The sequence below is a fragment of the Sulfitobacter sp. 1A12779 genome, assembly GCF_043557315.1.
Classification (GTDB): Bacteria; Pseudomonadota; Alphaproteobacteria; order Rhodobacterales; family Rhodobacteraceae; genus Sulfitobacter; species Sulfitobacter faviae.
Genome location: NZ_JBIFFU010000003.1, coordinates 166,982 through 222,882, shown reverse-complemented (window position 1 = coordinate 222,882; position 55,901 = coordinate 166,982). Strand labels below are relative to the sequence as shown.

General features: G+C 62.0%; 51 protein-coding genes and 2 tRNA genes (1 of these 53 cut by a window edge). 21 read left to right on the top strand and 32 right to left on the bottom strand.

The genetic code is table 11. The features are described 5' to 3' along the window. Positions 1 to 984, bottom strand: partial view of a urate hydroxylase PuuD gene (locus ACGYLQ_RS06230; RefSeq protein ID WP_394441195.1) — the 5' portion only. Its footprint begins 276 nt before the window's first position; the window shows 984 of its 1,260 coding nt (coding positions 1-984); the start codon lies at positions 982 to 984; the stop codon falls past the left edge of the window. A gap of 96 nt (positions 985 to 1,080) precedes the next feature. On the opposite strand from ACGYLQ_RS06230, the gene ACGYLQ_RS06225 reads away from it, so the two are divergent. Continuing rightward, positions 1,081 to 1,986 carry a LysR family transcriptional regulator gene (locus ACGYLQ_RS06225; protein WP_394441194.1) on the top strand — a complete coding sequence of 302 codons (906 nt, stop codon included), beginning with the start codon at positions 1,081 to 1,083 and terminating at the stop codon, positions 1,984 to 1,986. Here ACGYLQ_RS06225 and uraH read toward each other — a convergent pair. Further along, complete coding sequence (gene uraH / locus ACGYLQ_RS06220) at positions 1,983 to 2,336, bottom strand: hydroxyisourate hydrolase (RefSeq protein WP_394441192.1); 354 nt, start codon at positions 2,334 to 2,336, stop codon at positions 1,983 to 1,985. The two genes, ACGYLQ_RS06225 and uraH, sit on opposite strands and share 4 nt — an antisense overlap. Positions 2,337 to 2,475: 139 nt before the next feature. Between uraH and puuE the strand changes: the two genes are divergently transcribed. From puuE to ACGYLQ_RS06205, 3 genes are read left to right on the top strand one after another with little or no spacing between them, the layout of a single operon-like run. Next, positions 2,476 to 3,885 carry an allantoinase PuuE gene (gene puuE, locus ACGYLQ_RS06215; RefSeq protein WP_394441191.1) on the top strand — a complete coding sequence of 470 codons (1,410 nt, stop codon included), beginning with the start codon at positions 2,476 to 2,478 and terminating at the stop codon, positions 3,883 to 3,885. Next, entirely contained in the window at positions 3,882 to 4,376 is a 495-nt protein-coding gene (locus ACGYLQ_RS06210) for an ureidoglycolate lyase (RefSeq protein ID WP_394441189.1), read from the top strand. The genes puuE and ACGYLQ_RS06210 overlap by 4 nt, the downstream gene beginning before the upstream one ends. 54 nt (positions 4,377 to 4,430) lie before the next feature. Beyond that, positions 4,431 to 5,867 (top strand): nucleobase:cation symporter-2 family protein, encoded by a 1,437-nt coding sequence (locus ACGYLQ_RS06205; protein WP_394441187.1) that lies wholly within the window; start codon positions 4,431 to 4,433, stop codon positions 5,865 to 5,867. A 226-nt stretch (positions 5,868 to 6,093) separates the two neighbouring features. Here ACGYLQ_RS06205 and ACGYLQ_RS06200 read toward each other — a convergent pair whose 3' ends face one another. The 4 genes from ACGYLQ_RS06200 to ACGYLQ_RS06185 form a co-directional block, all read right to left on the bottom strand. Next, entirely contained in the window at positions 6,094 to 6,915 is an 822-nt protein-coding gene (locus ACGYLQ_RS06200) for a bifunctional allantoicase/(S)-ureidoglycine aminohydrolase (protein WP_394441185.1), read from the bottom strand. Positions 6,916 to 7,082: 167 nt separating this feature from the next. After that, positions 7,083 to 7,640: a hypothetical protein gene (locus ACGYLQ_RS06195; protein WP_394441182.1), complete on the bottom strand. Its 558-nt coding sequence runs from the start codon at positions 7,638 to 7,640 to the stop codon at positions 7,083 to 7,085. Positions 7,641 to 7,734: 94 nt separating this feature from the next. Continuing rightward, entirely contained in the window at positions 7,735 to 8,460 is a 726-nt protein-coding gene (locus ACGYLQ_RS06190) for an RlmE family RNA methyltransferase (RefSeq protein WP_394417483.1), read from the bottom strand. Next, complete coding sequence (locus tag ACGYLQ_RS06185) at positions 8,460 to 9,578, bottom strand: Ppx/GppA phosphatase family protein (protein ID WP_067266266.1); 1,119 nt, start codon at positions 9,576 to 9,578, stop codon at positions 8,460 to 8,462. Before ACGYLQ_RS06185 ends, ACGYLQ_RS06190 begins: the two co-directional genes overlap by 1 nt. Before the next feature lie 292 nt (positions 9,579 to 9,870). On the opposite strand from ACGYLQ_RS06185, the gene ACGYLQ_RS06180 reads away from it, so the two are divergent. The 3 genes from ACGYLQ_RS06180 to ACGYLQ_RS06170 are packed head-to-tail and all read left to right on the top strand — an operon-like array spanning position 9,871 to position 12,217. Beyond that, complete coding sequence (locus tag ACGYLQ_RS06180; protein WP_394441178.1) at positions 9,871 to 10,167, top strand: virulence factor; 297 nt, start codon at positions 9,871 to 9,873, stop codon at positions 10,165 to 10,167. Positions 10,168 to 10,197: 30 nt separating this feature from the next. Further along, complete coding sequence (locus ACGYLQ_RS06175) at positions 10,198 to 11,127, top strand: methylenetetrahydrofolate reductase (protein ID WP_394441176.1); 930 nt, start codon at positions 10,198 to 10,200, stop codon at positions 11,125 to 11,127. A gap of 10 nt (positions 11,128 to 11,137) precedes the next feature. Next, on the top strand, positions 11,138 to 12,217 hold the full coding sequence (locus ACGYLQ_RS06170) for a methyltetrahydrofolate cobalamin methyltransferase (RefSeq protein ID WP_067266272.1): 1,080 nt from the start codon (positions 11,138 to 11,140) through the stop codon (positions 12,215 to 12,217). Between the two features lie 99 nt (positions 12,218 to 12,316). Here ACGYLQ_RS06170 and ACGYLQ_RS06165 read toward each other — a convergent pair whose 3' ends face one another. From ACGYLQ_RS06165 to ACGYLQ_RS06110, 12 genes are all read right to left on the bottom strand, one after another. Continuing rightward, positions 12,317 to 13,111: an SDR family NAD(P)-dependent oxidoreductase gene (locus ACGYLQ_RS06165; protein ID WP_394441173.1), complete on the bottom strand. Its 795-nt coding sequence runs from the start codon at positions 13,109 to 13,111 to the stop codon at positions 12,317 to 12,319. A gap of 51 nt (positions 13,112 to 13,162) precedes the next feature. After that, positions 13,163 to 14,158 carry a zinc-binding alcohol dehydrogenase family protein gene (locus tag ACGYLQ_RS06160; protein ID WP_394441170.1) on the bottom strand — a complete coding sequence of 332 codons (996 nt, stop codon included), beginning with the start codon at positions 14,156 to 14,158 and terminating at the stop codon, positions 13,163 to 13,165. 194 nt (positions 14,159 to 14,352) lie between these two features. Then, positions 14,353 to 14,429: transfer RNA gene (locus tag ACGYLQ_RS06155), tRNA-Arg, on the bottom strand. A gap of 74 nt (positions 14,430 to 14,503) precedes the next feature. Next, entirely contained in the window at positions 14,504 to 15,724 is a 1,221-nt protein-coding gene (locus ACGYLQ_RS06150; protein ID WP_394441168.1) for a cysteine desulfurase, read from the bottom strand. A 3-nt stretch (positions 15,725 to 15,727) separates the two neighbouring features. Then, complete coding sequence (locus ACGYLQ_RS06145; protein ID WP_394441165.1) at positions 15,728 to 16,303, bottom strand: YIP1 family protein; 576 nt, start codon at positions 16,301 to 16,303, stop codon at positions 15,728 to 15,730. A 1-nt stretch (position 16,304) separates the two neighbouring features. After that, complete coding sequence (locus ACGYLQ_RS06140; RefSeq protein WP_271693728.1) at positions 16,305 to 16,787, bottom strand: YIP1 family protein; 483 nt, start codon at positions 16,785 to 16,787, stop codon at positions 16,305 to 16,307. After that, the gene (gene sufD / locus ACGYLQ_RS06135; protein WP_394441164.1) at positions 16,787 to 18,067 is read right to left on the bottom strand and encodes a Fe-S cluster assembly protein SufD; all 1,281 of its coding nucleotides are present in this window, start codon (positions 18,065 to 18,067) and stop codon (positions 16,787 to 16,789) included. The genes ACGYLQ_RS06140 and sufD overlap by 1 nt, the downstream gene beginning before the upstream one ends. Further along, a complete protein-coding gene (sufC, locus tag ACGYLQ_RS06130; protein ID WP_394441162.1) occupies positions 18,067 to 18,822 on the bottom strand; it encodes a Fe-S cluster assembly ATPase SufC in 756 nt (251 codons plus the stop codon). The genes sufD and sufC overlap by 1 nt, the downstream gene beginning before the upstream one ends. 83 nt (positions 18,823 to 18,905) lie before the next feature. After that, positions 18,906 to 19,712 carry a polysaccharide pyruvyl transferase family protein gene (locus ACGYLQ_RS06125; protein ID WP_394441160.1) on the bottom strand — a complete coding sequence of 269 codons (807 nt, stop codon included), beginning with the start codon at positions 19,710 to 19,712 and terminating at the stop codon, positions 18,906 to 18,908. Beyond that, positions 19,712 to 21,235, bottom strand: a complete 1,524-nt coding sequence (gene sufB, locus ACGYLQ_RS06120) for a Fe-S cluster assembly protein SufB (RefSeq protein ID WP_394441258.1) — start codon at positions 21,233 to 21,235, stop codon at positions 19,712 to 19,714. The genes ACGYLQ_RS06125 and sufB overlap by 1 nt, the downstream gene beginning before the upstream one ends. Positions 21,236 to 21,270: 35 nt before the next feature. Further along, positions 21,271 to 22,371 (bottom strand): cysteine desulfurase family protein, encoded by a 1,101-nt coding sequence (locus ACGYLQ_RS06115; RefSeq protein ID WP_394441157.1) that lies wholly within the window; start codon positions 22,369 to 22,371, stop codon positions 21,271 to 21,273. A gap of 113 nt (positions 22,372 to 22,484) precedes the next feature. Next, positions 22,485 to 22,946 (bottom strand): Rrf2 family transcriptional regulator, encoded by a 462-nt coding sequence (locus ACGYLQ_RS06110; RefSeq protein ID WP_067262959.1) that lies wholly within the window; start codon positions 22,944 to 22,946, stop codon positions 22,485 to 22,487. Positions 22,947 to 23,118: 172 nt separating this feature from the next. Here ACGYLQ_RS06110 and ACGYLQ_RS06105 point away from each other — a divergent pair, with 172 nt between their 5' ends. The 4 genes from ACGYLQ_RS06105 (at position 23,119) to ACGYLQ_RS06090 (ending at position 25,900) form a co-directional block, all read left to right on the top strand. Beyond that, entirely contained in the window at positions 23,119 to 23,772 is a 654-nt protein-coding gene (locus ACGYLQ_RS06105; protein WP_067262961.1) for an alpha/beta hydrolase, read from the top strand. Beyond that, the gene (locus tag ACGYLQ_RS06100; RefSeq protein ID WP_209218794.1) at positions 23,772 to 24,008 is read left to right on the top strand and encodes a hypothetical protein; all 237 of its coding nucleotides are present in this window, start codon (positions 23,772 to 23,774) and stop codon (positions 24,006 to 24,008) included. The genes ACGYLQ_RS06105 and ACGYLQ_RS06100 overlap by 1 nt, the downstream gene beginning before the upstream one ends. After that, positions 24,005 to 24,589 (top strand): HD family hydrolase, encoded by a 585-nt coding sequence (locus ACGYLQ_RS06095; protein WP_394441154.1) that lies wholly within the window; start codon positions 24,005 to 24,007, stop codon positions 24,587 to 24,589. The genes ACGYLQ_RS06100 and ACGYLQ_RS06095 overlap by 4 nt, the downstream gene beginning before the upstream one ends. 96 nt (positions 24,590 to 24,685) lie before the next feature. Continuing rightward, a complete protein-coding gene (locus tag ACGYLQ_RS06090; RefSeq protein WP_271693722.1) occupies positions 24,686 to 25,900 on the top strand; it encodes an NADP-dependent isocitrate dehydrogenase in 1,215 nt (404 codons plus the stop codon). Between the two features lie 134 nt (positions 25,901 to 26,034). On the opposite strand, the gene ACGYLQ_RS06085 is transcribed toward ACGYLQ_RS06090, so the two are convergent. Next, complete coding sequence (locus tag ACGYLQ_RS06085) at positions 26,035 to 26,241, bottom strand: DUF6356 family protein (protein ID WP_394409188.1); 207 nt, start codon at positions 26,239 to 26,241, stop codon at positions 26,035 to 26,037. Between the two features lie 115 nt (positions 26,242 to 26,356). On the opposite strand from ACGYLQ_RS06085, the gene ACGYLQ_RS06080 reads away from it, so the two are divergent. The 3 genes from ACGYLQ_RS06080 to typA all read left to right on the top strand — a co-directional run bounded on the left by ACGYLQ_RS06080 (position 26,357) and on the right by typA (position 29,120). Then, positions 26,357 to 26,815 (top strand): Lrp/AsnC family transcriptional regulator, encoded by a 459-nt coding sequence (locus ACGYLQ_RS06080; protein WP_394441151.1) that lies wholly within the window; start codon positions 26,357 to 26,359, stop codon positions 26,813 to 26,815. An 11-nt stretch (positions 26,816 to 26,826) separates the two neighbouring features. Next, on the top strand, positions 26,827 to 27,156 hold the full coding sequence (locus tag ACGYLQ_RS06075) for a multidrug efflux SMR transporter (protein ID WP_067262978.1): 330 nt from the start codon (positions 26,827 to 26,829) through the stop codon (positions 27,154 to 27,156). Positions 27,157 to 27,302: 146 nt separating this feature from the next. Next, positions 27,303 to 29,120: a translational GTPase TypA gene (typA, locus tag ACGYLQ_RS06070; protein WP_394441149.1), complete on the top strand. Its 1,818-nt coding sequence runs from the start codon at positions 27,303 to 27,305 to the stop codon at positions 29,118 to 29,120. 84 nt (positions 29,121 to 29,204) lie between these two features. Here the strand turns inward: typA and ACGYLQ_RS06065 are convergent, their stop codons facing one another. From ACGYLQ_RS06065 to recA, 4 genes are all read right to left on the bottom strand, one after another. After that, positions 29,205 to 29,930, bottom strand: coding sequence for a phosphatase PAP2 family protein (locus ACGYLQ_RS06065; RefSeq protein WP_067261800.1), 726 nt, complete (start codon positions 29,928 to 29,930; stop codon positions 29,205 to 29,207). Positions 29,931 to 30,015: 85 nt separating this feature from the next. Next, positions 30,016 to 30,303 (bottom strand): DUF1330 domain-containing protein, encoded by a 288-nt coding sequence (locus tag ACGYLQ_RS06060; protein ID WP_394441147.1) that lies wholly within the window; start codon positions 30,301 to 30,303, stop codon positions 30,016 to 30,018. Between the two features lie 5 nt (positions 30,304 to 30,308). Then, on the bottom strand, positions 30,309 to 32,966 hold the full coding sequence (alaS, locus tag ACGYLQ_RS06055; RefSeq protein WP_394441144.1) for an alanine--tRNA ligase: 2,658 nt from the start codon (positions 32,964 to 32,966) through the stop codon (positions 30,309 to 30,311). Positions 32,967 to 33,101: 135 nt separating this feature from the next. Further along, positions 33,102 to 34,172: a recombinase RecA gene (recA, locus tag ACGYLQ_RS06050; RefSeq protein WP_209218802.1), complete on the bottom strand. Its 1,071-nt coding sequence runs from the start codon at positions 34,170 to 34,172 to the stop codon at positions 33,102 to 33,104. A 203-nt stretch (positions 34,173 to 34,375) separates the two neighbouring features. On the opposite strand from recA, the gene ACGYLQ_RS06045 reads away from it, so the two are divergent. After that, positions 34,376 to 34,969, top strand: coding sequence for a gamma-glutamyl kinase (locus ACGYLQ_RS06045; RefSeq protein WP_271693818.1), 594 nt, complete (start codon positions 34,376 to 34,378; stop codon positions 34,967 to 34,969). 18 nt (positions 34,970 to 34,987) lie between these two features. Here ACGYLQ_RS06045 and ACGYLQ_RS06040 read toward each other — a convergent pair whose 3' ends face one another. The 3 genes from ACGYLQ_RS06040 to guaB all read right to left on the bottom strand — a co-directional run bounded on the left by ACGYLQ_RS06040 (position 34,988) and on the right by guaB (position 40,055). Further along, positions 34,988 to 37,222: an ATP-binding protein gene (locus ACGYLQ_RS06040; RefSeq protein WP_394441255.1), complete on the bottom strand. Its 2,235-nt coding sequence runs from the start codon at positions 37,220 to 37,222 to the stop codon at positions 34,988 to 34,990. A gap of 175 nt (positions 37,223 to 37,397) precedes the next feature. Further along, positions 37,398 to 38,558 carry an RsmB/NOP family class I SAM-dependent RNA methyltransferase gene (locus ACGYLQ_RS06035; RefSeq protein WP_394441142.1) on the bottom strand — a complete coding sequence of 387 codons (1,161 nt, stop codon included), beginning with the start codon at positions 38,556 to 38,558 and terminating at the stop codon, positions 37,398 to 37,400. A gap of 48 nt (positions 38,559 to 38,606) precedes the next feature. Further along, on the bottom strand, positions 38,607 to 40,055 hold the full coding sequence (gene guaB / locus ACGYLQ_RS06030; protein ID WP_394441141.1) for an IMP dehydrogenase: 1,449 nt from the start codon (positions 40,053 to 40,055) through the stop codon (positions 38,607 to 38,609). 191 nt (positions 40,056 to 40,246) lie between these two features. Here guaB and ACGYLQ_RS06025 point away from each other — a divergent pair, with 191 nt between their 5' ends. From ACGYLQ_RS06025 to ACGYLQ_RS06010, 4 genes are all read left to right on the top strand, one after another. Continuing rightward, entirely contained in the window at positions 40,247 to 42,292 is a 2,046-nt protein-coding gene (locus ACGYLQ_RS06025; RefSeq protein WP_394441138.1) for an ASKHA domain-containing protein, read from the top strand. Beyond that, the gene (locus tag ACGYLQ_RS06020) at positions 42,292 to 43,137 is read left to right on the top strand and encodes a class I SAM-dependent methyltransferase (protein WP_394441136.1); all 846 of its coding nucleotides are present in this window, start codon (positions 42,292 to 42,294) and stop codon (positions 43,135 to 43,137) included. Before ACGYLQ_RS06025 ends, ACGYLQ_RS06020 begins: the two co-directional genes overlap by 1 nt. Before the next feature lie 41 nt (positions 43,138 to 43,178). Continuing rightward, positions 43,179 to 43,252, top strand: a tRNA-Gly gene (locus ACGYLQ_RS06015). 200 nt (positions 43,253 to 43,452) lie between these two features. Next, the gene (locus ACGYLQ_RS06010; protein ID WP_394441133.1) at positions 43,453 to 45,504 is read left to right on the top strand and encodes an ATP-binding protein; all 2,052 of its coding nucleotides are present in this window, start codon (positions 43,453 to 43,455) and stop codon (positions 45,502 to 45,504) included. 42 nt (positions 45,505 to 45,546) lie between these two features. On the opposite strand, the gene ACGYLQ_RS06005 is transcribed toward ACGYLQ_RS06010, so the two are convergent. The 4 genes from ACGYLQ_RS06005 to zwf form a co-directional block, all read right to left on the bottom strand. Next, positions 45,547 to 47,175: a long-chain fatty acid--CoA ligase gene (locus tag ACGYLQ_RS06005; protein WP_394441130.1), complete on the bottom strand. Its 1,629-nt coding sequence runs from the start codon at positions 47,173 to 47,175 to the stop codon at positions 45,547 to 45,549. 157 nt (positions 47,176 to 47,332) lie between these two features. Further along, positions 47,333 to 48,925 (bottom strand): glucose-6-phosphate isomerase, encoded by a 1,593-nt coding sequence (gene pgi / locus ACGYLQ_RS06000; protein ID WP_394441127.1) that lies wholly within the window; start codon positions 48,923 to 48,925, stop codon positions 47,333 to 47,335. Then, positions 48,922 to 49,593: a 6-phosphogluconolactonase gene (gene pgl / locus ACGYLQ_RS05995; RefSeq protein ID WP_394441124.1), complete on the bottom strand. Its 672-nt coding sequence runs from the start codon at positions 49,591 to 49,593 to the stop codon at positions 48,922 to 48,924. Before pgl ends, pgi begins: the two co-directional genes overlap by 4 nt. Beyond that, a complete protein-coding gene (gene zwf / locus ACGYLQ_RS05990) occupies positions 49,590 to 51,053 on the bottom strand; it encodes a glucose-6-phosphate dehydrogenase (RefSeq protein WP_067262033.1) in 1,464 nt (487 codons plus the stop codon). Before zwf ends, pgl begins: the two co-directional genes overlap by 4 nt. A gap of 155 nt (positions 51,054 to 51,208) precedes the next feature. Here zwf and ACGYLQ_RS05985 point away from each other — a divergent pair, with 155 nt between their 5' ends. Next, complete coding sequence (locus ACGYLQ_RS05985) at positions 51,209 to 52,156, top strand: radical SAM protein (RefSeq protein WP_394441122.1); 948 nt, start codon at positions 51,209 to 51,211, stop codon at positions 52,154 to 52,156. Between the two features lie 25 nt (positions 52,157 to 52,181). Here ACGYLQ_RS05985 and ACGYLQ_RS05980 read toward each other — a convergent pair whose 3' ends face one another. Further along, positions 52,182 to 52,451, bottom strand: coding sequence for an usg protein (locus tag ACGYLQ_RS05980; RefSeq protein ID WP_394441119.1), 270 nt, complete (start codon positions 52,449 to 52,451; stop codon positions 52,182 to 52,184). 190 nt (positions 52,452 to 52,641) lie between these two features. On the opposite strand from ACGYLQ_RS05980, the gene gyrA reads away from it, so the two are divergent. Beyond that, positions 52,642 to 55,389: a DNA gyrase subunit A gene (gyrA, locus tag ACGYLQ_RS05975; RefSeq protein WP_394441117.1), complete on the top strand. Its 2,748-nt coding sequence runs from the start codon at positions 52,642 to 52,644 to the stop codon at positions 55,387 to 55,389. 130 nt (positions 55,390 to 55,519) lie between these two features. On the opposite strand, the gene ACGYLQ_RS05970 is transcribed toward gyrA, so the two are convergent. Next, positions 55,520 to 55,849 (bottom strand): hypothetical protein, encoded by a 330-nt coding sequence (locus tag ACGYLQ_RS05970; RefSeq protein ID WP_394441115.1) that lies wholly within the window; start codon positions 55,847 to 55,849, stop codon positions 55,520 to 55,522. Positions 55,850 to 55,901: the final 52 nt, after the last annotated feature.

Here is a 55,901-nt window from a genome sequence, read left to right as displayed (position 1 = left end):
CCCCTCGGCGCTCGCGAAAAGCTGTTCTGTCTCAGTCAGCGCGCGGGCCTCTGCCGCTTCGATATCGTCTTGCATCAAGGGCGCGGTTGAAAGCCACATGATCGCCACGAACAAAAGCGCGGTCACGCCCCATGTCCAATGCGGGCCCTTGCCGGTCGCGTGCATCGTGTTGAAGTAGTGCCGGATCGTCACCCCCATCAGGAAGACCAGCGCGGCGATCAGCCAATTGTACTCGGTCGCGAAAGCCAGCGGGTAGTGGTTGCTAAGCATCAGGAAGATGACCGGCAGCGTCAGGTAGTTGTTGTGGGTCGAGCGCAGTTTGGCGATCTTACCATACTTAGCGTCCGGCGTGCGGCCCTCTTGGAGGTCCTTCACCACGATACGCTGGTTCGGCATGATGATGAAAAACACGTTCGCCGTCATGATCGTCGCTGTAAATGCCCCGAGATGCAGCAGCGCCGCGCGGCCCGTAAAGACTTGGTTGTAGCCCCAGGCCATGGCCACCAGCAGCACGAACAAGAGCAGCATCAGCACCGTGGGCCGGTTGCCGAGCTGCGATTTGCACAGGAAGTCGTAGATCAGCCAGCCCAGCGTCAGCGAACCCGCTGAGATCAGGATACCTTGGAAGACCGAGAGGTCCGCCTTGGAGGGATCGATCAGATAAAGCTCCGCCCCCGCCCAATAGACGACCATCAAAAGCGCCGCGCCCGAGAGCCACGTCGAATAGCTCTGCCATTTGTGCCAGATCAGGTGCTCGGGCATGTTTTCCGGCGCCACGAGGTACTTCTGAATGTGATAGAAACCGCCGCCATGGACCTGCCATTCCTCGCCAAATGCGCCCGCGGGCAGATGCGGCACCTTGCGCAGGCCGAGGTCGAGCGCGATGAAGTAGAAGGACGCGCCGATCCATGCCATGGCGGTGATGACATGCACCCAGCGGATGGCAAAGCCGATCCAATCCCAGATGATGGCTAAGTCGTGCATGAGGTCTCTCCGGATGATTCACCGGGCAGACTATTCAATCGCGGATTTTACCGCTAGATTTGGCATTCCCTAAACTCTATCAAAAGTTCCCGATAAATGTCCTATTTCGACAACATCCGCACCTTCGTGCGCGTCTACGAGCTTGGCAGCATGTCGGCGGCGGCGCGCGACCAGCGGGTATCGCCTGCAGTGGCCTCGGCGCGGATTACGCAGCTTGAGGGGCATCTGGGCGTGCGATTGTTCCAGCGCACCACGCGCAGCCTGTCGGCCACCGAACAGGGGCGGATTTTCTACGATGGCGCCTGCAAGATCCTCGCCTCCGTGGCCGAGGCCGAAGCGGGCATCGAAGACGTCACTGACAATCCGCGCGGCACGCTGCATGTGGCGGCCCCCTTGGGCATCGGGCGGCGGCTGATCGCACCGCATGTGCCTGCCTTTGCCGAAGCCTATCCGCTCGTCGATCTGCGGCTGCGCCTCAGCGACCGTAAGCTCGATCTCACCGCCGAAGGGTTGGACGTGGCCTTTTTTCTGGGTCGCCCGCAGGATTCTACACTACGGATCCGCAAGGTGGCCGATTGCGAGCGCGTGCTCTGCGCCAGCCCGGCCTATGTCGCGGCGCATGGGCATCCCCGCTCGGGGGCCGAGATCGACCGCGGCCAGCACAACTGCCTCAACCTGCGCTTTCCCGGCGCGACCGAGTTTCAATGGCAGCTACAAGGCCCTGAAGGCGCGGTGAAATACGACGTGCGCGGGCGGTTTGAGAGTGACGATGGCGATGTGCTGACCGATTGGGCGCTGGCGGGGGCGGGCATCGCTATGAAGCCGATCTTTGAGATCGCCGAACATTTGCAAAGCGGCGCTTTGGTGCGGGTCGTGGAAGACACGCCGCCCCTGCCCGTTCAGATGGCCTGCCTTTACACCCATCGCCGCCATCAAGACCCCAAGACCCGGCTTTTCATGGATTTCATGATCGCGCGGATGGAAGACGCGCTAAAGGTCTAGCTGCCGCGGTAGGTGGAATAGCCGAAGGGCGAGAGCAGCAGCGGCACGTGGTAATGCGCGGCCTCAGACATGCCGAAACGCAGCGGGACGACATCCAGAAAGCGCGGTTCCTCTGCCGGGACGCCCTGCGCGTCGAGGTAATCGCCGCAGTGGAACAGCAGCTCATAGGTGCCGGTTTCGAACTCCGCCGCGGGCAGGATCTGCTCATCGGTGCGGCCATCGGCATTGGTGGTGAGGCTGCGCAGATGGGTGCGCGTCTCGCCCTCCAGACGGTAGAGGTCGATCTTCAGCCCCGCCGCCGGGCAGCCGCGCGCGGTGTCCAATACATGTGTTGTCAGATAGCCTGTCATCATACCCTCCGTGCCTAACCCTTGATCGCCCGCGCCGCGCCCGAGCGAAAGTGCCCTTTTCACGATAGTCTTTCAGGAATTAATTGAAAGCAATCCAAGACCTTCCGGTCTAGACAGAGAACGATAGAAGGAGAACGACATGACTCGCTACCCCCGCGACATGCAGGGTTACGGCCCCACCCCCCCAGATGCACAATGGCCCGGTGGCGCGAAGATCGCCGTGCAGCTGGTGCTGAACTATGAAGAAGGCGGTGAAAACAACATCCTGCATGGGGATGCGGCATCAGAAGCGTTCCTGTCCGAGATCGTCGGCGCCGCGCAATGGCCGGGTCAGCGTCATGCCAATATGGAATCGATCTATGAATACGGCGCCCGCGCCGGGTTCTGGCGGCTGCACCGTTTGATGAAAGACCTGCCCGTCACGGTCTATGGCGTCGCCACGGCGCTTGCGCGCTCGCCCGTGCAGGTCGCCGCGATGATCGACGCAGGCTGGGAGATGGCGACCCACGGTCTTAAATGGATCGAACACAAGGACATGGCCGAAGACGCAGAGCGCGCAGCCATCGCCGAGGCGATCCGCCTGCATACCGAAGTGACCGGCCAAGCGCCGCGCGGCTTTTACTGTGGGCGCTCGTCCGAGAACACGCTGCGCCTAGCGGCAGAGACCGGGCAGTTCGCCTATGTGGCCGACGCCTATGCCGATGATCTGCCCTATTGGATGGAGGTCGGTGACCACGACCAGTTGATCGTGCCCTATACGCTCGACGCAAACGACATGCGTTTCGCCACGCCGCAGGGGTTCAATGCGGGCGCGCAGTTCTTTGACTACCTCAAAGCCAGTTTCGACGCGCTTTACCGCGAAGGGGTCGAGGGCGCGCCGAAGATGCTCTCGGTCGGGTTGCACTGCCGCCTGATTGGCCGCCCCGGTCGGGTCGAGGCGCTGCGCCAGTTCATCGAATACGCCCAAAGCCATGAGGGCGTTTGGTTCGCCACCCGTGAGCAAATCGCCGATCACTGGGCCGCCACCCATCCGCACCAGCGCCGCGCGCGTCCCAGCCAGATGGACCGCGAGACCTTCGTCGCCAAATACGGCAGCATTTTCGAACATTCGGCTTGGATCGCCGAGGGCGCCCATGCGCTGGAGCTTGGCGCGGGTCATGACACCGCCGTCGGCCTGCACAACGCTCTGGCACGGGTCTTCCGCTCCGCCTCAGATGCGCAGCGCCTCGGCGTGCTGCAAGCCCACCCCGATCTGGCGGGCAAACTGGCGCAGGCCAAGCGGCTGACGGCTGAGAGCACCTCGGAACAGGCCGCCGCGGGGCTGGATGCGCTGACGGATGAGGAGCGGGAAACCTTTACCCAATTGAACGACCGCTATGTCGAAAAACACGGTTTCCCCTTCATCATCGCCGTGCGCGACCACGACAAGGCGGGCATCCTCGCCGCTTTCAAACGCCGCATCGACAATGACCGCGACACCGAGTTTGCCGAGGCCTGCCGCCAAGTCGAACGGATTGCGCAGCTGCGTCTGAAAGACCTGCTGCCATGAGCAGGCAGATCCTGCTTCAGCCCCTCACCGCCGAGGGTTTCGCCCCCTTCGGCGAGGTGCTGGAAGTGCGCGGGGCGCCTGACAAAATCATCAACCAAGGGCTTTGCGGGCGGCATCACGATCTGGCCGATCTCGACTTTTGCGGGGGCCGCGCGGGCATCAGCGTCTTTAACGCAGAGCCGCGCGCCCTGCCCTTCACCCTTGAAATGGTCGAGCGGCATCCGCTTGGCGCGCAGGCCTTTCTGCCGATGCACCAAAACCCCTATCTCGTGGTCGTCGCCCCCGATGACGCAGGCCGCCCCGGCCCCTTGCAGGCCTTTCTCGCAGGCGCCGGTCAGGGCGTGAACTACCGCCGCAATACATGGCACGCGGTTTGCTGCCCGCTGAGCGCCCCCGGTCTTTTCGCCGTGGTCGACCGGATCGGCGCAGGCGACAATTTGGAAGAACATTGGTTTGATCAGCCGTGGGAGGTGGTCGCAGCCAAGGAATAACCGTCATGCCCTCATCAGAAGCGGCAGACGGGATCGGTCAATAGGGAGAATGACATGACTGACGCTTCACTGGGCACGCCGGCGCAACTGCGCGACCCGAATTATACCCCCGCACTGTCCAAGGCCGTGCCCTTGGGCATTCAGCATGTCTTGGCGATGTTCGTCTCCAACGTGACCCCCGCGATCATCGTGGCAGGGGCTGCGGGCTTTGGCTTTGGCTCCGACGCCGGGGCGCAGGGGTTTCCCGACATGACCTATCTGATCCAGATGTCGATGCTCTTCGCGGGCATCGCCACGCTGTTTCAGACCATCGGCATGGGTCCGGTGGGCGCGCGGCTGCCGATTGTGCAGGGTACGAGTTTCGCATTCCTGCCGATCATGATCCCGCTTGTCGCGGGCAAAGGGGTCGAGGCGCTGCCCGCGCTCTTTGGCGGCGTTCTGGTCGGCGGGCTGTTTCATGTGCTGCTGGGCACTTTCATCGGACGCATCCGCTTTGCCCTGCCGCCACTGGTGACCGGGCTGGTGGTGACGATGATCGGCCTCGCGCTGGTCAAGGTGGGCATCCAATATGCCGCCGGGGGCGTGCCCGCGATCAACAGCCCCGAATACGGCAGCCTGTTGAACTGGTCGGCGGCGCTGGTGGTGATCGTCGCGACGCTGGGGCTGAAGTTCTTCGCCCGGGGCATGCTATCGGTCTCTGCCGTGGTGATCGGCATTGGCCTGGGCTATCTCTATGCGCTGGCGATGGGGATGGTCACCTTCGAGGGCATCGCCACCAGTTGGAACCGCGCCGCCGCCGTGGCGCTGCCCGTGCCCTTTGCCTATGGGTTCGAGTTCAGCTTCGCCGCCATCGTCGGTTTCTGCCTGATGGCCTTCGTCTCGGCGGTTGAGACCGTTGGCGATGTCTCGGGCATCACCAAGGGCGGCGCGGGGCGTGAGGCGACGGATGCCGAAATCACGGGTGCCACCTATGCCGACGGTTTGGGCAGCGCGGTGGCCGGGGTCTTTGGTGGGTTTCCCAATACCTCTTTCAGCCAGAACGTCGGCCTCATCGCCATGACCGGCGTGATGAGCCGCCATGTGGTGACCGTGGGCGCGCTGTTCCTGATCCTTTGCGGACTGGTGCCCAAGGTCGGCGCGGTGATCCGCACAATTCCCATCGAAGTGCTGGGCGGCGGGGTGATCGTGATGTTCGGCATGGTGGTCGCGGCGGGCATCTCGATGCTGTCGGACGTGAACTGGAACCGCCGCAACATGGTGATTTTTGCGATCTCGCTTTCGATCGGGCTGGGGCTGCAACTGGACCCCAAGGCGGTGCAATACCTGCCCGACACGCTGCGCGTGCTGATGACCAGCGGGCTGCTGCCAGCGGCGCTGATCGCGATTGTGCTGAACTTGGCGTTGCCCGAGCAATTGTCGGATGAGGCGACCGAGGAGGTCTCCGGCGGGCTTTCGGGGCATGGTTCGGGGTCGTTGGAGAAGCGGGTTTGATGATGAAGGGGCGCCCGATTCGGCGCCCTCTTCTTTGGGGGCTGAGATTACCACCTTGGCCGGGAATCAAGCCGCAGGCGCCGGGCCATCGCCTGCCCGCCCGGACGGGTAGGCGATTTGGCGAGGCTGGGCGCGACCTGGCGAGCACACATCATGACTGAACCATAAAGTGGCACGAACCAAGGTATGTTCGCCCACCCGCGGGCAGGCGCTGGCCCTCACCGCCTCACCGGAGCTTCATATGCCGGTTCACGTCCTTATAAAGCAGATACCGGAACGGCCCCGGTCCGCCCGCGTAGCAAGCCTGCGGGCAAAAGGCGCGGAGCCACATGAAATCACCCGCTTCGACCTCGACCCAATCCTGATTGAGCCGGTAGACCGCCTTGCCTTCCAGGACATAGAGCCCGTGTTCCATCACATGGGTCTCGCAAAAGGGGATCACCCCACCGGGCTGTAGCGTGACGATGGTCACATGCATGTCGTGGCGCAGATCCTGCGGATCCACGAACCGTGTCGTCGCCCAGACCCCATCAGTATCGGGCATCACATTCGGCTCGATGTCCTGCTCGTTCAGCACGAGCGGGTCGGGGCGGTCCAACCCCTCCACCGCCTCATAGGCTTTGCGGATCCAGTGAAAGCGCGTCACCGCGCCGCTGTCGTTTTTCAGCGTCCAATCGGCCCCCGCGGGGATATAGGCATAGCTGCCTTCGCGCATCGCGTGCTGTTGGCCCTCAACGGTCAGGGTAAAGCCACCCTCGACCACGAAAAGCACCCCCTGCGCCTGCGCATCAAGCTCAGGCCGGTCCGAGCCGCCACCGGGCTGCACTTCCATGATATATTGCGAGAATGTCTCGGCGAAGCCGGTCATCGGGCGGGCGATGACCCAAAGCCGCGTGCCCTCCCAGAACGGCAGGAAAGAAGTCACGATATCGCGCATCGTGCCGCGCGGGAGGACGGCATAGGCCTCTGTAAAGACGGCGCGATCTGACAAAAGCGTTTTTTGATCCGGGTGGCCGCCGGTGGGTGCGAAATAGCTTGGGGGGGTCATCAACTCTCTCCGTCGGGATGGGCTGCAGAATTGCCGCTTCCCAGGCCGAGGCCAAGGGTTTTATCGCTGAAGGATTGTTCGGGGATATTTGATAGTCCCGACCCCGCTTAGGAGGAGAGCAACAGACCGGCCCCGCCTGCCGGGACCGGTCTGCGCAGAGAGCAGCCTCAGAAGAAAGCCGCCGCTTCCAACTCAACTGTAATCACCCCGATAATTGCGCCGTTCGACGGCTCCGTGATCGGCATCGAGACGCGGCTTTGATGGGCCTTCGACCTTTCGTCAACGGCCACCTGATCAATCACGAAAATCCCCGACGGCGGCGAAAAACGAATGCTGTTCTTGGGCTTGCCGCCCTTGAAATAGACCGAGGCGCTGCCGCTGGAGACCACGGTCAGCCCATAGGCATCCAGCAAAGTCACCCCGGCGATCTGCCCCTCGGCGCGGGCGATCTGCGTTTGGAGAAAGGCGGCGGCAATCGGGGCTTTCGGCTGAGCCACCTCGGCGACCGGCCCGGTGACTGCCGCCGGCGTGACCGCCAGCGCATTCATTTCGCGGTGCCGCGCGTTCTGCTGTGCGATCGCATCGACTATGCGGGCATCATTGACCCAAGCCAGCAATTCGCGGTCGATGTAATCGGTCACCGCCCAAGGCACTTCGGAGGCGGAAACCTTGAGCCCGGAACAGAGGATGAAGATGAGCGATACAAGTGGCAGGTGTCGTAGCATCGGGGAGCCCTCATGAGGTAGGCGGCACAAATACCGCGGGAGAGCTACACCCTAACGTTTGACTGGTTTACGCCCCATGAACGGCAATGGCGGCTTAACCCTCTTCGCCCTTAAACCCTGTCGCCACCACGAATTTCTCCGATGAATCGGGGCGGCTGGCAGGTGGTTTGATATTGGCGACCTTGGTGAAACGGCGCTTGAGCAGCTTTTGCAACTCACCTTCCGCGCCGCCTGCCAGCACCTTGGCTACGAATGTGCCGCCCTCTTCCAACACATCGAAAGCGAAATAGGCCGCCGCCTCGCAAAGCGCGATGATGCGCAAATGGTCGGTCTGTTTATGCCCGGATGAGGCCGCTGCCATGTCCGACATCACCACATCTGCCTTGCCGCCGAGCCATTCCTTGACCTTGAGGTCGGCGTCATCCTCCATGAAGTCGAGCTGGTGCAACTCGCAGCCCGCAATCGGCTCCATCTCTTGCAGGTCGACCCCCAGAATGGTGCCCTGCGCCTTGCCCTTCTTTTCGCCCAATACGTTGCAGCGCTTGACGGCGACCTGACACCAACCGCCCGGCGCGGCACCAAGGTCCACCACCCGCGCGCCGGGGACGAGGAACCGATATTTATCGTCCAATTCCATGATCTTATAAGCCGCGCGCCCGCGATAGCCTTCGGCCTGCGCGCGTTTGACATATGGATCGTTCAACTGCCGCTGCAACCAACGGGTCGAACTGAGCTTGCGCCCGCGTGCGGATTTCACCTTGACCTTGAGGTCACGCTGACCGCGCCCCGAGGTGTTCTTTCCGTCCGGTGTCTTGGCCATTAAAAGACCCCTTCTTCTAATACGCCATCGGCGCTCATCTGTGCATATAGCAGGCCTTCGCGCAGACCGCGATCCGCAACTGACAGCCTGTCGGTCGGCCAGCAGCGCATCAAGGCTTGCAGGATCGCGGCCCCCGACATGATCAGCGCCGCCCGGTCTTGCCCGATGCGCGGATCGGCGCGCCGCCCGCCCGGCCCCATGGCGATATAGGAATGGATCACCTTGTCGATCTGGGCGCTGGTCATGCTGAGGCCGTCAACCTTTGTCCGGTCATAGCGCTTCAGGTTCAGGTGGCTTGCCGCCACGGTGGTCACGGTGCCCGAGGTGCCGACGATCTGGAACCGCTTTTGCGACTGGATCGTCTGATAGGGTGTAAAATCGGTGAGGTTCTCTTCGAAAAACCAGCTCATCAGCGCAAAGCGCGCGGCATCGTCTTCGACGTCAGAGAATTGATCCCGCAGGGTCGCCACTCCCAATGGCACGCTGATCCAATCCACCACCCGTGCGGCGGGGACATCGGATTTCGCCTGATAAAACCCGCCCTGAAGCCGCATGATCGAGCGTGCGCGGTCGGCCCGCGGCACCTTGGAAATATCGATCCAGACCAACTCCGTCGAGCCGCCGCCGATGTCCACCACCAGCAGGTTTTCTGTCTTGCGGCTGACCAGCGGCGCGCAGGAGATCACGGCAAGCTGGGCTTCTTCCTCAGGGCGGATAATGTCGAGCTTGAGACCGGTCTCGCGCTGGATACGGCGCATGAACTCCGCCCCGTTCTGCGCACGGCGGCAGGCTTCGGTCGCGACAAGACGCATGTTCTGCACCTTGTTGCGCCGTAATTTTTGCTGACAGATGCGCAATGCCTGAATGGTGCGCGCCATTGATCCGCGCGAGAGCCGCCCGGTCTTTTCCAAACCGGCACCCAATTGTACCGATTTCGAAAAACTGTCCACCACATGGAAACCGCTGCCCCGAGGCTGGGCGATCAACATACGGCAGCTATTTGTACCCAGATCTAGGGCCGCATATAGCTCATTAGATCTGGGCGGAACTGGCGCGGGGCTCAGAGCCGGAATGTCTTTGTCGAGCGCACCCGCACCTTTGGGACGCTGTGGCGCCATGGTTACGCGCCTTTCATATCGAGTTGCCCCCAAGGTATTCCCTGCGCCCAGCCGGTGCAAGTGGTCGCGGTGGCTTGGGCCAATTTCCGCGGCGTCCGCGGGGCGCCCTCGCCCCGCCATCCGGGCCGCCTCACAATCATCTTGAGAATAATGGGGGCGCCGCCCCCTCGTGATGGCAGGGCCAATGCGCTATCACCTCTGCCAAGTCGCGGATGGGTCGTGTTTCGTCGAAAAACGGCCCTGTCCTGACCGCGACGCTCGTTAGACAGGTTTAAACCGGAGGAATCGTCCCATGCCCGCAGTCACCATCGTTTACTGGCGCGATATCCCCGCTCAGGTAATCGTCGGCAAGGGCCGTCGCGGGTCAAAACGCCCCCTGCCCGAACGCTTTGAACAGGCGATCGACCGCGCGGCGATGAAGGTGGGGGCCGCCGACACCGACGCCTATCTCGCGGAATGGCGCAAGGCCGAGCCTTTTGAGGTCGAAGGTGATCCCGACAGCATCGCCGATGCCGAAGCCGGCCGCATCGACGCGGAATACGACCGCGACCGGATTAAGCAACTGATTGACAACGACGGCTGGGCATAGCCTGCCAGCCCTATGATCAAGGACACGCTCATGGCACTTTTGAACTTCCGCAAAAAGGAAACACCGGCCCCACAGGCGCCGGTGGCCGAAGTCGAGGCGCTGTTGAAAGATTACTCGATCGAGGTGATGCCCCGAACCGCCGAAAAGGTCGAGGATTTCCGCGCCCTGCTGCCAGAGGGCACCCGTGTCTATATCGCCCATATCGACGGCACCCCGATCGAAGACATGGTCGCCACCGCCGCGCGGTTGAACGCGGATGGGTTCAAGGTCATGCCACATTTCCCGGCCCGCATCATCAAAGACCGCGCCACGCTGGCCGATTGGATCGCCCGCTATCAGGGCGAGGCCGATGTGCGCCAAGCGCTGCTGCTGGCGGGCGGTGTCACCACCCCGGCGGGGGATTTCAGCGACTCGATGCAGTTGATGGAAACGGGGCTGTTCGACAAGGCAGGCTTTACCCGCCTGCATGTCGCCGGCCACCCCGAGGGCAACCGCGATATCGACGCTGACGGGGGCCGTCTCAACGTCGATGCGGCGCTGAAATGGAAGAATGATTTCCAGACCCGCACCGATGCCGAAATGGCCATTGCCACGCAATTCGCCTTTGACGCGCAGCCGATCATCGAATGGGCCGACAGTCTAAAGGCCGCTGGTATCACCCTGCCGATCCACATCGGCATCGCGGGCCCCGCCAAACTGCAAACGCTGATCAAATTCGCCATCGCCTGCGGTGTTGGCCCCTCGCTCAAGGTGCTGCAAAAGCGGGCGATGGATGTCACCAAGCTGCTGTTGCCCTATGAGCCGACAGATGTGATCAGCGAACTAGCCGCCCACAAAGCGGCCCACCCGGATTTCAACATCACCCATGTGCATCTTTTCCCGCTGGGCGGGATCAGAACCAGCGCCACATGGGTCCAAGAGAATGGCGGCGCCTCTGGGGTGCCTGCCGACGCAGCCTAAAGGAAGTTACATGACCAGAACCGTCATCGAATCCAAGACCAAGACCGCCGTCATCGGCTTTGACGAGCCGTTTTGCGTGATCGGAGAGCGGATCAACCCCACGGGCCGCAAGATCCTCAGCCAAGAGCTGGAGCAAGGCGATTTTTCGCGGGTCGAGGCGGATGCCATCGCGCAGGTCGCCGCCGGTGCCACGGTGCTCGACGTGAACTCGGGCGCGGTCTTCTCCAACAAAATGGCCGAAGACCCGCGCTATGCCGACAACAACTTTGTCGAGCCGATGCTGATGCCGGAGCTGATCAAGGTCGTGCAAAATGCCGTCGACGTGCCGATCTGCATCGACAGTTCGGTCCCCGGCGCGCTTGAGGCGGGGCTTGAGGCCTGCGAAGGTCGCCCGCTGCTGAACTCCGTCACCGGAGAGGAAGAGCGGCTGGAGGTCGTGCTGCCACTGGTCAAGAAATACAACGTGCCTGTCGTGGCAATCTCCAATGACGACACAGGGATATCCGAGGACCCGGATGTGCGCTTTGCCGTGGCGAAAAAGATCGTCGAACGCGCCGCCGATTTCGGCATTCCCGCCCATGACATCGTCGTCGACCCGCTGGTCATGCCGATTGGCGCCATGGCGACGGCGGGCCATCAGGTCTTTACCCTTGTCCGCCGTTTGCGCGAGGAATTGGGCGTGAACACCACCTGCGGCGCCTCCAACATCTCCTTCGGGCTGCCCAACCGCCACGGCATCAACAACGCCTTCCTCCCCATGGCGATGGGAGCGGGCATGACGAGTGCGATCATGAACCCGGTGGCCGTGCCGCTGAGCGCCACCAAAATCGCCGAAAAGCGGGCCGAGATTGCCGCCGCGGGGATCATCCTGCCCGAAGATATGGATGATGAGACTTTTGCGACGCTCTTCAACCTAGGCTCGACCAAGCCCCGCCCGGGCAAAGAGATGGAGGCCATCCGCGCCGCCAACTTCCTCTTCGACCGTGACCCTCACGGCAGCGCTTGGATCGAGTTCAACAAAAGCGCGCCCAAAGCGGGGCAAGAAGGCCGCGGTCGCGCGGGCCGTTCAGGTGGACGCCGCCGCCGCTAAGGTCGCCTGACAAGATCGAAGAGCCCCGCAAGCATCGCTCGGCGGGGCTTTTTCTTTTCTATACGGGCAGGCGGAAGTCCGGAACGACGCTTTCCGGCGCTACTCCGCCCGGTTCCCGCTCACCAATTCTTGGATCGCGGCCATGACGGCGGCCACATGATCGGGGTCTTTTGCCGCGCTATGCGGCTCATTGAACCCGCCCATGTCATTGTCGAAATAGGCGCCGGAGGCCCCTGCAAACTCATCCGAAAGGGCTGCTCGGGCAAGAATGTCGGCCCCGATGCTCAGGTCGTTCCCGGCGACGCCAAAGCCTTCCTTTACCATTTTCGACGCCAAGAGAGAGCCGGGGTTCACCGCAATAAAGAGCGGCCCGTCCTGATGCGCGCGGGCCATCTCCTGAGTCCAGATCGTGATCGCCAATTTGCTCTGCGCATAGGCCGCCATATCGTCAAGCGCCACTTCGCCCCTAAGCGCGGCCACCTCCACTGGCGCCTGCGCGGCGGACGAAAGGTTCACCACCCTGCCCGCTTTGGGAAGCACCGGCAGCAACAGTTGAACCAGCAGATAGGGCGCCAGCGTGTTGACCACGAAACGCGCGTCCAAGCCCGCCTCGGTGCGCGGCTCAGGCAGTTTCAAGGCACCGGCATTGTTGATCACCATCTCGATCTGGCTGTGATCAATGCGCAGCGCCTCTGCCAGCGTCACGACCTCTTCCAGCCGCGACAGGTCCGCGCGGTAAGTCTGAGGATTGCCCCCCACCTCCGCCGCGGCGGCGCTGAGTTTCTCGGCACTGCGCCCGTGCAGCAAAACGCTATGCCCCTGCGCGCTGAGCTTTTTGGCGGTCAACAGACCGATACCGTCGGTCGCGCCGGTGATGAGGATCGTCTTGGTCATCTGTCTCTCCTTACTGGGTCTCTGCGCGGGGATGGGAGTGGCTCTGCGCGATCACCACCCGCCCAGAACCTGCTTGCCGATCACCCGCCCGCTTTCCTGACGCTCATGGGCCACGCGAAGGTTTTCCACATTTATCACGCCCGCATGTTCCGTCACGGTGGAGCGCAAAATGCCTGCGTCGATCATCTGCGACACCCGGTTCAACAGGTCGCGCTGCGCAGTCATGTCCTCGGTCTGGAACATCGAGCGTGTGAACATGAACTCCCAATGCACGCTTAGGGCTTTCGGTTTCGCCGCTTTCATATCCAGCGTCTCAGGGTCGTCGATCAGCGCGATCTGCCCGCGCGGCGCGATGGCTTCGATGATGGCGGGCCAATGCGTATCGGTGGCCGTCAGCGCGGCGACATAGCTTGGCGTGAGATCGAGCGCGGCAAGCTGCGCCACCAGATCGCCCCGGTGATCCACCACATGATCCGCCCCCATCTTGCGCACCCAATCTTGGGTCTCTGGCCGCGAGGTGGTCGCGATCACGGTCAGCCCGGTCAGGGCCTTCGCCAGTTGAATAAGGATCGACCCTACGCCCCCAGCCCCGCCGATGACCAAAATCGCCTCCCCTTCGCCAGCGCTCTCGGCCAGCCGGAAGGAGTCGAACAGCATCTCCCAAGCCGTGATCGCCGTCAGCGGCAGCCCGGCGGCCTCAACGAAATCAAGGGTTTCCGGCTTTCGCCCGACGATCCGGGAATCGACCGTGTGGAAGGCGGCATTGGTCCCCGCGCGGGTCACGTCCCCGGCATAGAACACCTCATCCCCCACAGCAAAATCGCTAACCTCTGCGCCCAGTTCCACGACCACGCCTGCGGCGTCAAAGCCCAAGACCTTCGGGCCATCCTCAGGCCCCGAAAGCGCGCGCAGCTTCACATCCACCGGATTGACCGAGATGCCCTTCACCTCCACCAAAAGGTCACGTGGACCGGGGGCGGGACGCTCAATTTCGAGCATCGCCAAAACCTCAGCCGCGCCGGTGGTGTTAAAGCCGATGGCTTTCATTTTGTCTGTCCTTCTGCAGGGATATTGCTGTTGGGCAGAAGGTATCAGCTTGCCGGGCTATATAAACCGAGACAGATGCGGATAGAGTTTATAGATACAGAGTATAATCCGAACGCTTGGCAAGGCCACGGCAAAGCCCCCCGCAGGCGAAGGCACAGCCCCCAACGCGACAAACGACATTCATATGGGAAAAATGGCGGACCCTAGAGGATTCGAACCTCTGGCCTCTGCCTTCGGAGGGCAGCGCTCTATCCAGCTGAGCTAAGGGTCCACTGAGGGGCGGTATAGCCAGAGCGCGCCGCCCCTGCAATGGGAAATCCGGGGGCAAGGGCGGCGAAATTCACCTTAGGCGAAAAGATCATGCGCCAATTCGAGGGCGTCGACCAATGTGTCGACCTCGGCCCGGGTGTTATACATGCCAAAAGACGCGCGGCAGGTGGCCGAAACGCCGAGATGCGTCATCAAAGGCGCGGCGCAATGATGCCCCGCCCGCACGGCCACGCCTTTCTTGTCGAGCACGGTCGAGATGTCATGCGCATGGGCGGCGCCGTCCAGCGTGAAGCTGAAGATCGCCGCTTTGTCCGGCGTCGTGCCTTGCAGGTTGAGCCAATTCAAACCGCCGAGCCGCGAGACCGCATAGTCGCGCAGATCGTCCTCATGGGCGGCGATATTCTCCATCCCCAGATCCATCATGAACTCGAGCGCCACGCCCAAGCCGATGGTGCCGACGATCCCGGGGGTCCCGGCTTCGAACATCATTGGCGGATCATTGTAGCTCACCGCGTCCTTGCTGACTTCGCGGATCATGTCACCGCCGCCGATGAAGGGGCGCATTTCGGCCATGCGCTCGGACTTGATATAGATCGCGCCCGAGCCGGAGGGGCCATAGAGTTTATGCCCCGTGACGGCATAGAAATCACAGCCGAGGTCCTGCACGTCGACCGGCATATGCACCGCCGCTTGCGAGCCATCGACTAAGACCGGAACGCCCTTCTCATGGGCGGCTTCAGTGATGGTTTTCACATCAACTTTCGTGCCCAAGACATTGGAAAGGTGCGATATTGCAACCAGCTTAGTCTTCGGTCCGATGGCATCAATCACCGCCTGCGGGTCAAGCGCGCCGGTGGCGTCCACATCGACCCATTTCAGCACCACGCCCTGCCGTTCGCGCAGGAAATGCCAGGGCACGATATTGGCATGATGCTCCATCACCGACAGGACGATCTCATCGCCCGCCTGCATGCGGGGCATGGCCCAACCGTAGGCCACGGTGTTGATCCCCATCGTCGCCCCGGTGTTGAGCACGATCTCATTTTCCGACCCGGCGTTGAGGAAGCGGGCCACGGTGCCGCGCACGCTTTCGTATTTGTCGGTCGCAAGATTAGAAAGGTAGTGCAAGCCCCTGTGAACGTTGGAATATTCATTCGCATAGGCTTGGGTGATCGCGTCGATCACCACCTGCGGCTTCTGGGCCGAAGCGCCATTGTCGAGGTAGACCAGCGGCTTGCCGTTCACCTCGCGGCCAAGGATCGGAAACTGCGCCCGGACGGCTTCAACGTCGAACATGACTTAAACTCCCTGGGCGGTCAGCCCGATCAAAGACAGCAGAAGGCCCAACCCCAGCAAGACCCCAAGCGCGGCGCCCGCGAGCACCGCGGCGGCGTGGAGCAGCCCCGGCAGATGCAAGAGTTCGGCCACGAAATTCAGCAGGATCCAAAGACCCCAGAAGGTAACGACGAACGAGGCCAGCAGCGCCACCGGCGGCAGGGCCAAGGTCAGCAGCAGGATGCCAAGCTGCGCGCAGAGGCGAAGCGCCTGAAGCCATACGACGGCAGCCAGAAGCGGCGTCACCGCGCCCTGCCCGCCCAGTGCCCGGCCAACCCACGTCAGCGCATGCACATAGAGCACCATCAACCCGGCCAGCAGCGCGAAGAGCACCAGCGGCGATTGGAAATAGCTCGGCAGCGCCATGGCGGGCGGCGCGATCACGAAGGTGGCCGAGATGACCAGCGCGTTCAGTGCGGCCACCAAGGCAAGGGACGTCCATACAACATCATTGCCCAAGGGCAGCTCCGCAATCTGGCGCGCTGCCGCGCGGGGGCGGCGCAGGGTGGTCTGCGCAAGCTGGATCAAGGCGCCGCTCATCTCAGCCCCGCTGCGCGGCGACAAGGCCCGCGATCCAGAACCAAAAGAACACGGCCAACCAGATCACCCCGACAATCTGCGCCTGTAGGCCCGGCCCGATGAACCCAAGCGCGAGGCCCAGCAACAAAAGGATCGGTGCAGAGGCAAGGAGCGACCAAACCAAGGTCAGCCGCACCGCATAACCGCTGAGCCGTTGCCCCGCGATCCGGCTAATCCCCCAGACCATCGCGGCCAAGCCATAGAGCAGCAAGGGCATCACGAAGATCCAGAAAAAGGCACTCCAATACTGGCGCACCGCGAGCGGCCCGTCCGGATCGAGATGCGCCGCGCGGGCTTGATACGGCGACAGGGCCACGAAGATCAGCAGCCCCGCCATCAGCGCGAACATCAGCACGCGCACCTCATTGCGGCCCTGTGCAAGCAGCCCCGACATCACTTTGCCGGGGCCGCGGTAGGTCGCAACGATATCGCTGGTAACAGCCATCAGGCGCTACGACGCTCCAACCACGAGCTGAGACGCCCGGTGATTTCTTCCCGCAGTTCCTCGGCCTCGATCTCCTCCACCGCTTCGGCGAGGAAGGCGAGCGTCAGCAGGTCGGTCGCCTCGGCATGGGACACGCCGCGGGCGCGCAGGTAAAACAGCGCCTCCTCGTCGATCGCGCCGGAGGTGGAGCCATGCGAACAGGCGACGTCGTCGGCGTAGATCTCAAGCTCAGGCTTGGCGAGGAACTGGCTGTCGCCGTCCAGCAGCAGCGACTGGCTGATCTGGTAGCCATCGGTCTTCTGCGCGCCTTCCTTGACGAGGATCTTGCCTTGGAACACGCCTGTGGCACCGTTGCGCAGCACCTTCTTGAAGACCTGACGGCTTTCGCAGTTCTCGGCATCATGGGTGATGAAGACCGTGTCGTCATGGTGGAAATCACCATCGCCGACGCAGGCGCCCGCGACATGAGCCGAGGCATCGTCGCCAGTGAGCTCGATCACGCATTCGTTGCGCGTTAGCGCTCCGTTCACGGTGACGGTGAAGCTCTTGAACAGCGACTCGGTGCCCAAACGGGTAAAGACATGGGTCGCGGCACGGCGCTCGTGGTCACGGCCCTGTGCGCGCACATGGTGGAAGCGCGCGGCGTCGGCCACCTCGACCTCCATCACGGTGTTGAAGCGCGCGGCGGCGGGGCCGTTCTCCAAAAGCGTGACTTCCGCACCTTTCTCGAGCTTCACCACATGGTGCAGCATCGCATCAGAAGTCTCTGATTTGTGTTGATAAACCAGATTGATCGGCTTGCTCGGCTTGCCGGTGACATGGATCAAGACGCCATCCGTCGCAAAGGCGGTGTTCAGCGCCGCGAGCGGGCGTTGCACCGGGGTCTGGCCGTTCTTCTCCAGCGTGCCGTAAAGGTCGCGCGCCCAATGCAGATCGCTGTCCGCCGCGGCCAGCCGTTCGATGCTGACGCCTTCGAGCGTGAGGTCATCCGAGGCTTCGGCATCGAACACGCCATCGACGAAAACGATGCGCAGACGTTCGGTGCCGTCGAAGAGCGGCGCGTCACCGTGATCAAAGATCGCAGCGGGCTGCGCCTCGGCTTGGGTCAGCGTGTCGGGGCGGGTGAACTTCCAATATTCATCCCGGCGCTGCGGCAGGCCCATGGCGCGAACCCGCGCCAGCGCATCTTCGCGCGCCGCATGGCTCCAGCCACCCTGCGGCAGGCTGTGCCGTGCGATCATCGCCTCGGTCGGGGTTTCTTTCAGTTGTGCTTCGGCCATTATGCCACCTCGGCAAGGATGTCTGCGTAACCGTTGTTCTCAACTTCGAGCGCGAGCTCAGGCCCACCGGTCTTGATGATGCGGCCATCATGCATGATGTGCACGACGTCGGGTTTGATGTGGTCCAGAAGACGCTGGTAGTGCGTGATGACGAGGAAACCGCGGCCCTCGGTACGCAGGGCGTTCACGCCTTCGGCCACCAGTTTCATCGCGTCAACGTCGAGGCCCGAGTCGGTCTCGTCGAGGATGCACATCTTGGGCTCGAGCATCGCCATCTGCAGAATTTCGTTGCGCTTCTTCTCACCGCCGGAGAAGCCCATGTTCACGGGACGCTTCAGCATCTCGGCGTCGATCTTCAGGTCCTTCGCCTTGGCGCGGATTTCCTTGAGGAAGTCGGCTGCCGAGATTTCGTCTTCGCCGCGCGCCTTGCGCTGTGCGTTCACGGCGGTGCGCAGGAAGGTCATGTTGCCGACGCCCGGGATTTCCACCGGGTACTGGAAGGCAAGGAAGAGGCCCGCCGCGGCGCGCTCTTCGGGTTCCAACTCGAGGATATCTTCGCCTTCGAGCGTGGCGGAGCCTTCGGTAACCTCGTAGCCGTCCTTGCCCGAGAGCACGTAGCTCAGCGTGGACTTGCCCGAGCCGTTCGGCCCCATGATGGCGTGGACCTTGCCGGCCTCGACTTCCAGATCGACGCCCTTGAGGATCTGCTTGTCCTCTTCTTCCAGTTTCACCTGCAGGTTCTTGATGCTCAGCATTTCGGTCTCCTTCTGGCGCGCCTTGCGCCGCAATTCATGCTATTTCAGTGTAGTTTCAGGGGCTTGCCCCTGCGTGTTAAAGTTCATGCCGCCCCCTGACGGGCGCAGAGCGCGGCGGGAAAGCTGTCTTTCAGCGCGGCGCGGCAGGCCGTGATGCCGTCTTGGTAGGTCAGCGGCGCGTCGGGTTTGGGCGCCTTGGACACATCGGCCAAGGCAATCGGCGCGCGCATGTCGCGCCCCACGGAGGCGGCGTAGTCGTGAAACTTCAGCCGCCCCTGCCCCTCGGGCGTCACCCAAGTATTGGCCACGCCGTAAGCGTCCGCCGTGATCAGCCCGTGCAGCGACGAGGCAAAGACATGGGCACAGGCCGCGATGGCGCCACAAACCTGCTCCACCGGATCGCGCGGGTCGATCAGCACATAGGCGCTGTCCGAGGCCACAAGCTGCAGCAGTTCCGGGTCATCCGCCAGCGTGTGATGCGGCACGATGCCGATCTTGTCGCTGCGCGGTCCCTCGCCGGGCAGAACCTCGTTCACCAAAAGCCCCGGATCGCCGAAGGCATCGGTCTCGATCCCGAGAAGCGCCGCCGTCACCGGCCCCCGCAGCAGCGCGATCTCGATGTTCTTCAGGAACGCACGGCCACCGGCGGGGCGCAGCAGACCGCTGCCCCAGATCACCGGCTTGGCCCCCGCACGCGGCGTGTCATAGTTCCGCCGCACGATCTGCAAAAGCGAGCCGAGACCAAAGACATCCGCCTCATCCACCGACGCATGCTCCACCCGCCGCCCCGAGACATGGCTCAGGACCAGCGGGCTCAGCGCATCGCCGAAGTTCGGCTGCGCCTTCCACCAATGCAGGCGGAGGGGCGTATGCGCCGCATCAAGGCTCATTAGCCGACGGAGCCTTCCAACGAGATCGCCACGAGCGCTTGGGCTTCCATGGCAAACTCCATCGGCAGCGCCTGCAGCACGTCCTTGCAGAAACCGTTCACCACCAGCGCCACGGCCTCTTCCTCGTCCATGCCGCGCGAGCGGCAATAGAACATCTGGTCGTCGTCCACCTTGGAGGTGGTCGCCTCGTGCTCCACGCGGCTCGAGTTGTTCTTCACCTCGATATAGGGCACCGTATGCGCCCCGCATTCCGAGCCGATCAACAGGCTGTCGCACTGGGTATAGTTGCGCGATTCCTTGGCCTTCGGGTGCATCGAGACGAGGCCCCGGTAGGTGTTCTGCGCCTTGCCCGCCGAGATGCCCTTGGACACGATGCGCGACTTGGTGCGCTTGCCGAGGTGCACCATCTTGGTGCCGGTGTCGGCCTGCTGCATGTTGTTGGCGATGGCGATGGAGTAGAATTCGCCTTGGCTGTCATCCCCGCGCAGAATGCAGGACGGGTATTTCCAAGTCACGGCGGAGCCGGTCTCGACCTGCGTCCACATCACCTTCGCGCGGTCGCCCCGGCAATCGGCGCGCTTGGTCACGAAGTTGTAGATACCGCCCTTGCCGTCCTCGTCGCCGGGGTACCAGTTCTGGACGGTGGAGTATTTCACTTCCGCGTCTTCCTCGACGATGATCTCGACCACGGCGGCGTGCAACTGGCTCTCGTCGCGCTGCGGCGCGGTACAGCCTTCGAGGTAGCTCACGTAAGAGCCCTTGTCGGCGATGATCAGCGTGCGCTCGAACTGGCCGGTATTCTCGGCATTGATGCGGAAATAGGTCGACAGTTCCATCGGGCAGCGCACACCCGGCGGGACATAGACGAAGGAGCCGTCGGAGAAGACCGCGGAGTTCAACGTGGCATAGAAATTGTCCGAGACCGGCACGACCGAGCCGAGGTACTTCTTCACCAGATCAGGGTATTCGCGGATCGCCTCGGAGATCGAGCAGAAGATGACACCGGCCTTCTTCAACTCTTCCTGGAAGGTCGTGCCGACGGAGACGGAATCGAACACCGCATCCACCGCCACTTTGCGGCCCTCGGCAGGCGCATCCTCGGCGCCTTCGACACCGGCAAGGATCATCTGCTCCTTCAGCGGGATGCCGAGCTTCTCATAGGTCGCCAGCAGCTTCGGATCGACCTCGTCGAGCGATTTGGGTTTCTCGGCCATGCTTTTGGGGCGAGCGTAATAATACTGCTCCTGAAAGTCGATTTCAGGATAATCCACCATGGCCCAATCCGGCTCTTCCTTGCTGAGCCAACGGTTGTAAGCCTCAAGCCGCCATTCGGTCATCCACTCGGGCTCGTCGTTCTTCTCCGAGATCAGCTTCACGATCTCCGGCGTCAGCCCTTTGGGGGCATATTCCATCTCAATGTCGGTGGACCAGCCGTACTTATACTTGCCGCCGACTTCGCGCACGGCATCCACGGTTTCCTGGTCAACGCCTTCCTTGACGCCATCATTCTCTTTCAGGGTCATATTTTCCAAGGTCTCGTTCCTTTCCGTGGCGGCGCTCAGGCGGCCCGCGTTTCGTGCTTTTTCAATTTGGCGGTCCAGCTCGTGGCGAACCGCAGGATATCTTCCCGGGTGGTGTCGAGGCCCAGCGACACCCGGATCGCGCTGGCGGCCTGTGTTTCATCAAAGCCCATGGCGCGCAATACGGCACTGGCACGCACCTTGCCGCTGGAACAGGCCGACCCCGCCGAAATGGCAAAACCGGCAAGGTCCATCTGCATCACTTGGGTCTCGCCCTTCCAGCCGGGCGTGATGATACAAGAAGTGTTAGGCAGGCGCTGAGCGCCTTTCCCTACAAAAATAGTCAGACTTGTGGCATCCGCAAGGGTCGCTTCCAGCAAATCGCGCTGTTCTGCCACCTCTTCCCAACGCCCCGCAGCCAGATCGGCCGCCGCGGCCTCAGCCGCTGCGCCAAACCCTGCGATGGCGGGGATATTCTCGGTCCCCGAACGGCGACCCATCTCCTGTCCGCCGCCGCGCAGCAGCGCATGTTCGGCCAGATCAATGCCGCGTTTGACGATCAAGGCGCCGATCCCCTTGGGCCCGCCCAGCTTATGCGCCGAGACGAGGATGAAATCCGCGCCCGAGGTCGCCATCTTGAACCGGGTCTTGCCGAGCGCCTGCACCGCATCGACCAGCACATAGGGCGTGTTTTCCATCGCCCAACATTGCTGGGCCAAAGGCATGGTTTGCTGCAACACACCCGTCTCGCTGTTCGCGGCCTGTAGGGCCACCACATCAGCCCCCGCCGCGGCGATCAGGTCACCGTCCCAAACACCCTGTGCGTCGACACCCAAACGCGCCGCCTGCCCCCAAGACAGAACTGCGTCATGTTCCACCGCTGAGGTCACCACACGCGCCCCCATCGCAGCCGCAAGCGCCGCCGCCTCTGTCGCACCGGAGGTAAAGATCACATCGACCGGATCACAGCCCACAAGCCCCGCCACCTGCACCCGCGCGCGCTCGACCACGGCCTTGGCCGCACGCCCCTCAGCATGGACCGAAGACGGGTTGCCGGGCAGGTCCATCGCCGCGATCATCGCCGCGCGCGCCTCCGCCCGCAGCGGCGTGGTCGCGTTATGGTCAAGGTAGACCCGCATCCTTCATCCTTTTCCAAATACCGCGGGGGTCCGGGGGCAGCGCCCCCGAAATCCCACATCACCACCCGCGCAGACCACAGCCGCCAAAGCGCGCCCGCTGCCCAAAACCACCCTCACGACTCATCCACCACGGCAAAGAGGGTGGGTACCGCCGGACAGGGGGCCAGCTCATTCTCAACTACATCCGAGAGGCGCGTCTGGTGCAGGAAAACATAAACATGCGCGCTCAGCCCCTGCCAGAGCCGGTTGGTCAGCGATTGCGCCCGGCTGCCCGACAGCCCGCCCGAGGCGCCCGCGCCCTTGTGCATCGCATCCACAGTCTCATCCACCGCCGCCAGCACATCGACGACGCGAATATCCGCCGCCGGACGCGCCAAACGATACCCGCCGCCCGGCCCCCGGACAGAGGTCACCAATTCGGCCCGGCGCAGCTTGACGAACAACTGCTCCAAATAGGGCAAAGAGACCGACTGCCGCTCGGCAATGTCGCCCAGAGACACCAAGGTGCCCTCGGGTTGCAGGGCAATATCGGCCAAAGCGACCATTGCGTAGCGCCCTTTGGTAGATAGCTTCATCGTCTCACCCTCACCCGCCGCGCCATTTGATTGACGTGGGCGGCTTAAATGCCTAAGTCCAAAGACTGATCCACGCGACACTGCGCGGAACCAGATTAGAACCGTTCTAAGGTGGCCTAGCGAATTCGTCAACTATTCGCGGCGATCTTTGAACCCCTAGACAGGGATACCCATGCCCGAGGTTATTTTTCCCGGACCCGAAGGCCGCCTTGAAGGCCGCTACCACCCCCAAAAAGAACGTGACGCCCCGATTGCCATCGTGCTGCATCCGCATCCGCAGTTCGGCGGCACGATGAATCACAAGGTCGTCTATAACCTGCACTATGCGTTCTACAACATGGGTTTCACCGTGTTGCGCTTCAACTTCCGTGGCGTGGGCCGCAGTCAGGGTGAATACGACCAGGGCATCGGCGAATTGTCCGATGCGGCCTCGGCGCTCGATTACCTGCAATCGATGAACAACAACTCCAAGCATTGCTGGGTTGCGGGTTTCTCCTTTGGCGCATGGATCGGGATGCAGCTGCTGATGCGTCGGCCTGAGATCACGGGCTTCATCTCGGTCTCTCCGCCTGCGAATATGTACGACTTTTCCTTCCTTGCGCCCTGCCCGGCCTCGGGTCTGGTGATCAACGGCACCGCCGACCGCGTGGCGCCGCCCGCTGATACCACGAACCTCGTCAGCAAGCTGCACGAGCAAAAGGGCATCACGATCACCCATCAGGAGATCGAAGGCGCCGGGCACTTCTTTGAAGAGCCGCATATGGACACGCTGATCACCTCGACCAGCGACTATGTCAAACGCCGCCTGACGGAATCCACACGCTGATGGCGGACGCGGTCGTTACCCAACTGGCCAATAAATTGGCCGAGGAATGTCTCGCCGTACAGGCCGAGACGGGTGAAGACCGCTTGTTCATGGAAGTCGGCGAGGTGCTGGGCGCCTCGTCGCAAACGCTGGAAGAAGCCTTTCTCACCGCCGTCCGCACCCGGATGGCCAATGACAAGGCCCGCGCCTTTCTTGCGCGCAAGTTGCGCGACCATCGCGGTAAGGGCGGCGCATGACAGAACGGCTCGACAAGCAGATCGCCTTTCTCAATGAGGCCGACAAACTGAAAACCGTGCTGCGCGGCACCACCCTATGCGATGCGAGCCGGGCGGAAAACTCTGCCGAACATTCGTGGCATCTGACGCTCTATGCATTGGTGCTGGCCGATCAGGCAGGGCCGGAGGTCGACATCAACCGCGTCATCAAGATGCTGATCCTGCACGACCTTGTCGAGATCGACGCGGGCGACAATCCAATCTTTGGCGACTATGACGCCGTCGAGATGGAAGCGCAGGAACAAATCGCCGCCGACCGCATCTTTGGCCTATTGCCGGACGATCTGCGGGACGACCTGCGCAGCATCTGGGAAGAGTTCGAGGCCGCCGAAAGCCCGACGGCCCGTTTTGCCAAATCGCTTGATCGGTTCCAGCCGCCGATGCAGAACCTCGCCTCCGGCGGCGGCAGTTGGACTGACTATAACGTCTCGGAAGCGCAGATCGAAGAGAAGGTGGGCCGCAAGATCGCCATCGGCGCCCCTGCCCTTTGGTCCTATGCCCGCGCCCGCATCAGCAGCTTTTTCGCCGGGGTCGGCGCCTGACCGCAGCCTTCGGCATACCATTGTATACGATCTTTCTCTTTGGCCCCGAATAGGCTAAAGCACGGCCAAACGCACCCTGAAACAGAGGAATTCGTCATGTCGAAGATCAAGGTAGAAAACCCCATCGTCGAACTCGACGGCGATGAGATGACCCGGATCATCTGGGATTTCATTAAAAAGAAGTTAATCACGCCCTATCTTGACGTTGACCTAAAGTATTACGACCTCGGCATCGAAGTGCGGGACGAGACCGACGACCAGATCACCGTCGACGCGGCCCATGCGATCCGCGAACATGGCGTCGGTGTGAAATGCGCCACCATCACGCCCGACGAGGCGCGGGTCGAGGAGTTCGGCCTCAAGCGCATGTACCGCAGCCCCAACGGCACCATCCGTAACATCCTCGGCGGCGTGATCTTCCGCGAACCGATCATCTGCCGCAACGTGCCGCGCCTTGTGCCGGGCTGGACGCAGCCCATCGTCGTCGGCCGCCATGCCTTCGGCGACCAGTACCGCGCCACTGACTTCCGCTTCCCCGGCAAAGGCAAGCTGACCATCAAGTTCGTCGGAGATGACGGCGAGACCATTGAGAAAGAGGTCTTCGACGCGCCCTCCGCCGGTGTCACCATGGCGATGTACAACCTCGACGATTCGATCCGCGATTTCGCGCGCGCGTCCTTCAACTACGGTCTGAACCGTGGCTGGCCGGTCTATCTTTCGACCAAGAACACGATCCTGAAAGCCTATGACGGGCGTTTCAAAGACCTGTTCCAAGAGATTTTCGACGCCGAATTCGCCGAGGACTTCAAGAAAAAGAACATCTGGTACGAGCACCGCCTGATCGACGATATGGTCGCCTCGGCGATGAAATGGTCAGGCGGATACGTCTGGGCCTGCAAGAACTACGACGGCGACGTGCAGTCGGACACCGTGGCGCAGGGCTTTGGCTCACTGGGGCTGATGACCTCGCAACTGATGACGCCGGACGGCAAAATCGTGGAGGCCGAGGCTGCCCATGGCACTGTCACGCGCCATTACCGCCAGCACCAGAAGGGCGAGGAGACGTCGACCAACTCCATCGCCTCGATCTACGCTTGGACCGGCGGGCTGAAGCACCGGGGCAAGCTGGACGAGAACACCGCGCTGATCAACTTCGCCGAGACGCTGGAGAAGGTCGTGGTGGATACGGTGGAATCAGGCTTCATGACCAAGGACCTTGCCCTGCTAGTGGGGCCGGATCAGGGTTGGCTGACGACCATGGGGTTCTTGGAGAAGGTGGATGAGAACCTGAACAAGGCGCTGGCGGGCTGAGGCTGGCGAGAGCTTGGGATAACCGAGGGCCGCAGCGATGCGGCCCTTTTCTATTTTTCGGTCACGCCTGCCACCCGGGCCCGGAATCAAGCCGTAGGCGCCGGGCCATCGCGAAATTGGAGCCGCGCTGGCCCTCACTGCCCGCGATTATGCATCCGCGCGTAAAGCTTCGCGATGATCCCACTCGCCGTCTTCTCAAACAGGCACGGGATCAGCGCATGCACCAGCGCCGCGCCCGCCGCCGCGAACAGCAGCCCCGAAAACTTCAGCGCGAAAGCCATATGCTCCAGAAACGTCTCATCCACCTTGGCGGGATGGTCGAGGAAGATGCGTGCGATCATGGGAAACTCCTGTCTCTGCCTTTCTCCCACCCTAGCCGAGCCTGCTTGTGACGTTGTCTCAAAACTCTCCCGACAACCGCTTGTGCGTGAGAAAATTTCCCACCAAACTAGCACCATGACAACACTTGATGAGATGGACCGCCGAATATTGGTCGAACTGCAACGCGACGCCAGCCAATCCCTTGAGGCGCTTGGCGCGGCGGTCCACCTGTCGCGCAATGCCTGTTGGCGCCGCATCCGGGCGCTGGAAAAGGCCGGCGTGATCAAGAACCGGGTGACGCTCTTGGACGCGGCGAAACTCGACCTTGGTCTCAGCGTCTTTATCCAAGTCCGCACCAACGCCCATGCGCCCGACTGGCTTGAGAAGTTCTCCCGCGCCACGAAAGCCATGCCCGAGATACTCGGCGTCTACCGGATGACCGGTGATCTGGACTATTTGATCCGGGCGCGCGTTCGGGATATGGCGGGATATGATCGCCTCTATCAGGACCTGATCCGCCGGGTGCCGCTATCGGATGTCTCGGCCAGTTTCGTGATGGAGGAGATCAAGGAAACCACCGAACTCCCGCTCTAAGGAAGACCGAGATGCATTACCTGTGGCTCATCATCGCCGTGGTGGCGGAAACCCTTGGCACGACCGCGGTGCAGGCTTCGCATCAATTCACCCGGCTCTGGCCTTCGGTGGCGGTAGTGGTCTTCTACATGATCTCTTTCTACTGCATGTCGCTGGCACTGAAGGTCATGCCGGTTGGGATCGTCTATGCCTTTTGGGCCGGTCTGGGCATCGTGCTGATCGCGATTATCGGCTTTGTGCTCTTCGGTCAGCGGCTCGATCTGCCCGCGGTTCTGGGGCTTGTGCTGATCATCAGCGGCATTCTGGTCATCCACCTCTTTTCGAACAGCGCCACCCATTAAGGCTGCACCAGTGGCACAGCTTCGCGCAGTAAGGGGGGCGTCACGGCATTAGGGCTAGCAATTGTAGCCGGGGCGCGGTATGGGCGGCGCAATTATACGCGCAGCTTCAGGTTGGCGCGTCCCTCCCCTATCCAAAGGCTGACTTAATGGACCTGCGCAACATCGCAATCATCGCCCACGTCGACCACGGCAAGACGACGCTGGTGGACGAGCTTCTGAAACAATCCGGCACCTATCGTGAAAACCAGGCGACCACTGAACGCGCCATGGACAGCAACGATCTGGAGCGTGAGCGCGGCATCACCATCTTCGCCAAGCCGACCTCCGTCGTCTGGAACGACACCCGCATCAACATCGTCGATACGCCGGGCCACGCCGACTTCGGCGGCGAGGTTGAGCGCATCCTGTCGATGGTCGACGGCGTGGTCCTTCTGGTGGACGCCGCCGAAGGCCCGATGCCGCAGACCAAATTCGTGACCTCCAAGGCGCTGAAACTGGGCCTGCGCCCGATCGTCGTGCTGAACAAGGTCGACAAGCCGGATGCCGAGCCTGACCGGGCGCTGGATGAGTGTTTCGACCTTTTCGCAAGCCTCGACGCCACCGACGAACAGCTCGAATTCCCGCATATGTATGCCTCTGGCCGCTCCGGCTGGGCGGATGCCGAACTTGACGGGCCGCGCAAAGATCTCTCCGCGCTGTTCGACCTGATCCTCGATCACGTCCCCGCGCCGAAGCAGATCGAAAACGCCGACAAGCCCTTCACCATGCTGGCCACGACGCTCGGCGGCGACCCGTTCCTGGGCCGCCTGCTGACCGGTCGCGTTGAAACCGGCACCCTGAAAGCGGGCCAAACCGTCAAGGCGATGTCGCGCGACGGCACCCAGATCGAGACCTTCCGCGCCACCAAAATCCTCGCCTTCCGCGGGCTGGAGCAGACCGCCATCGACGTGGCCGAAGCGGGGGACATCGTCTCCATCGCGGGCATGGCCAAGGCCACCGTGGCTGACACGCTGGCCGATCCTTCGGTGAACGAAGCGATCCCGGCGCAGCCGATCGACCCGCCCACCATCACTGTGACCTTTGGCATCAACGACAGCCCGCTCGCGGGCCGTGACGGCAAGAAAGTGCAATCCCGCGTGATCCGCGAGCGTCTGCTGAAAGAAGCGGAAAGCAACGTGGCGATCAAAATCTCCGACACGCCGGGCGGTGAGGCTTTCGAAGTCGCAGGCCGCGGCGAATTGCAGATGGGCGTGTTGATCGAGAACATGCGCCGCGAGGGGTTCGAACTGTCGATCTCCCGCCCGCAGGTGCTGTTCCAAGAGATCGACGGCGTGCGCCATGAGCCGATCGAAGAAGCCACCATCGACGTGGATGACGAATACTCCGGCGCGGTGATCGAAAAAATCACCGGCACCCGCAAGGGCGAGCTGGTCGAGATGAAACCAGCCGGCGCCGGCAAGACCCGGATCATCGCCCATGTCCCCTCGCGCGGGCTCATCGGCTATCACGGTGAATTCCTGACCGACACCCGCGGCACCGGCGTGTTGAACCGCGTGTTCCACGGCTGGGCGCCGCACAAGGGCACGATCCCGGGCCGCCGCGCGGGCGTGCTGATCTCGATGGAGAACGGCACCTCGGTCGCTTACGCGCTGTGGAACCTCGAAGAGCGCGGAAAGATGATGATCGGCGCGCAGGCGGACGTCTACACAGGCATGATCATCGGCGAGCACAGCCGCGACAACGATCTGGAAGTGAACCCGCTGAAGGGCAAGAAGCTGACCAACGTGCGGGCCTCGGGCACCGATGACGCGGTGCGCCTGACCCCGCCGATGACGCTGAGCCTTGAAGAGGCGATTGCCTATATCGACGACGACGAGCTGGTCGAAGTGACCCCGAACGCCGTGCGCCTGCGCAAGCGCTACCTCGACCCGCATGAGCGCAAGCGGATGGCAAAAGCCAGCTAAGCTACGGTAAATTAAAAGCAAAACGGCAGCGCATTTTACGATGCGCTGCCGTTTTCATATCCGGGGCTCGGAGACCTCGCGGCGTTAAGTATCGCTTTCCTCGCGATCGATATGCCCACGCCTCGCCAAACTCAGCGCCGCAATTAGGCAAAGGATGGCCCAAGCCCCGCCGCCAAGCCAGCCTGCCGCCACATCCGTCGGCCAATGCACCCCCATATAAACCCGGCTGATCCCAACGAGCAGCGTGAGCAGGACGGCAACCGCCAGCGTATAGACCTTGAGCGCCCAGCGTTTCTGCGCCCGCGCCACCATCGCGCCAAGGGTGAGATAGGCCACCGCCGCCATCATCGAATGCCCCGAGGGGAAGCTCGCCGTATGCACGAGCGAGCCATGCGGGACGAGGTCGGGGCGCGGACGGTCGAAAAACTCCTTGGCGATGCTGCTCAGCACGATCCCACCGCCAACGGTGGCAAGGATGTAAAGCGCGGTCGACCACCGCCGTTGTAACAGGAAAAAGAGCGAGACGACGACGGTCGTCAGTACCAGCACCGCGACCCCGCCGAGGGCTGTCAGATCGCGGCCGATTTCCTCGACCCACCACGGGCCGATGGGATCGGAAAGGTCGCCGGGCGTGCGCAGGAACAACAGGATGTCACGGTCAAGGCTGCTGGTACTGCCTTCAACGACCTCTTCGGTCAGTTCGGCCAATGTCCAAACGGCTGTGATCGAAAGCCCCATCAGGGCCAATGTCGTCACCTCCACATGGCGGCGGCACCATTGGGCGAAAGCGGATAGTCGGTCGAAGTTCATGAGGGATCAACCGCTTTCCCGTTAGAAGGTTCCGCCCCGGCAATGCAAGACGCCCCGCCTGTCGTTCAGGCGGGGCGTCTTAGGATCATTCGTCGGTTTCGACGATCATCAATTCGCGCTCGGACGCCCCGCGCGCATGGCTCAACGCCGCTTGATAAGCCTCGGAATGATAACATTTTTCGGCCGTTTCGACATCGGGGAAACGGGCTACCACGTTGCGCGGCCGCTCTTTGCCCTCAAGCTGAACGAACCGCCCACCGCGGGCGATGAACTTACCGCCATGCGCCGCAATGGCCTCGGTGGCGCCGGCGGCGTATTTCTTATACGCCTCCTCATCGGTGACGGTGACATGTGCAATCCAAAGTGCGCCCATGGGCCTTATCCTTTCAAGATGTTCTCAGCCGCGGCAATCGCCGCTTCGGCATTCTCCGCCGAAGCGCCGCCGCCCTGCGCCATGTCGGGTCGGCCACCGCCGCCCTTTCCACCCAGTTCGGCAACCGCCGCTTTCACCATGTCGACCGCCGAGAGGCGATCTGTCAAATCCTTCGTCACACCGCCCGCGACCGCGGCCTTGCCGCCGGTGTCGGCGATCAACAATACCGCGCCCGAGCCGAGCATGGCCTTATGTTCATCCACCAGACCCGGCAGGTCTTTGCCCGTGATACCGCTTAGCACTTGGCCTACGAATTTCACGCCGTTCACCTCGCGCGCTTCGGGCGCAGCCGCGCCGCCGCCCGACATCGCCAATTCACGACGCAGCTGCGCCACTTCGTTGGTCAAGCTGCGACGTTCGTCCAACAATGCACGCACCCGTTCCGGCACGTCACTGGCCGAGGTTTTCAACTCCGCCGCGACCTGACTCAGCGCCGCTTCCTGTTCGCGCAGCCATGCCAAAGCCTCGGTCCCGGTCAGCGCTTCGATCCGGCGGACGCCCGCGCTGCTCGCGCTGTCTCCTAAAAGGACGAAGGCGCCGATATCACCCGTCTGCCGCACATGGGTGCCGCCGCAAAGCTCCAGCGAATAGGTCGACTTGTCGCTGCCCTTGCCGGAACCTTCCAACTGACCCATCGAGACGACACGCACCTCGTCGCCATATTTCTCACCAAAAAGCGCTTGCGCCCCCATGGCGCGCGCATCGTCCGGCGTCATGATCCGCGTCTCAACCGGCGTGTTCTGGCGAATGTAATCATTCACCTCACGCTCGACCTGGCTCAACTCTTCCTGCGTCAGCCCCTTGGCATGAGAGAAGTCAAACCGCAGACGATCATGCGCATTCAGCGAACCGCGCTGCGAGACATGGTCCCCAAGAGCGTTGCGCAGCGCCTCGTGCAGCAAGTGCGTGGCCGAGTGATTGGCCCGGATGGCACTGCGCCGCAAACGATCCACCTCAAGAACAGCGGTCTGCCCCGGCTTTACCTCGCCTTCGATCACATGGCCGAAATGCACGAAAACGCCCGCCGATTTCCGCGTATCGGTCACGTTCACAATACCGGTCTGCGTCCGGATCACGCCGGTGTCGCCGACTTGGCCGCCGCTTTCGGCATAAAACGGAGTCTGGTTCAGCGCGACCTGCACATCGCTGCCTACTGCGGCGGCTTCGACCTGATCACTGCCCTGAACCAAGGCGACGATCTGCCCCTCAGCGCTTTCGGTGTCATAGCCCAGAAACTCTGTCACGCCGCTTTTGTCGGCCACATCGAACCAAACGGTAGCATCCGCAGCCTCGCCCGATCCGGCCCAAGCCGCACGGGCCTTGGCCTTCTGCGCCGCCATCGCCGTGTCGAACCCCTCGGTATCGACCGCACGGCCCTTCTCGCGCAGCGCATCCTGCGTCAGATCAAGCGGGAAGCCATATGTATCATAAAGTTTAAACGCCGCCTCCCCCGGCAGGGTCGCCCCTTCGGGCAAACCGCTCAACTCATCATCCAGCAGCTTCAGACCGCGATCCAACGTTTGGCGGAAACGGGTTTCCTCCAACAGCAAAGTCTCACGGATAAGCGATTGCGCCTGTCCCAACTCAGGGTAAGCCGCGCCCATCTGCTGCACCAAGGATGGTACCAGTTGATGCATTAAGGGATCCTTAACGCCGAGCAGATGGGCATGGCGCATGGCGCGCCGCATGATCCGGCGCAGCACGTATCCGCGGCCTTCGTTGGAGGGCATCACCCCATCGGCAATCAGGAAGGAGGTCGAGCGCAGGTGATCTGCGATCACCCGGTGATGGGTCTTGCCCGGTCCGTCGGGATCGGTCGAAGACGCATGGGCGCTGGCCTCGATCAGGTTGCGCATAAGGTCGGTGGCATAGTTGTCATTCGTGCCCTGCAACAGCGCCGCCACCCGTTCGATCCCCATCCCGGTATCGATCGACTGGTTGGGCAGCGGCTGGCGCGTGCCGTCTTCGAACTGTTCGTATTGCATGAAAACGAGGTTCCAGATCTCGACGAAACGGTCACCGTCTTCCTCGGGCGATCCCGGAGGGCCGCCCCAAATGTGATCGCCGTGATCGTAGAAAATCTCAGTGCAAGGCCCGCAAGGGCCGGTGGGGCCAGCGGACCAGAAGTTATCATCCGTCGCGATCCGAATGATGCGCTCATCCGGCAGGCCGGTATGGGCCTTCCAGATTTTAACCGCTTCTTCATCGGTATGGTACACTGTGACCAAAAGGCGGTTCGGGTCGATGCCGAACTCCTTGGTCAGCAGGTCCCAAGCAAAGGGGATCGCTTCGGCCTTGAAGTAATCCCCAAAGCTGAAGTTGCCGAGCATCTCGAAAAACGTGTGATGCCGCGCGGTATAGCCGACATTGTCGAGGTCATTGTGCTTGCCGCCCGCGCGCACACATTTCTGCGCCGATGTGGCACGGCTGTAATCGCGCGTCTCGACCCCGGTGAAGAGGTTCTTGAACTGGACCATACCGGCCGCGGTGAACATCAATGTCGGGTCGTTGCGCGGCACCAGCGGGCTGGAGGGCACGATCTGATGCCCCTGCGCATCGAAATAGTTCAGAAAAGTTGAGCGAATTTCATTCAGCGTCTTCATGGCGAGGCCTTCCGGGGCAGATTTGATCGGTCCCAAATACCCCTCAGCCCCGGCGCTGTCCACCGTTCCTGCCCATGAAAAAGGGGCGCAGCTTTTTGCCGTGCCCCTTCGTAAATTCAAACTATCAAATCAGGTTCAAGCTTCAAGAATATCCGCGTCGTCACCGCCGGGGCCTTCGAAGTCCAACCCGTGGGCCGCGCGGATCTTGTCTTCGATCTCCGACGCCATGGCAGTGTTCTGTTTCAGGAAGTTCTTGGCGTTCTCACGCCCCTGCCCGATCCGCTCATCCCCGTAGCTGAACCATGAGCCGGATTTATCGACCACACCGGCCTTCACCCCAAGGTCCAGCAACTCGCCCATTTTGGAGATGCCTTCACCATACATGATGTCGAATTCGACCTGTTTGAAAGGCGGCGCCACCTTGTTCTTGACGATCTTAACCTTCGTTGCGTTGCCAACAACCTCGTCTCGGTCCTTCAGGGCGCCGATCCGGCGGATGTCGAGACGGACGGAGGAGTAGAATTTCAGCGCGTTACCGCCGGTGGTGGTCTCAGGAGAGCCGAACATCACGCCGATCTTCATCCGGATTTGGTTGATGAAGATAACCATACAATTTGAACGGCTGATTGACCCAGTGAGCTTGCGCATCGCTTGGCTCATCAAACGGGCCTGAACACCGACATTGCTGTCGCCCATCTCACCTTCAAGCTCGGATTTCGGCGTCAGGGCCGCGACGGAGTCGACAATCACCATATTGACCGCGCCAGAACGTACCAGCGTATCGGTGATTTCCAGCGCCTGTTCACCCGTGTCGGGCTGGGAGATCAACAGCTCGTCAATGTCCACCCCAAGCTTTTTCGCATATTGCGGATCAAGCGCATGTTCGGCGTCGACAAAGGCGCAAACGCCCCCTGCCTTCTGCTGCTCTGCCACGCAATGCAGGGTCAGCGTTGTCTTACCCGAGGATTCCGGGCCATAAATCTCAATGATACGCCCCATCGGCAAGCCACCGATACCAAGCGCGATATCAAGGCCAAGCGAGCCTGTGGAGCTGGCTTTGATATCCTGGATCGCCCCTTCGGCCCCCAGTTTCATAATCGACCCTTTGCCGAACTGACGTTCGATCTGGGCCAGCGCGCTGTCGAGCGCCTTTTGCTTTTCTGCGGTTTTCTTGCTGTCCATCGTCAAAAGATCTGCCGTTGCCATTAGGTTCATTCCTTAGTGTCACAGTGGCGCCCCGGCGGCAATCGCCTGCGCGCTGCGTCGCTTATGTTCCTCTAATGTTCCATATGAGGGTAAATGTGGAACATTTCAATGACTTTGTTTGTCCTTTATGTTTTGGCGAGAATGGTAAAGAAATGGTTTACCCAACCCAGCAAGGGCCGCCTGCTGCCCAAGGTAAGACGCAATTGATTGTTTTTTTTAAAGAACGGCTGGCTTTTTTGTCGGTCCCAAAGACCGGAACCACCGCCTATGAGAAAGCGCTTGCGCCGCGGGCGGATATGGTGATTTCCGATCCGCCCATGCTGAAGCATGCGCCGGTTTATCGCTATAATCGTTTTATTCGTCCAATGTTTCTCAAAGTTTGCGATGCCGAGCTTGAGCTGATGGCAGTGATGCGCGAACCGATCTCTTGGCTGGGCAGTTGGTATCGCTATCGGCAGCGCCCCTTCATGAAGGGTAAGCCGAACAACACTTTCGGAATCACTTTCGACGAATTCGTCCTCGCCTATATGAAGGGCGACAAGCCGGGGTTCGCCGATGTGGGGAGCCAGCTGAAGTTCATGGAAACCCAACCGAACGGCACCGGGATCACTCACCATTTCCGCTATGAAGATCAGACGCGGCTCCGTCGCTTTTTGGAAGAGCGGCTCGACGTGACGCTGACCTTGGGGCAGGAGAATGTCTCTCCCAAGATGGAGCTGGCGCTTTCCCCGAATGTGGAAAAACGCTTTCGCCGTAAGTTCGCGGCGGAGTTTGAGCTCTACGAGTCGATCACATAACCCTGCCCCGCGTGATGCTCAGTGCAGCTGATTGTGGACCGTTGTGGTCAGATCAGTGAGAGAGAAGGGTTTCGGTAGGAAGACAGAGTTCGGAATTTTCGACTGTTCTTGACCGAAGTTATCCTCCGCATAGCCCGAGACAAAAACAACCCGCACATTCGGGCGTTGTTTAAGCGCTTGGCGCACCCAGCTCGGACCGTCCATGCCGGGCATAACGACGTCCGTCACGAACACATCGATATCCAACTCCTTGTCTTCGAGCATCTTCAACGCGGCTTCGGCGGATTCGGCTTCAAGCACTGTGTAGCCGCGCAGCCGCAGGGCGCGGCTTGCGAAGGCGCGCACGGGTGCTTCATCCTCCACCAGTAAGATCACCCCGTCGGACCGCTGAAGCGGGCTTTGATCCGGCGATGCCGGGGGCTTTTTCGCGACCGCAGTGGACTGGCCCTCCAGCACGGGGAAGTAGAGGGAGAAACATGTGCCCCTGCCCAACTCACTGTCGATAAAGATGAATCCGCCCGTTTGTTTGACGATGCCATAGGCAGTGGAGAGGCCCAGGCCGGTGCCCTCGCCGGTTCGTTTGGTGGTGAAGAACGGCTCGAACACCTTTTGCAGCTTATCCTTCGGAATGCCCGTGCCATCGTCATGCACCTGCACCGTGACGTAGCGGCCTGCTGGCACGCTGACCCGATCTCTTTCAAGCGGTTGGTCGAGGGTCGTCACCTCGGTCACGATACGGATCTCGCCCCCGGCGGGCATGGCATCGCGGGCGTTGACGACGAGGTTCATCAATACCTGCTCCAACTGGCGTTTATCCGCGCGGATCGGCGCAAGTACCGGGTCATGGCTAAGGGTCAGCGTTACTTTTTCGCCCACCAGACGGTTCAGCAAATGCGTGAGATCGGCGAGGGTATCGCGCATGTCGAGCGTCTCGGGCCGGAGGGTTTGTTTGCGCGAAAAGGCGAGGAGTTGCCCCACAAGCGCGGCCGCCCGATTGGCGTTCTGGTTGATCTGGACCAGATCGCTGAAATCCGGGTCTCCCTGATCGTGCCGCAGCAAGAGGAGGTCACAATGCCCGGAAATCGCCGTCAAAAGGTTGTTGAAGTCATGCGCGACGCCCCCGGCCAGCTGCCCAATGGCCTGCATCTTCTGGCTCTGCACGAATTGTGCCTCAAGCGATTTAAGCTCGGTCGCATCCTGCAGCACCGCGATGAGGGCCGCTTCGCCGCCTTCGGATATGCGGTTGAGCGAGACCTGAACGAAGACCTCCTGATCCGTTCGGGTAAGCCTGAGAAATTCGGACTTCTGAACCAGCCGCCCCGCCAGACTGTCTTGCAGCCAGTCCGAGATCGAGCGGCCAAGCCCCTCCATCAGTTGCGAAAGATGACTGTCCCGCCGCAGCGATACGCCGAGCAATTTCCCCGCCATACGGTTGAAGGCCAATACGGTTCCGTCGGGGCGCAGCTTAATCATCGGCACGGGGAGGTCTTGAAAGGTTTCCCAGCCCAATTCAGTGGGAGAGGCAGCCCCTTCGGGCGGCGGCAGAAGATAGAGCGCGCGGCGGTTCGCGCCAGCCTCAACCTCGGCCACCAGTACCTGCCGGTTTCCTTCCGCGGTGGCGATTTCGGTCACGGTTCCGGAGGTTAGTGGCAGGGAATTAAACAATCGGTCCAGTGACTTCACCCGTTCCCCGACCAGTATGCGCGCCGCTTCATTCATGAAAAGGATCGCCCCACCGCGGCCCAGCATGACCATTGGCAAGGCCATGTTCTCTTGCGTACTGCGGGGGCCCTCGCGGGTGGCAACGCTTTCAATCCGCCAAAGCAGGCGGTCGGCTGATAACTGGTGCACCGATAGGCGCATGGGGCCGGACCGGGTGATCACCTCTTCCCGCGCGTTGCCACTGACGGTGGCGCGTGATTGCAGGCGGTAGAGAAGGCCCACGGGATTGGCGAAATGCGCTCGTAAGGCCTGCGCGAGGGTCTCTTCGCCGCCCTCGCCGAACTGCTTCAGAGCCGCCTCGTTGCGGTAAATGACTTGCCGATCGGAGGTGGCGATGAAACTCGGTGCGGCGTCTTTTGCGATGAAGTCCGCGACCCCATCCGCGCTGGCCCGATTCCGGCCCCAATCCCATAGAAGAAAGACGATGTAACCAGTTGAAATAAAACCCAATGTGGCCGCGGAGGCGGCAAGGGCAAGCTGCAACGCCGCATCAGTGCTGCGCAGCGCAAGCGCGCCAGCGGCAATGGCCATCACCACAAGCAGCCAAAGCCGCCTGAGCCCCGCCTGCCCCCCAATCCCTGAATGCCCAACGTCCTGCTGCACGCACATCCCCTAACAACCGAATCATACGACTATTACGTGCGACAGAGGTTAAGCAGGCTTTAACCGAAATCGGTTTGCACGCATTGGTTGATTATGGGTAAATTTACTCGCGCGTCAACTGTGCTGAAAAGAAACCGTCGCCATCGGGGGTTACGTCATAGCGATCCATGCGGGCCACTCGCCACTCGGGATGGCGGGCCAGAAAGGCTTCCACCCGCGCTTCGTTCTCTTCGCGAAACAGGGAGCAAGTGGCATAGGCCAAGACTCCGTCGCGTGCGGTAAGTCCTGCTGCGGTATCGAGAATCTGATCCTGAATGGTGGTCAACTCGGTCAAGCGCTCGGGGGTCAGGGTCCATTTCCCCTCCGCCGCGCGGCGCCATGCGCCCGAGCCGGAACAGGGCGCATCGCAGAGGACGAGATCATAGGGCGCGCCCGCTTTGGCTTCTTCGGTATCGGCTAGGGAAATCGCGACGCCCGCGCGATCGGCGCGGGGGGGAAGATCGCTCATCCTGCGGGGGTCAATGTCGTGTGCCGTGATCTCACGCGCGGGGTCCATGGCCAGTGCAAGCGCTTTGCCGCCGCCGCCGGCGCAGTAGTCGAGCACCCGCCCCCCCGAAGGCAGCGCGGAGACGACAGCTTGGCTCGCTGCGTCTTGCAATTCGACGTAACCGTCGGTGAAGGCGGTGGAATTTCGGATGCGGCGCGCGCCTTCGGTCACGGTCAGCGCGGCTTTGGCAAGCGGGTTTGCGCGGGTTTGGACACCCTCTTCGGCCAGCAGTTCTTGCGCCGCGGGCACGGCGATCCGTGCGGTGTTGACCCGCAGGCAGATCGGCCCGCGTTCTTGAAGCGCGAGGGCCGCGGCATCCGCATTCTCCCCGAGCGCCGTGTCGAACAGGGGGAGCAGCCAGTCGGGCAGGTTCAGCCGCGTTGCGCGATCCTCGGGCGCTGGCGGGAAAGCCCGCTCAGCCTCGGACAGCGGCGCGGGCGCATGGCCCGCCCCTGAGAAGAGCGCGTCAAGGTCGCCCCCCTGCCCGTGCAGCACACCGATCATCAGCGCGCGGCCCGTCTCCCCCTTGCCATAATGCGCCGCGCTGCGTTTCTGGCGCAGCACGTCAAACACATGATCGCGCACGGCGGCACGGTCTTTGGAGCCCGCGAAACGGCTCTGACGCGCCCATCGGGTCAGCGCCTGTTCGGCGGCCAGCCCCCCGGCAATTGCGTCCAATACTTCTATCGCAGCGGATACGCGCGCGCCGGGGGTCATGGCATCTTCCTTTTGGAAAGAACGGCCCGCGGGCCGTTGCTTTATGGGTTAACCGATACGGTAGTTCGGGCTTTCGCGCGTGATCTGCACGTCATGCACATGGCTTTCCTTCAACCCCGCGCCGGTGATCTTCACGAAGTTGCAGTTGCGGCGCATCTCATCGACTGTGGCGCAACCGGTATAGCCCATGGCCGCGCGCAGACCGCCGACCAATTGGTGCAACACATTGCCCGCGCTGCCCTTGTAGGGCACCTGACCTTCGATCCCCTCGGGCACCAGTTTGTCGGAGGCAGCGTCCTTCTGGAAATACCGATCTGCCGAGCCGCGCGCCATGGCGCCCATGCTGCCCATGCCACGGTAGCTTTTGAAGCTACGCCCTTGATAAAGAACGACTTCGCCGGGGCTTTCATCGGTGCCGGCGATCATGCTGCCGACCATGGCGCAGGAGGCACCGGCGGCAATCGCCTTGGCGAAATCGCCGGAGAACTTGATGCCGCCATCGGCGATGATCGGCACGTCGCCCGCAGCGGCCACGCAGTCCATGATCGCGGTCAGTTGCGGCACGCCCACGCCCGCCACCATCCGCGTGGTGCAGATGGAGCCCGGGCCGATGCCGACCTTGACCGCATCGGCGCCTGCGTCGATCAACGCGCGGGTGGCGTCGCCGGTGGCCACATTGCCCGCGACGACCTGCACATCGCCGAACTGTTTCTTGGCCCGGGTCACCGCATGGGCCACGCCTTCGGAATGGCCATGGGCGGTGTCGATCACGATCATATCGACGCCTGCATCGACCAGCGCTTCCGAGCGCTCGAAGCCCGCGTCGCCCACTGTCGTTGCCGCAGCGACACGCAGGCGGCCCAGATCATCTTTGCAGGCGGTGGGGTTCAGCACGGCCTGTTCGGTGTCGCGCAGGGTCAGCAGCCCGGTGAGCTTGCCGCTGGCATCCGTGACCAGCAACTTCTCGATCCGGCGCGATTTCATGAGGCTGATCGCCTCGTCCCGGTCCGCAGGCTCTTGCAGGATCGCCAGCCGTTCAGAGGTCATCATGACCGAGACCGGCGTGCGGTCGTCGGAGGCGAAACGCATGTCGCGGTTGGTCACGATGCCCAGCACGCGGCCATTTTCGTCTACAACCGGGAAGCCGGTCACGCGGTAGCGTTCTTGCAGGTCCTTGGCATCCGCCAGCGTCTGGTCGGGGCGCAGGGTGATCGGGTTGTAAACGATGCCGGATTCAAAGCGTTTCACCCGACGCACTTCGCGGGCCTGTTCTTCGATCGTGAGGTTGCGGTGCACCACCCCCATGCCCCCGGCCTGCGCCAGCGCGATGGCCATGCGGCTTTCGGTCACCGTATCCATGGCCGAACTGAGCAGCGGGATATTGAGCGCGATGCTCTGCGTGACGCGGGTTCGCGTATCTGCGGTTGACGGCAACACAGAAGACGCTGCGGGAACCAGCAGGACGTCATCAAAGGTCAGGGCCTCACGAATCTCCATTTAACACCTCGGGTCTGGATGGGTTCATTTGGCGGTTTCCTATTTCACGGATGACCGGGATTGGAAAGGCCTATTCCCCCGCGTAAGCCACAGACGGCGAATGACGCGGGCGCGGCACGAATTGCCGCCCCGCATCTTTCCCCCGCCGCGCGGCACGCTATGCTGTCGCAAAGAAACAAAGGACGGCCCCGATGAGCAGTGACCCCCTCGTGATTTTCACGCCCTCCGGCAAGAGAGGGCGCTTTCCCAAAGGCACCCCGGTGCTGACTGCCGCGCGGCAGTTGGGTGTCGATCTGGACTCGGTCTGCGGCGGGCGCGGCATCTGTTCAAAATGTCAGGTCTCGCCGGGCTATGGGCAGTTCTCGAAACATGGGGTGACCGTCGCGCCCGATGCGCTGAGCCCATGGAACGCGGTCGAGGAACGCTATGACGAGAAGCGCGGCCTGAAAGAGGGCCGCCGTCTGGGCTGTCAGGCGACGGTGCAGGGCGATGTGGTGATCGACGTGCCGCCAGAGAGCCAAGTGCACAAACAAGTCGTGCGCAAACGCGCCGAGGCGCGGGAGATCGTGCTGAACCCGTCCGTCAAACTCTTCTACGCCGAGGTGACGGAGCCCGACATGCACGAACCCTCGGGCGATCTGGAACGTCTCAGGGCCGCGCTGGCCGAGCAGTGGGAGCTGGAGAAAGTCACCGCCGATCTGCACATCCTGCAAATGATGCAGCCGGTCCTGCGCAAAGGCGGATGGAAGGTCACCGTTGCCGTGCATCTGGGCGATCAGGAAAACGCCGCGCGGATCATGAACATCTGGCCGGGGTATTACGAAGGCACGGTCTATGGTCTGGCGGTCGATCTCGGCTCGACCACCATCGCGGCGCATTTGTGCGATCTGCAAACCGGTGAGGTCATGGCCTCTTCCGGTGTGATGAACCCGCAGATCCGTTTCGGCGAAGACCTGATGAGCCGCGTCAGCTATTCCATGATGAACCCCGACGGCGCGCAGGAGATGACCCGCGCGGTGCGCGAAGGGATGGCGACGCTTTTCACCCAGATCGCCGCCGAGGGGAATGTCGCGCCCGATCTGATCGTCGACGCGGTCTTTGTCTGCAACCCGGTGATGCATCACCTGCTGCTGGGCATCGACCCCTTCGAGTTGGGTCAAGCGCCCTTCGCGCTTGCGACCTCCGGCGCGCTGCGTCTGCGGGCCGAGGATTTGGACCTGAACATCCACCCCTCCGCCCGCGTCTACCTGCTGCCCTGCATCGCGGGCCATGTCGGCGCGGATGCCGCCGCCGTCGCCCTGTCGGAGGCGCCTGAGAAATCCGACGAACTGATGCTGGTGGTCGATGTGGGCACCAATGCGGAGATCCTGCTGGGCAACAAGGAAAAGGTGCTGGCCTGTTCCTCTCCCACCGGGCCCGCGTTTGAGGGGGCGCAGATCAGCTCGGGCCAACGGGCGGCACCGGGGGCGATCGAACGGGTCGAGATTGACCCGGAGACCAAGGTGGCCCGGTTCAAGGTGATCGGCTGTGATCTCTGGTCCGACGAGGACGGCTTTGAAGAGGCGGTGGCGAGCACTGGCGTCACGGGCATCTGCGGCTCCGGCATTATCGAAATGGTCGCCGAGATGCGCATTCACGGCATCGTCGACGCGCCGGGTCTGATTGGGAGCGCTGCGCAGACGGGCTCGGCCTCGGTCTTTGCCGATGGGCGCACCAACAGCTATCTGGTCTATGACGGCACCGAAAAGGGCGGGCCCAAGATCACGGTGACCAACCGCGACATCCGCGAAATCCAGATGGCCAAGGCCGCGCTCTATTCCGGCGCGCGGCTGCTGATGGACAAATTTGGCGTCGACAGAGTTGACCGCGTGGTGCTGGCGGGGGCCTTTGGCGCGCATATCAGCCCCAAACACGCGATGGTGCTGGGCATGATCCCCGACGCGCCGCTCGACAAAGTCACCAGCGCGGGCAATGCCGCTGGCACCGGCGCCCGGATCGCCCTGCTCAATACCGAGGCCCGGGCCGAGATTGAGGCGACCGTGGGCGCGATCCACAAGATCGAAACCGCCGTCGAGCCGCGCTTTCAGGAGCATTTCGTCAATGCCTCGGCCATTCCCAACGCGGTGGAGCCTTTCCCCATCCTCAACAGCCTCGTCGCCCTGCCAGAGGTGACCTTCAACACCGGCGGCGGCGAAAGCGAACGCGGCGGGCGTCGGCGTAGAAGAAAGGCGACGTGATGAGCGCCTCCGACAATAGCGATCAGGTCGAATTCTGGAGCGCCTCAGCGGGCGAAAGATGGGCCGCGCGGCAGGCCGAGTTGGACATTCTGATGCAGCCGGTGCTCGACGGCGTGCTGGCGCGCGCCGAACTGGCACCGGGGCTGCGGGTGCTCGACATCGGCTGCGGCGCGGGGGCGGGCTGTCTCGCCGCCGCCGAGGCGGTGGGCGATGCAGGCGCGGTGCTGGGCGTCGATGTCTCTGCCCCGTTGCTTGACCTCGCGCGGCAACGGGCTGCCGCCCTGCCCCATGTCGCCTTTCACCACGGTGATGCAACGACGCTAGCGCTTTCCCCTCCCTATGACCGGCTGATCTCGCGCTTTGGCGTGATGTTCTTTGCCGATCCGGTGCTGAGCTTCACGCGCATGGCCGCGCAACTCAGCCCCGGCGCGAAAATCAGCTTTGCCGCTTGGGGGCAAATCCCCGAGAACCCTTTCTTTACCCTGCCCGCCCGCGCGGCCCGGGCCACCATCGGGGCCATGCCGAAAAGCGATCCCGACGGCCCCGGCCCCTTCGCCTTTCGCGACCCCGAACGCGTGGTATCGATCCTCGCCGAGGCAGGCTTTGTCGATATCGCCTGCAAAGTGACACGGCTTGACCTCACCCCAGCGGGCACGGTCGATGACCTTGCCCAGCAGATGTGCGACATCGGCCCGGCCAGCGGCGCGATCAATTATTTCGAGGCAGCCCCGGCACAGGTCGAGGAACTTCGGCAGACCATCGCCGAAGCCCTGCGCCCCTATGCGGAAAACGGCCCCCTGCGCCTGCCTGCCGAAATCAATTTCGTCACCGCGATAAAACCCTGACTTGACCTTCCCCCGCGTGCCGATTATCTCACCCTCAGCGCGCGGGTATGGTGAAAAGGTATCACGGCAGCTTCCCAAGCTTTAGTTACGAGTTCGATTCTCGTTACCCGCTCCACGCTCCCCCCTCCGCCTTCGTGATCCCGCCACATGGCCCCACACAGGCCCCGCAGGGTTCCCCAAGGTCACCCCCATGAAAAGCCTAATCTGGTCCGAATTTCGCCATGATTGCCCGCAAAAGTAGCAATCAACAGGGAAGTAACTTACGCGCAGATGGCCCAACGATGTCGGATGCGCATTGAGGCAAAGGAAAAAAGCGTGGCAAACGCGTTTCGGGACTACGCGACGTCCAAGGCGTATATCATCGTCAATTTCATCGTGCTGTGCTGTGTCGCCGGCATCAGCTATTCGATCGTCAAACTGGATTACGAGCAGCATATCGCCAGCATCCGTCAGGATGCCCGGCAAACGCTGCATGAAGTCAGCAATCAAGTGCAGCACCAGTTCCAAGAGACCATTCTGGTCACCAAGAATATCGAGAATATCCTGCTCTCCGGCGAGGCGTTCAAAGACAAAAAGATCGAACTGCTGGTCAAGGAGTTACGCGACCGGAACCCCGGTATTCAGGCCTTCGCCCTCGCCCCGGACCTCAAGATTACCCATAGCTATCCCAAAACCCAGAATGGCGAGACGATTGGCCTGGAATACAAGAACATCCCGACGCAGCTTTCCGGCGTCGCCAATGCCTACCGCCGCCAAAGCCCGACCATCGAAGGGCCGCTGAACCTTGTTCAAGGCGGCAAGGGCTATATCATGCACTACCCGGTGTTCGAGCGCCCCATCGGCCTGGGCGCGCCGCGTTTTTGGGGGGTGATGTCCATCGTCTTCCAGCCCGACCGGCTGTTCGAGCCGCATCAAAACCCGCATCAAGCCGCCGACTACATCTATAGCCTCCGCGCCTTCCCCACGGGCGTCATGCCGCCTGAGATTGAGCCTGCGGCGGTCGACCCCGCAGCCCCCGTGCGCACCCGGTTCGAGCTTTTGGGCAAGACATGGGAGGCGACGGCCAGCCCCGCCAACGGTCTGCCCCCCTATGCCCCGCAAAGCCCCTACCTCGTGGCCTTCGCGCTGATCGCGACCATCGCGCTGATGGCAGGCCTCTGGGCCTTCCGCCGGGTCACGCTGAAAAAGCAGGAAGCCCATGCGCTTTTGGCAGAAGGGATCGGCTCGATCCAAGAGGGGTTCATCGCCTTTGACGAGAAAGAACGCCTTGTCACCGTCAACAGCAAGTTTCTGGAGTATCACCCTGAAATTTCTGACCTTTTGATCCCCGGCAAAACCATCGAAGAGCTGTTGCGCCATTGGGTCGCCCGCCATCAGCACCCTGAGCAGGTCGAGGAGCGTGAGGCATGGATCGCCAAACGTCTCGCCCGGTTCCGCAACCCGACCGGCACCTTCATTCTTGAGGTCTCGGATAACTTCTGGCTCAAAGTCACGGAATCGCGCACGCCGCATGGCTATACCGTGGGCATCTGGACCGATGTGACGGCCGAGAAACGCGCGCTCGACGCGGCCAAGGCGGCGGACCGCGAAAAGACCGAATTCCTGAACAACGTCAGCCATGAACTGCGCACGCCGCTTACCGTGATCTCGGGCCGGGCGACCTTCTTGCAACATGCCGAGAAGCTGCCCCAAGCCCGGCGTTTGCAGACCGCGCTGAACAACAGCGCCAATGCCACGCCCGACATTCGCCACAGCGTCGATGAGTTCCAAAACTTCGTCTCTGACCAAGCGGGCGGCATCGCGGGGTCGTCCAAACATATGCTGCGCCTTGTCGAAGACCTGTTGGATTGGACCAAGGTCGCGCGCGGCAAGATGGAGCTTGATCTTCAAGAGATCGAGACCAGCGAAATCGCCCGCTCCGTCGCCGATGACCTGCGCCCGGATGCCGAGGCCAAGGGGCTGACCCTGACCTATGAGGACAATGGCACGGCCCTCGCCAATGCAGATCCGGTGCGCCTGAGGCAGATCCTTTACAACCTGATTTCAAACGCGATCAAATTCACCCGCAGCGGCAATATTCATCTGCAAATGCAGCAGGATGCCGAAGAGATCACCTTCTCGGTCTCCGACACGGGTTGCGGTATTTCCGAGGACAATCTCGAACGGGTTTTCCTGCGGTTTCAGCAGGTTGACGGCTCCATGTCGCGTGAGAACGGCGGCTTGGGATTGGGCCTTGCCATTGCCGAGCAACTGGCCAGCCTGCATGGCGGGAGCCTGTCGCTTGAAAGCAAAGTCGACGTGGGCAGCACTTTCCGGCTGACCCTGCCCCGGCCCGTGGCTGATAGTGAGATGCGCCGTTCGGCCTGACGGCAAAACGCCCCGGCCCAGAGCGGACCGGGGCCGATTGCCTCAGCTCTCGCCCTGCATCAGCACATCGCCAAAGCGATCCCGCAGATCGCGTTTCAGCACTTTGCCCGTCGCGTTTCGCGGCAGTGCCTCGGCGAAGACCACCCTGTCGGGCACCTGCCATTTGGCGATCTGATCCTCGAAAACCTTGAGGATATCCGCCTCTGACGGATCGGCCCCTTCGGCCTTCACCGCGACCAGAACAGGGCGCTCATCCCATTTGGGATGGGTGGCCCCGATGACGGCGGCGTCGGCCAGATCGGGATGGGCAATGGCGATATTCTCTAACTCGACCGAACTGATCCATTCGCCGCCCGACTTGATGATATCCTTGGCGCGGTCCCGGATGGTGATATAGCCGTCGGCGTCCATCGTCGCGATATCGCCGGTGTCGAACCAGCCATTGCGCAGGGTGCTGTCCCGGTCGGATTGGTAGTAGGCATCCAAAATCCAATGCCCGCGGGTGACCAGTGCACCTTGGGTCTCGCCGTCATGGGGCAACGGCTTGCCTGTGTCGTCCCAGATCTCAAGCTCAACGCCAAAGACCGGGCGGCCTTGGTTCTCGCGCAGCTTGTGCTGGGCGTCTTCGGGCAATTCACCGTGTTTCGCCAAGGGCTTGTTGACGCTGCCCACCGGCGACATCTCGGTCATGCCCCAAGCGTGGATGGTCTCAACCCCATAGTCTTCGCGGAAGGTCTTGATCATCGACGGCGGACAGGCCGAACCACCGACCACGGTACGCTCTAGGCTGGGCAGTTCGCTGCCGGATTTCTTTGCCGCCGCCAAGAGCCCCTGCCAGATCGTCGGCACGCCAAGCGCCAAGGAGACGCGGTAGGTGTCGATCAGCCCCACGAGCGAGGCACCATCGAGGTTCGGCCCCGGCAGCACCATCCGCGCGCCGGTCATGGCGCTGGCATAGGGGCAGCCCCAAGCGTTGACATGGAACATCGGCACCACGGCCATCACGATGTCCCGCGCGGAGATCGCGATGCTGTCGGCCATGTTGATGCCAAAGGAATGCAACACGGTCGAGCGGTGGGAATAGAGCACGCCCTTGGGATTGCCCGTGGTGCCAGAGGTGTAGCACAGGCTCGACGCCGTGTTCTCATCCAGATCGGGCCAGTCGAACCCGGCATCGCCCGAAGCCACCAATTCGTCGTAGAAGACCAACCCCGGCAGCGCCTCGGCTGCCTCGGCATCGGGGCCGGACATCAGGACGAGGTGCTTGAGATGCTCAAGTTTGTCGCGGATCGCGGCGACGAGGGGGACGAAGGTCTTGTCGATGAAGAGCACCTCATCCGCGGCATGGTTGAGGATATAGACCAATTGATCGGCAAAGAGCCGCGGGTTGATCGTATGGCAGACAAAGCCCGCGCCGGAGGTGCCAAAGTAGATCTCCAGATGCCGCCGATTGTTCCATGCGATGGTCCCGCAACGCGCCTGCGGCGACAGCCCCAGATCGGTCAAGGCCGCGCCCAAACGCCGCGCATTCTCGGCCACCTGCCCCCAGTTCGTCTCCTCAACCCCGCCGGTGGTCGAGACCGAGATGATCTCGCCCTCAGGGTGATAGCGTTCGGCATGGGAAATCAGGCTTGAGATCAGCAGCGGCTGCGTCATCATCTGGCCAAGCATAGGGGGTCCTCCAATCATTTGCTTTGAGACTGTCCAAAGGTCAGGGCAGTTGCAAGCCTTCCCCTCCGGCAAGTCGTAATAGCGCTGACGGACAGGACGACGGCCGCGCAAGCGACTATCGGCCGCGCGGTGCCTCGTTCCGCTCTAAGGGCAGCCCCTAGCCGCGATGCTGGTGGATATAACCGATCAGCCCGGCGGTAGAGCCGTCTTTCCCCTCGGTAGAGACCTCGCCTTCGACCAGCGGTTGGAGCGATTTGGCCAGTTCCTTGCCCAGTTCCACGCCCCATTGATCGAAAGAATTGATGCCGAGGATCACCCCTTCGACGAAAACGCGATGCTCATAGAGCGCGATGATCTGGCCCAGCGTGAAGGGATCAAGCGTTTCATAGGCGAGTGTGGTCGAGGGCCGGTTGCCGGGGAAGACACGGTGGCGGGCTTGGCGTTCAAGCGCGTCGCCCGAAAGCCCCGCGTCGCGCATGATGGCGCGCGCTTCGTCCAAAGACCGCCCGCGCATCAGCGCCTCGGATTGGGCAAGGCAATTGGCGATCAGCAGATCGTGGTGGTGCTGCAACTCCGGTTCATGTCCCTTCGCCGCCACCAGAAACTCGCAAGGAATCACCCGCGTGCCTTGGTGGATCAACTGATAGAAAGCGTGCTGGCCATTGGTGCCCGCCGCGCCCCAGACCACGGGGCCAGTGTGGCGCGGGCTGTCGGCGCCGTCCATCTGCACGCCTTTGCCGTTCGATTCCATCTCAAGCTGTTGCAGGTAATCGGGCAGCATCTCAAGCCGTTGGTCATAGGGCAGCACCGCGCGGGTGGCATGGCCGCAGATTTGGTTGTGCCAGATGCCCACCAGCGCCAGAAGAATCGGCATATTCTCCGCCGGATCAGCGGCGCAGAAATGGCGGTCCATCTCCTGCGCGCCGCGCAGGAAGCTGTCGAAAGCCTTGGGGCCAATGGCGATCATCAGCGACAGCCCAATCGGCCCCCAGACGGAATAGCGCCCGCCGACCCAATCCTCGAAACCAAAGACCCGAGCCGGGACGATCCCGAACTCAGCGGTCTTGTCATCCGCGGTGCTGAGCGCGGCGAATTGCGTCGCCGGATCGCCGCCGTGGTCCTGCATCCACGCCCGCGCCGTGCGCGCGTTGGTCATGGTCTCGATGGTGGTGAAAGTCTTGGACGCCACGATCACCAGCGTTTTCTTGGCATTTAGGCCCCGCAGCGTATCCGCGATATGCGCGCCATCGACGTTTGAGACGAAGTGGCAGCGCGGTCCATCGTGATAGGGCGTCAGCGCGCGGGTCGCCATGGCGGGGCCAAGGTCGGAGCCGCCAATGCCGATATTAACCACATCCGTAATGTCGCCGCTGCGCACCTGATCGGCAAAGCTGCGCATCCGCGCCAGAGTGTCGCGCACCTGCGGCATGACATCTTCGCCCGCGACTTCTACCGCCCCGCCATTGAGATTGCGCAATGCAGTGTGCAGCACCGCGCGGCCCTCGGTCTCATTGATCGGCGCGCCCGCGAACATCGCATCGCGCCGATCAGTAACCTTGGCGTTTTCGACCAGTTGCAGCAGCGCCGCGCGGGTCTCGGTGTCGATATTCGTCTTGGCGTAATCGAACAGCATATGCTGCGTGCGCAGCGAGAAGTCCTCAGCCCGGTTCGGATCATCGAACAGTGCCGTAATCTTGCGGTCCGCCACGGCGCTCTGCCGCTCTTGAAGGTCTTTCCAAATGTTCATCATGCCGCCCAGTAAACTTCGATTTCATCCAGCACCGCTACAATCGGCGCCTCTTCGGGGGAAAGCCCCTGCGCGCGCTCAAGCGCGGCGCGTTTCTCATCCCCGAAAATTACGAGATGTTTGTTCAGCGCCCCGTCGAGCACATGCGCCGGCAGCGTGACCCGCGCAGTGGGCTGGCCCTCGGGATAGACCGGGCACAGCAGCGGCGCATCGGCGGCCAAAGCGTCAGGCAGGCTGGGATCGCCGGGGAAAAGCGAGGCAGTGTGCATGTCGTCGCCCATCCCAAGCAGCAGGACAGAGATCGGCACATGCTCCGTCAGACTGGGGGCCACCACCTCTGCCCCCTCGCCCGGAGAAAGCCCGGGGCGGAAAAAGGGGATGAACTGCGCCGCTGCGGCACGGTCGTTCAACAGATGCTCGCGCACCAGACGCGCGTTCGACAGCGGGTCATCCACGTCCACCCAACGCTCATCGGTCAGCATAACATCCACCCGGCTCCAATCCAGATCGGTCGCGCTGAGCATCTCAAAGATCGGCCCGGGGGTAGAGCCGCCCGGCACCGCGAAAGACACGCGGTCATTGCCCGAAAGCGCCGATTTCAACTTGCCCGCCAGTTTGTTGGCGACATTCATCACCAGCATTTCGCGGTCCGCATATTCGATGATGTTCATGGGGATACCTTTCGCCATTCACGGCCATCGCGCCGCATCATTTCTGTCGCATCCGTGGGCCCCGCGGAGCCGCTGTCATAGGGTTTGGGCACGTCGTGACGCGCCTCCCAGCCCTGGATAATCGGATCGGTCCAGGCCCAAGCGGCCTCGACCTCATCGTCGCGCATGAACAATGTCTGGTTGCCCCGGATCACGTCCATGATAAGCCGCTCATAAGCATCGACCTGATCGCCCCCATCGGGGCCAAGCGCTTCGGCAAAGGTCATGTCGAGCGGCACATCGACCAGACGCATGCCCCCCGGCCCCGGTTCCTTGATCGTCACGCCAAGGGTAATACCCTCGTTGGGCTGCAAGCGGATCGACAGCACGTTGCGATGGCGGCCTGCGTCTTCGGCAAAGATGGAATGTGGCGTGTCCTTGAAGACCACCGTGATCTCGCTCGACCGCGCCACCATGCGCTTGCCAGTGCGCAGATAGAACGGTGTGCCATGCCAGCGCCAGTTGCTGATATGGGCCTTCAGCGCCACGAAGCTCTCGGTCCGCGAGCGTGGGTTGCCGACGGCATCGCGGTAGCTGGGGGCGTCTTCCTCATTGCCCTCTTCAGCCTCATACTGCCCACGCACCAGATGATGCGGCAGCACCGGATCAATCGCGCGGATCACTTTCAGCTTTTCATCGCGCACCGCATCGGGGTCGAAACGCGCGGGCGGCTCCATCGCGATCAGGCACAAGAGTTGCATCAGATGGTTCTGCACCATGTCCCGCATCGCGCCGGATTTGTCGTAATACTCCCCACGCCCGCCGACGCCCACCGTCTCGGCCACGGTGATCTGGATGTGGTCGACGTATTGGCGGTTCCACAGCGGCTCGAACAGCATATTGCCAAAGCGCACCGCCATGAGGTTCTGCACCGTCTCTTTGCCGAGGTAGTGATCGATCCGGTAGATCTGCTGCTCTTTGAAATAGGTGGCCAGCGTCGCGTTGAGGGCGCGCGCACTCTCCAGATCGCGGCCAAAGGGTTTTTCCACGACAATGCGACATTCTTCGCCCGCCATGCCCCACTGCTGCAACCGTTCCGCCAAATCACCGAAAAGCCCCGGCGCGACAGAGAAGTAATAGACCTCGATCCGGTCCTTGCCGGACATCAGATCTTGCAACTCGGCCCAGCCGGTCTCTCCGCGTGCGTCGATGGCGACATAGTCAAGCTTGGCGAGAAAGGCATCGAGGTTATCGCAGGCGTCTTTCCCGCCGAACTCTTCAATCGCTTCCGCCACCATCTCGCGGTAGCCTTTGGCGTCCATCTCGGTGCGCGCAGCCCCGATGATCCGCGCCTCTTCGGGCATTTGGCCTGCACAATATCGCCGGTAAAGACCCGGCAAAATCTTGCGCCGGGCCAGATCGCCGGTGCCGCCAAAGATGACAAGATCGAAGGGGTCGACAGGGATAACACGCGAAACCATTGATTAATCCTTGTCCGGGCAGAATGGCAGAGTTAGCGCAAACATACTTATATTTCCCTACATCACAAGACTGTGCGCCCCGGTGCTTGGACTTTTAGGGTGCGCCGCAATAGCTTACCACAACAGGAACACACGGGATCACGCGAGGAACAATCATGAAAGATATTGCGCAAGCAAACGAGGGCAAGTTCCAGAACCCGGCGGTCACCGCCAAGGGGGAACCCCGCGCCACCGTGGCCCTGCGCGGGGCGGAAACGCTTTGGTTCAACACAGGCACCCTGTGCAACATCGAATGCGTGAACTGCTACATCGCCTCCAGCCCCAAGAACGACGCGCTGGTCTATATCACCGCGGATGAGGTGCGCGACTATCTCGACCAGATCGAGGAGCGTAGCTGGCCGGTGCGCGAGATTGCCTTCACCGGCGGCGAGCCCTTCATGAACCCCCAGATGATCGAGATCACCGAAGCCTCGCTAGAGCGCGGTTACGAGGTGTTGATCCTGACCAACGCGATGCGCCCGATGATGCGTAAATCGGTGCAAAAGGGGCTGTTGCGGCTGCGCGATGCCTATCCCGGCAAGATGACCTTCCGCATCTCCGTCGACCATTATCGCCGCGACCTGCATGACGCGGAACGCGGCGAGGGTGCCTTCGACAAGACCCTGACTGGCATGGAATGGCTCCGCGACAACGGCTTTCGCATGGCCGTGGCGGGGCGGTCGATTTTTGCCGACAGCGATGCCGACAGCCGCGCGGGCTATGCCGCCTTCTATGCCGAACACGGCTTTGACATCGACGCGCAAGACCCCGCCATGACCGTCCTCTTCCCCGAGATGGACGAGGCCGTGGAGGTGCCCGAGATCACCACCGCCTGCTGGGGCATCTTGGACAAGTCCCCTGACGCGGTGATGTGCTCTTCCTCTCGGATGGTGGTCAAACGCAAGGGGGCCGAGAAGCCCGCCGTGCTGGCCTGCACGCTCTTGCCCTACGACCCTGAGTTTGAACTGGGCACCACATTGGCCGAGGCAGAGCACGACGTGGCCCTGAACCACCCGCACTGCGCCAAATTCTGCGTTTTGGGCGGGGCGAGCTGTTCGGCCTGACGCCCCTGCCCTCGGGCTTACCGGCTCAATGTAGCGTGAACTCACCCAATTGGTTTTGCCATTCGCCGGGGCCGATCAGCTTGCGATGGGTGAACCGGACCGAATGCAGCGGCCCGTCCAACTCCGCGCGCCAGAATTCGACGAATTCGAACAGGCGTGGATGGTCCGGTGCGATATCGTAATCCTGCCAGATATAACTGTTCAGCACATGGCTATAATCGGGCATGTGGTAGAAGAACTCTGCCGTGGTCAGCCCGTAACCTTTCAGCATCAATTCGGTTTCACTGCGGGGCATGTTGCGCCTCCCTTGCTGCCTCTGTAGAACAAGTTTGCGTGGTCAGAATTACTTTTCAATGAAAACAGTGTGTTGGCACTTCGCCCCGAGTGCTGCCAGTGCGTTTCGGCCACAGCCATTGCACCTGATATGCCCCGTCTGCTATAGAAAACCCCAAGATATAGAACCATAAAAATGGTGGGCAAGATACGTGACCGATACGCCGGATACCCCTGAAAACGCAGACGAAAAGCCCATCTTTCACGGGCCGTCGGTGACCATCGAGCACGAGATGCGCACGTCCTATCTGGACTACGCGATGAGCGTGATCGTCAGCCGCGCGATTCCCGATCTGCGCGACGGTCTGAAACCGGTGCATCGCCGCATCCTCTACGCGATGCATGAAACCGGCAACACCCATGACAAACCCTACCGCAAATCCGCCCGTCCCGTGGGCGACGTGATGGGCCAGTACCACCCCCATGGCGACAGCGCGATCTACGACGCGCTTGTGCGGATGGCGCAGGATTTCTCCATGTCGCTGCCGCTTTTGGACGGTCAGGGCAACTTCGGCTCGATGGACGGTGATAACCCGGCGGCCATGCGCTATACCGAGGTGCGGATGGACAAGCCCGCCGCCTACCTGCTGGCCGATATCGACAAGGAAACCGTCGATTTTCAGGACAACTATGACGGCAAGCAGCAGGAACCCACGGTTCTGCCCGCGCGCTTCCCGAACATGCTGGTCAACGGCGCGGGCGGCATCGCCGTCGGTATGGCGACGAACATCCCGCCGCATAACCTTGGCGAGGTGGTGGATGCCTGTCTCGCGCTGATCGACGATCCAGACCTGACTTCGGAACAGCTCATCGAATACGTCCCCGGCCCCGACTTTCCCACGGGCGGCATCATGCTGGGCCGCTCCGGCGCGCGCAAAGCCTATCTCGAAGGCCGCGGCAGCGTGGTGATCCGCGCCAAGACACGGGTCGAGGAAATCCGCAAAGACCGCTGGGCCATCGTCATCGACGAGATCCCCTATCAGGTCAACAAGGCCACGATGATCGAAAAGATCGCCGAACAGGTCCGCGAAAAGAAGATCGAGGGCATCGCCCACGTTCAGGATGAGAGCGACCGCAACGGCGTGCGTGTGGTCATCGAACTCAAACGCGACGCCACCGCCGAAGTGGTGACGAACCAGCTTTACCGCTTCACCCCGATGCAGACATACTTCGGCTGCAACATGCTGGCGCTGAACGGCGGCCGGCCTGAGCAGCTCACTTTGCGCAAATTCCTCAGCTACTTCATCGACTTCCGCGAAGATGTCGTGGCGCGCCGCACGGCCTACTTGCTGCGCAAGGCGCGCGAGCGCAGCCACATACTTTGCGGTCTCGCGGTCGCAGTCACCAATATCGACGAGGTGGTGGCCACCATCCGTTCCTCCGCCGACGCCGCCGAGGCGCGCGAGAAGCTGATGACCCGCCGCTGGCCCGCCGAGGACATCCTGCCCTATATCGCGCTCATCGACGACCCGACCCATACGGCGAACGAAGACGGCACCTACAACCTCTCCGAAGCGCAGGCCCGCGCCATTCTGGAACTGCGCCTGCAGCGTCTCACCCAGATCGGCGTCAAGGAAGTGACCGACGAGCTGGAAGAGCTGGCCGGTAAAATCAAAGAATACCTTGAGATTCTGGGCAGCCGCGAACGCATCCTCGGCATCATCTCGGACGAGCTGCGCGAGGTGCGCGAGCAATTCGCCGTGCCGCGCCGGACCGAGATCGTCGACTGGTCGGGCGACATGGACGACGAAGACCTGATCGCCCGCGAGGAAATGGTCGTGACCGTGACCTCCGGCGGCTACATCAAGCGCACGCCTCTGGCCGACTTCCGCGCGCAGCGCCGCGGCGGCAAGGGTGTCTCGGGCATGCAGACCAAGGAAGAGGATGTCGTCACCAACCTCTTCGTCGCCAACACCCATACGCAGCTTCTCTTCTTTACGACCGATGGCATGGTCTACAAGCTAAAGACATGGCGCCTGCCGCAGGGCGCGCGCACCGCCAAGGGCAAGGCCATCGTCAACATCCTGCCCATCCCCACTGGCGTTTCAATCGCCGCGATCATGCCCGTGGACCGGGATGAGAAGGAATGGGACGATCTGCAGGTGATCTTCGCCACCTCTGCCGGAACCGTGCGGCGCAACAAACTGTCGGATTTCACCAATGTGAAGGCCAACGGCAAGATTGCGATGAAGTTCGAAGGCGAGCATGAGGGCACCACGCTGATCAACGCGCGCATCGCCTCGAACGACGATGACGTGATGCTGGTGACCGACGCGGGCCGCGCGATCCGCTTCCCGGCGACCGACGTGCGGGTGTTCAATTCGCGCAACTCCGTTGGCGTCCGCGGCATCCGTCTGGGCGAAGACGACAACCTCGTCTCCATGTCCGTGATCCGGCATTTCGAAGCGAGTTCGGAAGAGCGTGTCGCCTATCTCAAACAGCGCCGTCTGATGGCGGGGCTGACCGACGACGACAGCAGCGATGATGAGGAAGAGCAGGTCCAAGCTGGCCAGCTCAGCACCGAACGCTATGCCGAAATGTCCGCCGCCGAGGATCTGATCCTGACGATCACCGCCAAGGGCGCGGGCAAGGTCTCTTCGGCTCATGACTACCCCGTCCGCGGCCGTGGCGGCATGGGTGTGACGGCTTGGACCAAGGCGATGGCTCATGGTCCCATCGTCGCCTGTTTCCCAGTCGAGATGTCTGATCAGGTTATGCTGGCAACCTCCAAGGGCCAATCAATTCGCGTGCCGGTCGAGGGGATCTCTTTCCGCTCGCGCAGCGCAGGTGGTGTGAAAGTGTTCAGCACCGGCAAGAACGAGGAAGTCGTCAGCGTGGCTTGGATCGCCGACCAGGGCAACGAAGAGGATGAGGTCGAGGGTGACAGCGCCGCCGAGTGATCGGCGGCCACCCCGCCCCATGCATATGCTTTGGGGCGGGGGATTACTTCGAAACATCCCTGCACACCAAAAAAAATCCCCCGCGCCATCAGCGCGGGGGATTTTCTAATCTTAAACTTCCGTTAGGAAATTAGTTGGTAGTCGTGGTCGAAGAAGAGGAACCGGATGCCGCGACTGCAACCAGAACCAAAGCAGCACCAGCTGCCGCCGCGCCGCCACCAAGACCGGCACCAGCAGCAAAAAGACCTGCACCAGCAGCAGGCACGCAAACGCGCGCAGTGTTGCCGTCAACTGTGACCGGATCGGGCTTGCAGTTATAGATAACGCCATTGGCGCCCTGTACCTGAAGCGAATAAACTGCATCGTCAGACGCACCAAGCACAGCTGCTTGAGAAGTTGTCTGAGCGAAAGCAGCACCCGAAAGAGCGATTGTCGCCGCCACGGTTGCAAGAATTTTCATATCTAGGTACTCCTGTATCTCGTCAAAAATTAAACTCACCACACCATCGCAT

Excerpts from the sequence above, each read along its gene's own strand:
- ACGYLQ_RS06225 (WP_394441194.1), top strand. The coding sequence starts at position 1,081 with ATGTCCTATTTCGACAACATCCGCACCTTCGTGCGCGTCTACGAGCTT.
- uraH (WP_394441192.1), bottom strand. The coding sequence starts at position 2,336 with ATGACAGGCTATCTGACAACACATGTATTGGACACCGCGCGCGGCTGC.
- puuE (WP_394441191.1), top strand. The coding sequence starts at position 2,476 with ATGACTCGCTACCCCCGCGACATGCAGGGTTACGGCCCCACCCCCCCA.
- ACGYLQ_RS06210 (WP_394441189.1), top strand. The coding sequence starts at position 3,882 with ATGAGCAGGCAGATCCTGCTTCAGCCCCTCACCGCCGAGGGTTTCGCC.
- ACGYLQ_RS06205 (WP_394441187.1), top strand. The coding sequence starts at position 4,431 with ATGACTGACGCTTCACTGGGCACGCCGGCGCAACTGCGCGACCCGAAT.
- ACGYLQ_RS06200 (WP_394441185.1), bottom strand. The coding sequence starts at position 6,915 with ATGACCCCCCCAAGCTATTTCGCACCCACCGGCGGCCACCCGGATCAA.
- ACGYLQ_RS06195 (WP_394441182.1), bottom strand. The coding sequence starts at position 7,640 with ATGCTACGACACCTGCCACTTGTATCGCTCATCTTCATCCTCTGTTCC.
- ACGYLQ_RS06190 (WP_394417483.1), bottom strand. The coding sequence starts at position 8,460 with ATGGCCAAGACACCGGACGGAAAGAACACCTCGGGGCGCGGTCAGCGT.
- ACGYLQ_RS06185 (WP_067266266.1), bottom strand. The coding sequence starts at position 9,578 with ATGGCGCCACAGCGTCCCAAAGGTGCGGGTGCGCTCGACAAAGACATT.
- ACGYLQ_RS06180 (WP_394441178.1), top strand. The coding sequence starts at position 9,871 with ATGCCCGCAGTCACCATCGTTTACTGGCGCGATATCCCCGCTCAGGTA.
- ACGYLQ_RS06175 (WP_394441176.1), top strand. The coding sequence starts at position 10,198 with ATGGCACTTTTGAACTTCCGCAAAAAGGAAACACCGGCCCCACAGGCG.
- ACGYLQ_RS06170 (WP_067266272.1), top strand. The coding sequence starts at position 11,138 with ATGACCAGAACCGTCATCGAATCCAAGACCAAGACCGCCGTCATCGGC.
- ACGYLQ_RS06165 (WP_394441173.1), bottom strand. The coding sequence starts at position 13,111 with ATGACCAAGACGATCCTCATCACCGGCGCGACCGACGGTATCGGTCTG.
- ACGYLQ_RS06160 (WP_394441170.1), bottom strand. The coding sequence starts at position 14,158 with ATGAAAGCCATCGGCTTTAACACCACCGGCGCGGCTGAGGTTTTGGCG.
- ACGYLQ_RS06150 (WP_394441168.1), bottom strand. The coding sequence starts at position 15,724 with ATGTTCGACGTTGAAGCCGTCCGGGCGCAGTTTCCGATCCTTGGCCGC.
- ACGYLQ_RS06145 (WP_394441165.1), bottom strand. The coding sequence starts at position 16,303 with ATGAGCGGCGCCTTGATCCAGCTTGCGCAGACCACCCTGCGCCGCCCC.
- ACGYLQ_RS06140 (WP_271693728.1), bottom strand. The coding sequence starts at position 16,787 with ATGGCTGTTACCAGCGATATCGTTGCGACCTACCGCGGCCCCGGCAAA.
- sufD (WP_394441164.1), bottom strand. The coding sequence starts at position 18,067 with ATGGCCGAAGCACAACTGAAAGAAACCCCGACCGAGGCGATGATCGCA.
- sufC (WP_394441162.1), bottom strand. The coding sequence starts at position 18,822 with ATGCTGAGCATCAAGAACCTGCAGGTGAAACTGGAAGAAGAGGACAAG.
- ACGYLQ_RS06125 (WP_394441160.1), bottom strand. The coding sequence starts at position 19,712 with ATGAGCCTTGATGCGGCGCATACGCCCCTCCGCCTGCATTGGTGGAAG.
- sufB (WP_394441258.1), bottom strand. The coding sequence starts at position 21,235 with ATGACCCTGAAAGAGAATGATGGCGTCAAGGAAGGCGTTGACCAGGAA.
- ACGYLQ_RS06115 (WP_394441157.1), bottom strand. The coding sequence starts at position 22,371 with ATGCGGGTCTACCTTGACCATAACGCGACCACGCCGCTGCGGGCGGAG.
- ACGYLQ_RS06110 (WP_067262959.1), bottom strand. The coding sequence starts at position 22,946 with ATGAAGCTATCTACCAAAGGGCGCTACGCAATGGTCGCTTTGGCCGAT.
- ACGYLQ_RS06105 (WP_067262961.1), top strand. The coding sequence starts at position 23,119 with ATGCCCGAGGTTATTTTTCCCGGACCCGAAGGCCGCCTTGAAGGCCGC.
- ACGYLQ_RS06100 (WP_209218794.1), top strand. The coding sequence starts at position 23,772 with ATGGCGGACGCGGTCGTTACCCAACTGGCCAATAAATTGGCCGAGGAA.
- ACGYLQ_RS06095 (WP_394441154.1), top strand. The coding sequence starts at position 24,005 with ATGACAGAACGGCTCGACAAGCAGATCGCCTTTCTCAATGAGGCCGAC.
- ACGYLQ_RS06090 (WP_271693722.1), top strand. The coding sequence starts at position 24,686 with ATGTCGAAGATCAAGGTAGAAAACCCCATCGTCGAACTCGACGGCGAT.
- ACGYLQ_RS06085 (WP_394409188.1), bottom strand. The coding sequence starts at position 26,241 with ATGATCGCACGCATCTTCCTCGACCATCCCGCCAAGGTGGATGAGACG.
- ACGYLQ_RS06080 (WP_394441151.1), top strand. The coding sequence starts at position 26,357 with ATGACAACACTTGATGAGATGGACCGCCGAATATTGGTCGAACTGCAA.
- ACGYLQ_RS06075 (WP_067262978.1), top strand. The coding sequence starts at position 26,827 with ATGCATTACCTGTGGCTCATCATCGCCGTGGTGGCGGAAACCCTTGGC.
- typA (WP_394441149.1), top strand. The coding sequence starts at position 27,303 with ATGGACCTGCGCAACATCGCAATCATCGCCCACGTCGACCACGGCAAG.
- ACGYLQ_RS06065 (WP_067261800.1), bottom strand. The coding sequence starts at position 29,930 with ATGAACTTCGACCGACTATCCGCTTTCGCCCAATGGTGCCGCCGCCAT.
- ACGYLQ_RS06060 (WP_394441147.1), bottom strand. The coding sequence starts at position 30,303 with ATGGGCGCACTTTGGATTGCACATGTCACCGTCACCGATGAGGAGGCG.
- alaS (WP_394441144.1), bottom strand. The coding sequence starts at position 32,966 with ATGAAGACGCTGAATGAAATTCGCTCAACTTTTCTGAACTATTTCGAT.
- recA (WP_209218802.1), bottom strand. The coding sequence starts at position 34,172 with ATGGCAACGGCAGATCTTTTGACGATGGACAGCAAGAAAACCGCAGAA.
- ACGYLQ_RS06040 (WP_394441255.1), bottom strand. The coding sequence starts at position 37,222 with ATGGCCATTGCCGCTGGCGCGCTTGCGCTGCGCAGCACTGATGCGGCG.
- ACGYLQ_RS06035 (WP_394441142.1), bottom strand. The coding sequence starts at position 38,558 with ATGACCCCCGGCGCGCGCGTATCCGCTGCGATAGAAGTATTGGACGCA.
- guaB (WP_394441141.1), bottom strand. The coding sequence starts at position 40,055 with ATGGAGATTCGTGAGGCCCTGACCTTTGATGACGTCCTGCTGGTTCCC.
- ACGYLQ_RS06025 (WP_394441138.1), top strand. The coding sequence starts at position 40,247 with ATGAGCAGTGACCCCCTCGTGATTTTCACGCCCTCCGGCAAGAGAGGG.
- ACGYLQ_RS06020 (WP_394441136.1), top strand. The coding sequence starts at position 42,292 with ATGAGCGCCTCCGACAATAGCGATCAGGTCGAATTCTGGAGCGCCTCA.
- ACGYLQ_RS06005 (WP_394441130.1), bottom strand. The coding sequence starts at position 47,175 with ATGCTTGGCCAGATGATGACGCAGCCGCTGCTGATCTCAAGCCTGATT.
- pgi (WP_394441127.1), bottom strand. The coding sequence starts at position 48,925 with ATGATGAACATTTGGAAAGACCTTCAAGAGCGGCAGAGCGCCGTGGCG.
- pgl (WP_394441124.1), bottom strand. The coding sequence starts at position 49,593 with ATGAACATCATCGAATATGCGGACCGCGAAATGCTGGTGATGAATGTC.
- zwf (WP_067262033.1), bottom strand. The coding sequence starts at position 51,053 with ATGGTTTCGCGTGTTATCCCTGTCGACCCCTTCGATCTTGTCATCTTT.
- ACGYLQ_RS05985 (WP_394441122.1), top strand. The coding sequence starts at position 51,209 with ATGAAAGATATTGCGCAAGCAAACGAGGGCAAGTTCCAGAACCCGGCG.
- ACGYLQ_RS05980 (WP_394441119.1), bottom strand. The coding sequence starts at position 52,451 with ATGCCCCGCAGTGAAACCGAATTGATGCTGAAAGGTTACGGGCTGACC.
- ACGYLQ_RS05970 (WP_394441115.1), bottom strand. The coding sequence starts at position 55,849 with ATGAAAATTCTTGCAACCGTGGCGGCGACAATCGCTCTTTCGGGTGCT.